This window comes from Pseudomonas asiatica (assembly GCF_009932335.1).
Lineage (GTDB): Bacteria > Pseudomonadota > Gammaproteobacteria > Pseudomonadales > Pseudomonadaceae > Aquipseudomonas > Aquipseudomonas asiatica.
This window is the reverse complement of record NZ_BLJF01000001.1, coordinates 3401074-3457467: the sequence shown is the minus strand read 5'-3', so window position 1 is coordinate 3457467 and position 56394 is coordinate 3401074. Positions and strand designations below refer to the sequence as shown.

Below are 56394 nucleotides of genomic sequence, written 5' to 3'. Positions count from 1 at the left end.
GCCGATGGCCGCGTGCAGCATCGGATGTTGGTCAAGGGTGCCCCACAGGTCGAGGGAGTCGCGCCAGATTCGTTGGATATCCATGGGCTTGCGTACAGTCTTTGTTGCCAAACGAAGCGCCATTAGAGCGCGGATGGCGACAAAGTTGCCAAAAGAAATTCGGCTAAGGCGGCAGAAAACGTTACCCTATGCAACTGAATTTTCCGCACTTGCCTGAGGTTACCTCCGTGTTCTCCCAATTCGCCCTGCACGAACGCCTGCTTAAAGCCGTGGCCGAGCTTAACTTTGTCGAGCCAACCCCGGTGCAGGCCGCGGCCATCCCCCTGGCCCTGCAAGGGCGTGACCTGCGCGTGACCGCGCAGACCGGCAGCGGCAAGACCGCGGCCTTCGTGCTGCCGTTGCTCAACCGCCTGGTCGACCTGCGCGAACGCCGCGTCGAGATCCGCGCGCTGATCCTGCTGCCGACCCGTGAGCTGGCCCAGCAGACCCTCAAGCAGGTACAGCTGTTCTCGCAGTTCACCTACATCAAGTCGGGCCTGGTTACCGGCGGTGAAGACTTCAAGGAACAGGCCGCCATGCTGCGCAAGGTGCCGGACGTGCTGATCGGCACCCCGGGCCGCCTGCTCGAGCAGCTCAATGCCGGCAACCTCGACCTGTCCCACGTACAGGTGCTGATCCTCGACGAAGCCGACCGCATGCTCGACATGGGCTTCGCCGAGGACATGGAGCGCCTGTGCAAGGAGTGCGAGAACCGCCAGCAGACCCTGCTGTTCTCCGCCACCACCGGTGGTGCGGCCCTGCGCGACATCATCGGCAAGGTGCTGAAAGACCCAGAGCACCTGATGCTCAACAGCGTCTCGCAGCTGGCCGAAGGCACCCGCCAGCAGATCATCACCGCCGACCACGACCAGCACAAAGAGCAGATCGTGCAGTGGCTGCTGGCCAACGAAACCTTCGACAAGGCGATCATCTTCACCAACACCCGCGCCTTGGCCGACCGCATCTACGGCCACCTGGTGGCCAAGGACGTGAAGGCCTTCGTGCTGCACGGCGAGAAGGACCAGAAGGACCGCAAGCTGGCCCTGGACCGCTTCAAGCAGGGCAGCTCCAAGGTGCTGGTGGCTACCGACGTTGCGGCCCGTGGCCTGGACATCGACGGCCTGGACCTGGTGATCAACTTCGACATGCCGCGCAGCGGTGACGAGTACGTGCACCGCGTGGGCCGTACCGGCCGTGCCGGTGGCGAAGGCCTGGCGATCTCGCTGATCACCCACAACGACTGGAACCTGATGTCGAGCATCGAGCGCTACCTCAAGCAGCAGTTCGAGCGCCGGGTGATCAAGGAAGTGAAGGGCACCTACAACGGGCCTAAGAAGGTCAAGGCCTCGGGCAAGGCGGCTGGCAGCAAGAAGAAAAAGGTCGAGAAGAAGACCGGTGACAAGAAGGCGGCCGCCAAGCGCAAGCCAACCGCAAAGCCGAAGGCCAATGCACCGCTGGCCAGCGCCGACGGCCTGGCGCCGCTGAAAAAGCGCAAGCCTGCGGCTGAGTAACCTTCAGTAGCGCTGTTGGTTTCTTCGCGGGCACGCCTGCTCCCACAGGATAATCACAGATATCGAAGGCTGTGTTATCCCTGTGGGAGCGGGCGTGCCCGCGAAGGGGCCAGCACAGGCGACCTCTATTCAGCCTTTTTCTCCGCCTCTTTCAACTCCTTGATCCGCTTGTCGATCAGCTGACACTTGTCGGGCAAATCCTTGCTAGCCGTGCCCAGCTCCATCCCTTGAAGCTCGTCATTGATCTCCTTGGCCTTCTGCGGGTTCTGCTCGGTCAACTGGGTGACCAACCCGGCCAGCTCTTCGCGTTTCTGCGTTGCTTCTTCCGGTGTGCAGGCCCAGGCGGGCAGGGCGCAGGACAGGGCAGTGGCACAGGCAATGGGCAGCAGCAGTTTCATTCTTCTACCTCCGGCGGTGGTGATGCCCGGTGGAGGCATGTGCCTGGCCGTTAGTTCAGCGCCTTCGACCGGTGGCACTTCATGGTCAGCCTGTCCCCAGTTGGGCAACTGACCTGGCCTTGTGAGCCAGTTGCTGCGCCAGTACATGCAAGCACATCAACGCCAGCGCTGAGATATTTCGGAACGCCGGGCAACCTCGGCAGGTCCCAACCTGTGTACACCTTCCGTCCACAGCAGGAGCCCGTAGCCATGAGCATCGCCTACGACTGGGACCTGATCGAGCGTTTGCTGCACGAGGTGCAGAACGGCGCCGGTCACAGCTTCACGCCACGCCCCTATGCCGAGCAGCACGCTGCGGCACTGGCTGCCAAGGGGGAGCCGGTGGGCGACCTGGACCACCTGAAAACCCGTGCCTGCGAGTACGAGAGGCTGTTGTTCGAGCGTGGTTTCATCGAAACCCGACCCGAAGAAGATGGCGGCAATGGCGAGAATTTCGTGCTGACCGAACGAGGCTCGCGGTTGATGAGCCTGATCGACAGCAGCATCCCCGGCTTCGAGCACCCGCGCCAGGTGCTGGACGAGCAGGAGGATGCGCTGGATGAAACCACCTTCGAGCAGGTGTCGGCGAAGGCACAGATCGCCTGAGGTCGTTTTGAGGCTGGCAAGGGCGGCCATGGAAACCCGATAATCGGTAGTTCCTGAATAACTGCCGAGCCCTCGCCCATGCCAATGACCACCGCAGAGGCCCGCTCATGAGCGCGGCCCGCAAGAACCCTGATGCCTTTGCCTTTCAGGTGATGCTGGGGCTGTGCCTGATCTGGGGCTGCCAGCAGGTCCTGATCAAGACTGCTGCCATCGATATCGCGCCGGTGATGCAGGCGGCCCTGCGCAACGGCATCGCCGCCGTCCTGGTGGGCCTGATGCTGTGCTGGCGCGGGGGCTGGGAGCAGGTCGGCAGCACCTGGCGTGCCGGGGTGGTGGCGGGCGGGTTGTTCGGCCTGGAGTTCCTGTTCATTGCCGAGGGGCTGAAGCTGACCTCGGCGGCGCACATGTCGGTGTTCCTCTATACCGCGCCGGTGTTCACCGCGTTGGGCCTGCATTTCAGGCTGCCCAGCGAACGCCTGCGGCTGCTGCAATGGCTTGGGATCCTGTTGGCCTTCGGCGGTATTGCCATGGCGTTTGCCGGCGGCATGTCGTTCGAGCACATGGATGGCCGCACCCTGCTGGGGGATGCCTTTGGCGTGATCGCCGGGCTGGCCTGGGGGGCGACCACGGTGGTGGTGCGCTGCTCGCGGCTGTCGGAAGCACCAGCGACCCTGACCCTGTTCTATCAGCTGGCGGTGGGCTTTGCCGGGTTGCTGCTGATTGCCTTGCTCAGCGGCCAGATCGGCGCGGTGACGCTGACGCCGCTGGCGATGGGCAGCGTGCTGTTCCAGGGGATTGTGGTGTCGTTCATCAGCTACCTGACCTGGTTCTGGTTGCTGCGCAAATACCTGGCGTCGAACCTGGCAGTGTTCTCGTTCATCACCCCGCTGTTCGGGGTGACCTTTGGCGTTTTGTTGCTGGATGAGCCGCTTAGCCTGAACTTTGTGGTTGGTGCGTTGATGGTGCTGCTGGGGGTGGTGCTGGTGAGTGCCGAGCCTTGGGTCAAGCAGCAATTGCGGCGGATTGTGGGATGATCGATAACCTGTACCGGCCTCTTCGCGGGCTTGCCCGCTCCCACAGGTACTGCACAGGTCTTGAAGATTTTGCGGCCCCTGTGGGAGCGGGCGAGCCCGCGAAGAGGCCGGCACAGACAGTCACGATTCAGGATGCAGCCTTGGCCTGACAGGCGTTGCCCTGCTGTGCAGAGCTGCCAAACAGCACCAGCCCCCCAGCCACCACCAACCCACCCGCGGCCACCATCAGCGCGGGCTGCAACCCGCCGCTGTAATGGCTGCTGACCGCTGCCAGCAGCGGCCCGCTCAACTGCCCCAGGGCAAAGCAGGCTGTCAGCAGCCCGGCATTGCGCTGCGTGGCATGCGGCGCCAGCTCCCGCGAACGTTGCATCACCAGTTGCATGCAGGCCAGGAATGGCCCGCCACAAAGCACCACGCCCAACGCCAGCCCGACACCTCCGCCCATCAGGCAGGCCAGCACACCCAGCCCCTGCAGCCACAGGGTGGCGGTGAGCCAGGTCGCAGTTCGGGCGCCACGCCGCAGGCTCACGAGCAGAACCCCCAGCGCCGCCGCCAGGCCGAATGCCGGCCAGAACAGGTCTGCGAGCCACTGCCCGTGGAACTGCTGGTTGGCCATCTGCGACAGGAAGGTGGCCGGCAGGATGTAACCTACGCCATACAGCGCATATACCAGCCCCAGGCGACCGATGCCGACACTTCGGGTCGGGCCTAGGTGTGCAGCGGGCGATACCGGCGCGGCTTGCAGCGCCCTGGGCAGCCAAGGCCGCACCGCCAGCAGCATCACCAGCGCGGCCACGGCATAGATCAGCCACAGTGCTGCCGAGCCGAGCCCCCACAAATGCGCCACCAGCGCCAGCAAACCAGTCAGCGCAATGCCCAGGCCGGGCCCCGCGAACACCAGGGCACCCAGGCGCTGGCGGTTGTCGGCATTGGCCACCTGTTGGCTCAGGCTGGTGATCATCACCAGCCCCCAGGCGCTGGCCACGCCGGTGCCGAAGCGCAGCAGCAGGTGGCTCCAGAACCCGTCTGCGGCCCATGAGGCCAGAGTCAGCAGTACGCAAAGCCACAGCCCGCCGTGCAGGCGCAGGCGCACCTGGCCCGGCGAGCGGGCGAACATGGCATCTACCGCGCCGATGAAGTAACCCAGGTAGTTGGCTGCGGCCACCAGCCCGGCGACCGTCAGGTCGAACTGGCCTTCGGCGATCAGTTGCGGCAGCTGCGGGGTCAGGGCGAAACGGCCGATGCCCATGGCCATCATCAGCGCCACGGCGCTGGCCAGCAGTTGAATGAGTGGCGACATGACAAGTCTCCTGCACGGATGTAAGCGATGGCTGGCAGGTTAGGGCGGTTTCTTTTTCAATAAAATTGAATAATGATGATCAAGTTGTTCTGTTTTGGAGAATACCGTGGAATTCAGCCAACTGCGTATCTTCCAGGCCGTGGCCGAGGAAGGTTCGGTCACCCGCGCCGCAGAGCGCCTGCATCGGGTGCCGTCGAACCTGTCGACGCGCTTGCGCCAGCTTGAAGAGCAACTGGGTGTCGAGCTGTTCCTGCGCGAGCGCCAGCGCCTGCAGCTGTCGCCCGCGGGCAAGGTGCTGCTGGATTACGCCAACCGCATGTCAGCCTTGCGCGACGAGGCGCTGGCCGCCGTGCGGGGCGGCCAACCGGCCGGGGACTTCGTGCTGGGGACCATGTACAGCACGGCGGCGACCCATTTGCCGGGGTTGCTGGCGCGTTATCACCAGGCCTACCCGGCGGTTAACTTGCAGGTGCGTGCGGCGCCCAGTGGCGAGTTGCTGGAAGGCCTGCTCAACCACACCTTGGACGCGGCCCTGGTGGACGGGCCACCGAGCCTGGCCGGGCTGGATGGCGTGCCGCTTTGCGATGAGCAGTTGGTGCTGATCACCAGCCCCGAGCACCCTGCGGTACACACTGCCAAGGATGTGGCCGGCAAGGCGGTGTTCACCTTCCGCCAGGGCTGCTCGTACCGTATGCGCCTGGAGGCCTGGTATGCCCATGCCCATACGCCCATGGGCAGGGTGATGGAGATCGAGTCGTACCAGAGTATGCTGGCCTGCGTGATCGCTGGCGCGGGTGTGGCGATGATGGCCAGGTCGATGCTCGACAGCCTGCCCGGGCGCGACCGGGTGCGGGTGCACCAGCTGCAGGCACCGTTCGATCAGGCGGTCACTTGGTTGATGTGGCGCCAGGGCATGCGCGGGGCAAATTTGCAGGCCTGGATCGACCTGCAACAAAGCGAAACGATTAACCAGTCGTCGGAATGCGCCGTTACGGCTTGATCCGTATCAAAATGGCCCGTATCTGTAGCTTTAGAGGCATGCGTAATACAGGACATAGGGCTATGATCTGTATGAAACATCGCAGGATTGAATTGCCGTGAGGCTGACCCGTCAAGGGGGCATTATGAATAAACCACTGTCCAACTGGCTCCATGACCTGGCTGTCGCCTTGGGGCTGATTCCACCACCCTTGCAGCCGGTGCCGATCCCGACTGATGAAGAGCAGCGCAAACGCCAACCGCGTCGTCGCTGATACAGACAAAGGCCGCTGCACCTGGGTGGGTGCAGTGGCCTTTTAGTGTCTGCCAGTTGTGTGTTGCCTGTACCGGCCTCTTCGCCGGCTTGCCCGCTCCCACAGGTACCCCACAGCACTCGAGGCCTGTGATATTCCTGTAGGAGCGGGTTTACCCGCGAAAGGGCCAGTAAAGGCAGCCGGGACCTATCAGGCCAGCTTAACCGCCGCCACCGATTTACGCGATATCAGGCTGACCACCACAAAGCTCACCAGACCAACCGCCAGGCTGTAGTAGATCGGCGTATTGGCCTCCAGCCCATCCTTGAACATGAACAGCAGCGCGGTGGCAAAGCCCAGCGACATGCTGGCGATAGCCCCGGCGGTGGTAGCGCGCTTCCAGAAAATCGCCCCGATCAGCGGGATCAGCATACCGCCGACCAGCAGGTTGTAGGCCAGGGTCAGGGCGTTGATCACATCGTTCACCACCAGGGCAATGCCCAGCACCACCAGGCCGGTGAGCAGGGTGAACAGGCGGCTGACGCCCAGGCTCGACGCCTTGCCGCCACGCAGTTTGGGCAGCAGGTCTTCGGTCAGGGTGGTGGACGCAGCCAGCAGGCCGGCGCTGGCGGTGGACATCATGGCGGCTAGCGCCGCTGCCATCAGCAGGCCACGGATGCCATCGGGCAGCGTGGTCTTGATCATCTCGGCAAAGGCATTGTTCGGGTTGGCCAGGTCGGGCATCAGCACATGCGCAGCCATGCCGATCGCGGCGCAGGCCAGGCCGTACAGTATGCAGTACACACCGGCGGTGGTGCCGGCACGCTGGCAGACCTTCTCGTCACGGGCAGTGAACACCCGCTGCCAGATGTCCTGGCCGATGAGGATGCCGAAGAAGTAGATCAGGAAGTAGGTGATGATGGTGTCCCAGCCAATGGTGGTCAGCTGGAAGCTGGCCGCCGGCAGCTTGGCCACCAGGGTGTCCCAGCCACCGGCCTTGTACAGGCACACAGGCAGCAGGATGAACATCAGGCCGACGGTCTTGATCACGAACTGGACGATGTCGGTCAGCGTCAGCGACCACATGCCGCCAATGGTCGAGTACAGCACCACCACACCACCGCCCAGCAGCAGCGAGGCCCAGAACGGCAGGTCGAGCAGCACCTGCAATACGGTGGCCATGGCCAGGGTCGAGGTAACGCCGATCATCAGTGCGTAGGCCAGCATGATCACGGCGCTGGCCTGGCGTGCGGCCGGGTTGTAGCGCTGTTCCAGCACCTGGGTCACGGTGAAGATGCGCAGGCGCAGCAAGGGTTTGGCCAGCAACAGGTTGAGGGCGATGATGCCCAGGCCCAGGGCTGCGCACAGCCAGAAGCCGGAGATGCCGTGGACGTAGCCCAGGCGTACGGTGCCGACGGTGGAAGCGCCACCGAGTACGGTGGTGGCCATGGTGCCCATGTACAGGACCGGGCCGAGGTTGCGCCCGGCCACCAGGTAGTCCTCATGGGTTTTCGCGCGCCGCATGCCGTACCAGCCAAGCCCGAGCATGCCGGCGGTATAGATCATTACAACAATGATGTCCAAGGCCATTGGGGGTCTCCCGATTATCTTTATTATGGCGAGATCGACCACGCGGGCGGGTTCACGGCGCCCGGCGGTCTTGTCGTGTTGTTGGCGGGCCTCTGTGGCCCTCCCTCATGGCTCCTGCCGGGGTATAGCGGTATTAACGACGCACTACGCCCGGTAGCACGCAGAGCATCTCGAACAGCAGGTTGGCACCGAGCAGCGAGGTGTTGCCGGTGGTGTCGTAAGGCGGGGAGACTTCGACGAGGTCACAGCCGATCAGGTCCAGGCCGTGGCAGCCGCGAATGATCTCCATCGCCTGGATGGTGGTCAAGCCGCCGATTTCCGGGGTACCGGTGCCGGGAGCCCAGGCCGGGTCGATGCCATCGATGTCGAACGACAGGTACACCGGGCCACCGCCGACCTTTTCGCGCACTTCGGCCATCAGCGGTTCCAGCGACTTGTGCCAGCACTCTTCGGCCTGGACTACACGGAAGCCCTGGCGGCGGCTCCAGTTGAAGTCATCGGCGGTGTAGCCCTGGGCGCGCAGGCCGATCTGCACCACGCGCTCGCAATCGAGCAGGCCTTCTTCCACGGCACGGCGGAAGGTGGTGCCGTGGGCAATCTTCTCGCCGAACATGTGGTCGTTGACGTCGGCGTGGGCATCGATGTGCACCAGGCCGATCTTGCCGTGCTTCTTGTGCAGCGCGCGCAGGATCGGCAGGGTGATGGTGTGGTCGCCACCCAGGGTCAGCGGGATGATGTTGTGCTCGAGGATCTCGTCATACGCTTCTTCGATGATGCGCACGGCGTCCAGCAGGTTGAAGGTGTTGATCGCCACGTCACCGATGTCGGCCACCGAGAGCGAGTCGAACGGTGCAGCTCCCGTGGCCATGTTGTACGGGCGGATCATCACCGATTCGGCGCGGATCTGACGCGGGCCGAAACGGGTGCCGGAGCGCAGCGAAGTACCGATGTCCAGTGGCACGCCGATGAAGGCGGCGTCCAGGCCTTGGGCACTTTGCAGGTGGGGGAGACGGAGCATGGTGGCGATGCCGCCGAAACGCGGCATTTCGTTGCCGCCCAGTGGTTGGTGGAGGATCTTGTCCACGGTGGGCCTCATCAGTCGGTCGATTGTTCTGTTTGTTCGAACCTGTGCCGCCGCGCGCCTTCCAGGTGTGGTCTTGCCGGCGGGCAGGGACATTTCGGCCAAGTCTGCTGAAGGTAGTGCCGGGGAAAAATCGCTACCGGCAAATACTTAGTTCAGGAATTTCTGAACTAAAGGCGGCAGAGCGGTTAGACTGCGCGCTAATACCCCCTGCGGAACCGTTGCACCATGGCCTCGACCTTGCCCGACCTGAAACTGCTGCGCATCTTCGTCAGCGTGGTGCGCCACCAGGGCTTTGCCAATGCCCAGCGCGAGCTGAACCTGTCGACCTCGGCCATCAGCACCTACATGAGCCAGCTGGAAGGTGCCCTGGGGATCGTGCTGTGCCACCGTGGCCGTGGCGGCTTCAGCCTGACCAGCAAGGGCGAGCTGTTCCACCAGGAAACCCTGCGCCTGCTGGCCGAGCTGGACGGCTTCGAACAGTACGCCGCCGCCCTCAAGGGCGAGTTGCGTGGCACCCTCAACCTGGGGGTGATCGATTCCACGGTCGGTGACAGGGCCTTGCCGCTGGCCGAAGCCATTGGCGCCTACAGCCAGGAACACCCGGCGGTGCACCTGCACTTGTCGGTATCCAGCCCTTACGAGCTGCAACTGGGCGTGCAGGACAACCGTCTGGACCTGGCGATCGGGGCGTTCTCCTCGCGCATGAGCGGGCTGCTCTACCAGCCGCTGTACCGTGAGCAGCACTGGCTGTACTGCAGCAGCCGCCACCCGTTGTATGCCGAACGGCGCATCCCCGAGCAGGTGGTGACCCAGCAGCGCATGGTCGGGCGTGGCTACTGGAGCCAGGCCGAACTGGCCCGGCATGGCTTCAAGCACAGCGCGGCGACGGTGGAGAGCATGGAGGCGCAGTTGATCCTGATCCTGTCCGGGGCCTACATCGGCTACCTGCCCGAGCACTATGCCCAGGCCTGGGTCGACAAGGGCGACTTGCGCGTGCTGTCGCCGTCGACCTTCGGCTACCAGGCACCGTTCTCGCTGATCATTCGCCGCGGGCGCAGCCGTGAGCCATTGATCCAGACCTTCCGCGACCTCCTCAAAAGCCAGCTCAACGTGGGCTGAAGCCCGGCATATGCTGTATTTCGTCGGCACCCGTTAAATTGTTGGTGCTGTCGACCGACAACATAATGGCGTCCTGCTATATATCAAATTTGCGTGTGCTGCTGTCTACCTCCCTTTCATCCTGCAAGGATTGCCCAAGATGCGCATGAATTTGCCCGTCACTGAGCACGAAAGAACCTTTCCCAACGATCAACGCCTGATTTCCACCACTGACCTCAACAGCCGCATCACTTACTGCAACGACGCTTTCGTGGCGATCAGCGGGTTCACCTACGACGAGCTGGTCGGCCAACCCCACAACCTGGTGCGCCACCCGGACATGCCGCCGGCAGTGTTCGGCCACATGTGGGAAACCATCAAGCAAGGCAAACCGTGGATGGGGGTCGTCAAGAACCGGGCGAAGAACGGTGATTACTACTGGGTCAGCGCCTACGTCACGGCCATCTACGAGCAGGGCCGCATCAGTGGCTACGAGTCGGTGCGCTCGGTGCCCACTCGCGAGCAGATCCGTCGCGCCGAGGCGTTGTATGCGCGCCTGCGGGCCGGCCGCACACCGGTGCCGTGGGCGGCCCGCCTGCTGCATGGCCTGGGCCACGGTTGGCCATTGATAGGTGCGGGACTGCTGTCGGCGGCGGGCTACCTGTGGCTACCGCCCTACGCGGCGCTCGGGGTGCTGATGGCCAGCCTGCTGCTGGCCTGGTATCTGGTCGAGCACCGGCAGAACCAGGCGGTCCGGCGCACGCTGGCCGAGCATCCCAAGGCCTTCACCAGCCCACTGGTGGCACTGACCTACAGTGATAACCCAGGCCTGCAGGGCCAGCTGGATCTTGCCATCATCAGTGAAGAAGCACGCCTGCAAACGGCCTTGACCCGCCTGGTGGATGCCGGGGTCGGGGTGAAGTCGCGGGCAGCGCAGTCGTCCGATTTGTCCGATGCCCAGGCACAGATGCTCGACCGCCAGCGCAACGAGACCGACCAGTCCGCCGCCGCCATCGCGCAGATGGCGGCGACCATCCAGCAGGTTACCCACAACGTGCAGAGCACGGCGCACGCAGCGGGCGATGCCGACCAGCTGGCGCAACAGGGCAGCGAGCTGGCGATGCAGAGCCTGCAAGCCATGGGCAGCATGAGCAATGCGGTCAACGACATCGGCCAGGCGGTCAATGCCCTGGCTGAGCAGACCCAGTCGATCGGCAGCGTGGTCGATGTGATTACCTCGATCGCCGAGCAGACCAACCTGCTGGCGCTCAACGCAGCCATCGAGGCGGCGCGTGCCGGCGAACAGGGGCGCGGGTTTGCCGTGGTGGCCGACGAGGTGCGTTCGCTGGCCCAGCGCACCCGTGCCTCGACCGAGGAGATCCACCAGATCATCGCCTCGTTGCGCGCCGGGGCAGCGCGCGCGGTCAGCACCGCCAGCCGCGGCGAGCAGATCTCGCGGGACAGCGTGCACAGCGTCGAGGCGGTGCAGGCAGCGTTGAGCGGGATTGCCCAGGCGGTCAGCCGCATCACCGGCATGAGCCAGCAGATGGCGACGGCGTCGGAGCAGCAGAGCCATGTGGCCGAGGACATCAACCAGCAGATCGTGCGCATAGCCCACCTATGCGACCAGAGTGCCGGGCAGGCCAGGCAGGGCGCGGAAATCAGCCAGGACCTGGAGCGCATGGCGGAATACCTGCATAGCCTGGCAGAGCGGTTCAACCGTTGAGATCGCCGGGGCCGCTTTGCGGCCCTTTCGCCGGCAAGCCAGCTCCCACAGGTATTGCACAAGGCTCAGGCCTGTGGTGATCCTGTGGGAGCTGGCCTGCCGGAGAAAGGCCCGCAAAGCGGGCCCCGGTTCTGTGGCAAACTGTTCCCGCCAAGGAGAACCCCATGCCCAGACCCCGCTGCGAGCGCTGCCAGCGCCCGCTCGACCATTGCCTCTGCCCACTGATCCCCGCGCTCGACAGCCGTACCCGCGTCATCCTGCTGCAGCACCCCAGTGAAACCGCCCATGCCCTGAATACCGCCCGCCTGGCCGCCCTTGGCCTGAACAACGCCGAGTTGCGGGTAGGCGAGGTATTCGATGACCTGAACGAATTGCTGGCGACCCCCGGTTACCGGCCGGCCCTGCTGTTCCCGGGCGACGACGCCCAGAGGTTGGTGGCCTATGGCAAGACGGACGACAAACCCTTGCTGTTGATCGTACCCGACGGCACCTGGCGCAAGGCACGCAAGCTGTTGTACCTGAACCCATTGCTGGAGGCGTTGCCGCGAGTGACGCTGGGGGCTGTCGCGCCTTCACGCTACCGCTTGCGCAAGGCGCCGGAGGCGGGGGCGTTGTCGACTATCGAGGCGGTGGTGGGGGCGCTCAATGCGCTTGAGCAACCGGCCTGTTTCGATGCATTGCTGGCGCCGTTCGAGGCATTGATCGAAGGGCAGATCAGGGCCATGGGCGAGGAGACGTTCCGGCGCAACCATGGCAGCGAGTAGGGGCTGGGGGCTGCCTTGCAGCCCATTCGCAGCACAAGGCTGCTCCTACAGGAAAGCGCGCAACATCTGTAGGAGCAGCCTTGAGCTGCGAATGGGCCGCAAAGCGGCCCCGGCTATCTCGAACCCGATCAACGCATATCAGGCAAACGTGCCTCGGTGCGTACTTCGGTGGTAGCCAGCGCTTCCGGTGGCAGCGAAATACGTTGCTTGGTCAACAGCTCGCCCATGGTCGCCAGCACGCGGTAGCGCGAGAACTCCTCGGTATAACGCACCTCGGTGTAGCGGCGGTCGGCGTTGTACAGCTCGTTTTCACTGTCGAGCACGTCGAGCAGGGTACGTTGGCCCAGGCCGAACTGGTCCTGGTAGGCGGCACGCACGCGCTTGGTGGTCTCGGCGTATTCACGCGCAGTCGGCAGCTGCTTGCTGGCGTTGTTCATGGCGTTCCACGCCAGGCTCAGGTTTTCGGTCAGCTCACGCAGGGCGTTATTGCGGATGTCCAGGGCCTGGTTGATCTTGTGCGCGTCGGACTGCAGGCGAGCCTTGTCGCTGCCGCCGCGGAACAGGTTGTAGTTCATCTCCACGCCGGCTTGCCAGTCGTTGTTGTTGTGGCCTTTCTCGCCACCGGTGTTGTTGTTGGCACCGGTAGCCAGAATGGCGTCGAAGCGTGGGTAGAAGGTCGACTTGGCCACTTCGTATTGCTGCTCGGCAGCATTGACGTCAGCCTGGGCAGACTTGATGTACGGGTTGTTCTGACGCATGCCGTCGCGGGCTTCATCGAGGGTGCCAGGCACCTCGCCCTTGATGGACTGCGGGCTTTCCAGCTCGTCCGGCATGCGGCCGACGACGCTGAAGAAGTTGGCTTCGGCATCGGCCAGGTCGACTTCGGCGGTGTCCAGGTTGTTTTCCGCCAGGGCGCGACGTGCGCGGGACTGGTCAAGGTCGGCGGTGCTGCCGACGCCGCGCTCGTTGCGCAGGCCGATCTGGTCGTTGACGCGCAGGTGGGCTTGCAGGTTGTTCCTGGCCAGGGTCACCAGTTCACGGCGTTTGAGCACTTCCAGGTACACCTCGACTGCACGCAGAGCGACATCCTGGGCAACGGCCTGGGTGTAGTAGGCGCGGGAGGTGGAGACCGCTTCGGTGCGGCCCACTTCATTCGAGGTGTTGAAGCCGTCGAAGATCATCTGCCGCAGGCGCAGCTCGGACTGGGTGTAGTTGAGGGTTTCCTTGTTGTGGTTGCCCTCGGCACGCGTCGTGGTGTTGTCAGAACGCTGGCGGCCATAGCCTGCGACCAGATCCACGGAAGGGTAATAGCCACCACGCGCAAACTTAACATCTTCATCGGCAGACAGCTTGCTGTTGCGGTTGGAGCTGACCTGCGGGTGGTAGTCCACGGCGCTCTGGACAGCCTCGGTGATCGACATCGCCTGTACGTTGGCACTCGCCAGGGCCAACAGTAATGCACTGGTGATGGGGTTCAAAACGCGCATGGTACATCTCCCTGATCCTGGAATTGATCCTGCTATTCGCCAAAAAAATGACGATAAAGTTATTTCATATAGTGTTGCAGGTTTTTAATAACACAGCTAAGTACATTCAACGCGATAGACAAGAAGATTTATTCATATCAAATTGCCATAATCTAATTAAATAATCTAACAGGCTCGCAGTTGAACCTTGGAAATGGCGGCGTAAAGCTCCATTAAGGCCAATGAATACAGGGCTTTAACCGACTTCCAGAATCATTTCGGATAAGGGAAGCACGAATTAGGCGAAAGTGATATTTGGCGACAGAATATTGTCACTTTGGCTTGTGCAGGGTTTTCTGGCTGAGGATATACAGGCTTACCAGGACGGCACTGGACAACATGAAGATGCGTGCCCAGAACAGGGGCACCAGATAGCACGACAGGCCGATGCTGGCCCACATCAGGCCGATGGCGTAGACCTTGCCCTTGAGGGGGATACCTTCACCACTGAGGTAGTCACGGATCCATGGCCCGAGCTTGGGGTGATGAACCAGCCAGTGGTGAAAGCGCGGCGAACTGCGGGCAAAGCAGGCAGCCGCCAATAGCAGGAACGGGGTGGTGGGCAATACCGGCAGGAATATCCCCAACACCCCCAACGCGACGCTGAGCCAGCCGGTGGCCAGCAGCAGGTAGCGCACAGGCGACTTAGTGGTGACGTGGCTTGAGCAGTGCCGGCTTTTCGTCAGGGGCATGCAGCAGCAGGAACAGCGCCGTCAGTGCTTCGGGGATCTGTACGATCATGTCGTCCTGCAGGTTGGCGTTGCTGGCGATGTCGGCGAACTCCGGTTGCTCGTCGAACAGGCCCGAGCCGACCATGATCGGCAGCAGCATCTCGCTGACTTCTTCCTCGGCGTTTTCGAACCAGGCCTCTTCACGCAGGAATACGCCTTCCATGAAGCCGATGCACCAGCCGCGCAGGTCGGAATCGTCCGGCTCTTCGGTCAGGTCGAGGTCGCACGGCAGCTCGAATTCATCGTCGCTGGCCAGCTGGCGGGCGATGTGTGCCTTGAGCGCTACCAGGGTGGCCTCGATCTCGGTGCGCTGAGCGTCGCTGGCGTAGTGCGGCTCTTCGGCGAACAGGGCGTCGATCCATTCGCGCTCGGGCACTTCCTCGGCATTGATCGACAGGGCGGTGAGGTAGCCGTGGGCGGCGACATAGTCCAGCGCTTCTTCGTGCAGCTCGTCGGCGTCGAGGAAGGCTTGCAGGCGGGTCAGTTGCTCGGCGAAGGACATTACAGGGCTACCTTGGGGAATAAACGATAACGAATTCTAGCACCTTGCGACGGCAGCGGGGTAAAGGGAACGTCTATCGCCGTGGTGCCCTGCGCGGGGCGGTGCTGCGGTATACTCCGCGATTTTTCATCCAGGGGCAGGATTTGCCGGCCGCCTGGCAAAAACCGCTTACGCATTTGGCGTGTGCGGGGCGGGTTTTTCGTCCAGCCTGTATCCGGGATGGTACGGCGATTTGTGGAGTTGCACATGCTCGAACAGGCTCAGCGCGTTCTCAAGGACGTCTTTGGCTACGACAGTTTCCGCGGGCGCCAGGCAGCGATCATCGACTGCGTGGCTAATGGCGGCGATGCCCTGGTGCTGATGCCCACCGGCGGCGGCAAGTCGTTGTGTTTCCAGGTGCCGGGGCTGCTGCGTCCGGGCCTGACAGTGGTGGTCTCGCCACTGATCGCGCTGATGGACGACCAGGTCGCCACGCTCGACGAACTGGGTGTGCCGGCTGCCGCGCTGAACTCCACGCTGACCCCCGAGCAGCAGCGTGACCTGGCCGGGCGCCTGCGCCGTGGCGAAGTGAAGATGCTGTACCTGGCACCGGAACGCCTGGTGCAGCCGCGCATGCTCGACTTCCTGCGTGATCTGGATATCTCGCTGTTCGCCATCGACGAGGCCCACTGCGTGTCGCAATGGGGCCACGATTTCCGCCCCGAATACCTGCAACTGGGCCAGTTGGCCGAGCTGTTCCCGCATGTGCCGCGCATAGCGCTGACCGCCACCGCCGACATGCGCACCCGTGAAGAGATCGTCCAGCGCCTGCACCTGCAAGGCGCCGAACGCTTCCTGTCGAGTTTCGACCGGCCCAACATCTTCTACCGCATCGTGCCCAAGGAGGCGCCGCGCAAGCAGCTGATGGCCTTCCTCGGCGAACGCCGCGGCAACGCCGGTATCGTTTATTGCCTGTCACGCAAGAAGGTCGACGAAACCGCTGCCTTCCTCTGTGACCAGGGCTTCCCGGCGCTGCCGTATCATGCCGGCCTGGCAGCCGAGACGCGCGCGGCCAACCAGCACCGTTTCCTCAACGAGGAAGGCCTGATCATGGTCGCCACCATTGCCTTCGGCATGGGCATCGACAAGCCGAACGTGCGTTTTGTTGCCCACCTTGACCTGCCCAAGTCGCTCGAGGCGTACTACCAGGAGACCGGCCGTGCCGGCCGTGACGGGCTGCCGTCCGATGCCTGGATGGCCTACGGGCTGCAGGACATGGTCATGCTCAAGCAGATGCTGCAGAACTCCGAAGGGGACGAGCGCCACAAGCGCATCGAGCAGCACAAGCTCGATGCCATGCTGGCCCTGTGCGAAGAAACCCGCTGCCGCCGCCAGTCACTGCTGGCCTATTTCGACGAAACCCTCGAGCAACCGTGCGGGCACTGTGACAACTGTGTCGACCAGGTGCAGACCTGGGATGCCACCGAGCCTGCCCGCCAGGCGCTGTCGGCGGTGTTCCGCACCGGCCAGCGCTACGGCGTCGGGCACCTGGTCGACGTGCTGCTGGGCAAGGACACCGAAAAGGTGCGCAATTTCGGCCACGAAAAACTCTCGGTTTTTGGCGTCGGCAAGGGGCTGGCCGAGGTCGAGTGGCGTTCGCTGTTCCGTCAGCTGGTGGCGCGCGGCCTGGTCGACATCGACCTGGAAGGCTACGGTGGCCTGCGCCTGTCCGACAGCTGCCGGCCGCTGCTGCGGGGCGAGGTGACCTTGCAGCTGCGCCGTGACCTCAAGCCGCAGACCACCGCCAGGACGTCGTCGTCCAGTGGCGGCAGCCCGGCCAGCCAGCTGGTGCGTGCCGAAGAGCGCGAGCTGTGGGAAGCACTGCGTACCCTGCGGCGCAAGCTGGCCGAGGAGCACAGCGTGCCGCCCTATGTCATCTTCCCCGACTCGACGCTGCTGGAGATGCTGCGCAGCCAGCCGGTCAGCCTCAGCGACATGGCCCAGGTCAGCGGCGTGGGTGCGCGCAAGCTGGAGCGTTATGGCCAGGCCTTCCTCGAGGTGCTGAACAATAGCGGTGGCACCGAAGAAGCACCGAAAGTGGTGCTCGACCTGCGCCACGAACTGGTCAGCCTGGCACGCGCCGGCATGACCCCGGCGCAGATCGCCGGCCAGCTCAACTGCAGCGAGAAGAACGTCTACAGCCTGCTGGCCGAGGCGCTGGGCCGCCAGGAACTGAGCCTCGAGCAGGCCCTGGACCTGCCGGAAGACCTGTTGATGGAAGTGCAGGATGCCTTCCTCGATGGCGAGGGCGAGCTGCCACCGGTGTCTGCGATCGTGCCGCTGTTCGGGGGGCGGGTGCCGGAGGGCGTGCTGTACTGCGTGCGGGCTGCGCTGGCGGCCGAGTTCGAGCTGTAAGTGGTGACAGGATCGGAGGCAGAACTGCCATCTGCTGACCTTTGTCATGTTTTTTGACGATTATCGAATATTCCAGGGTGCCCGAGCCTTGCCTCGTGGGGCGGGCCATGGTTAGCTGCCTAATAATTAGATCTATTCAATGAGTTGCTTATGCCCCTGACCGACAACCAACACCGCTTCGGCATGCAGCTGGCCCAGATGTCCCGGGGTTGGCGTGCCGAGCTGGACCGCCGCCTGGCCGGGCTCAACCTGTCACAGGCACGTTGGCTGGTGTTGCTGCACCTGGCCCGTTTCGAAGAGGCCCCGACCCAGCGTGAGCTGGCCCAGAGCGTGGGCGTCGAAGGCCCGACCCTGGCGCGCCTGCTCGATAGCCTGGAAGCGCAGGGGCTGGTACGCCGGCAGGCGGTGCTGGAGGACCGACGGGCGAAGAAAATTGTGCTGTGCCCGCCGGCCAAGCCGCTGATCGACCAGATCGAGACCATTGCCAATCAACTGCGGGTAGAGCTGTTCACCGGGGTGGATGAGGCGGAGCTGCAGGTGTGCATGCGGGTGCATGCCAAGATCCTGGCCAACCTGGAGAAATCCTGATCAACCTGCACCCGCGATCGTTGTAGGAGCAGCCTTGTGCTGCGAAGAGGTCATTCCAGGCACAGAACATCTTCTGTCAAACCTGCCTCTTCGCAGCACAAGGCTGCTCCTACAGGTTCAGTGCAGGCCCTAGAAGGTATGCCCAAGGTTCAGGTACACCGCCTGCTCATGCGCACTGTTGGCACCATAAGTGAAGTTCAAGGGCCCCAGCGGCGTCTCCAGCCCCAGGAAGATGCTCGCCGCATTGATGTACCCACTGTCGAACTCGTTGTCGTTGTTCCACGCCCGCCCTCGCTCCAGCGACCCGCCGATGTACAGCGGGAAGTCCAGCGGTACGTAGGCCCGTGGCGTCAGGCGGCGGTAGTAGACCATGCGCATCAGGCTCACGTTCTGCCCCGACACCGAGTCCTGGCGAAAGCCTGACAGCTCCCGCGCGCCACCCAGCACGAAGCTCGACGTCACCACCTCGGTATCATCCAGCGTGCGCCCGTAGCGCCCGCCCAGAACGAAGGTGTTCGGCCCGCTGCTGATGGCCTTGTCCAGGTTGAACATCCACTGCCGGTAATCCTGGTCAGAATCCAGAGACTGGTCATACTTGCGCAAGGTCAGGCCGATATCCTCGCCGCTGTGCGGGAAGTACACATTGTCCAGGGTGTCGAACGAGTACTTCAGCTCGTAGAAACCTTCGTTGAAACTGACCTTGGGCAGGTCCTGGTCGCCGATGCGCACCTCGGCCTCGCCCCAGGCCTTGCCCACGCCCAGGCGCACTTCACCGTTGGTACCGATCTGCCGCCCCACGTTAAGGCCAAAACCGTAACGCTCCAGGCGGTACTCGGCTACCGGGTCGTTGTCCAGGGTGGCTTCGATGTTCTGCGAGCTGAAGTCCAGGTACGGTGCGATGAAATAGCGCGAGCCCACGTCCAGCGGCTGGTAGAACTCGCTGTACAACTCCTGCTGGTCGCCGATCTGGCCACGGGTCAGCCATTCGGCGCCGAGGCTGTTGATGCCGTTTACCCGGTAGCTGGCGCCCAGATTGAAGGCGCTGTCGCCGCGCAGGTCGTCCGACAGGTTCAGGCCCAGGCGCAGGTAGTCGGTGCCACCGCGTCGGCCCCGGGCGTTGATCACCAGGGTGTTGTCGTCGCCCTTGTGCACCACGCGGTACTGCACCCGGTCGAAGTAGTCCAGTCCGTACAGCGTGCCCATGTCGGTCTGCAGGCGGCCTAGCTCCAGCGGCGCACCGATCGGCTGGCGGATGTACGAGCGGATGACCTCGTCGCTGACCTTGGAGTCGTTCTCGATCCTGATCGCGGTTATCGTTGGCGTGCGCTGGCGTGGCGAGCGGGCCACGGCCAGGCTGCTGTCACCTTCGGGCTGGCGCAGGGCGACAAGGCGCGGGTCGAGCAGGCGGGTGGCGCGGTAGCCGGCCTCGATCATTTCCCTGGCGCGGCCAAAGTCGGTGACGCCAAAGGCGGTCAGCGGTGGCTGGATGAGAATGTCGTCGCGGTGCAGGCTGGCCAGTTGTTCTTCCGAGTTGCGCCGGGTCATCAGGGTGATCGACTGATTGAGCACGTCGACCACCGTGGCCAGCTGCTTGCGGTCACGCAGCGGCGTGCCGATGTCGACCACGATGGCCAGGTCCACACCCATTTCGCGGGCGACGTCCACCGGGATGTTGTCGACCATGCCGCCGTCCACCAGCAGCCGGCCGTCCAGCTCGACCGGGGCGAACACCGCCGGGATCGACATGCTGGCGCGGATCACCTGGGGCAGGTGACCACGGCGGAACACCACCTTTTCGCCACTGGCAATGTCGGTGGCCACGGCGCGGAAGGGGATTGGCAGCTTGTCGAAGTCACGGGTGTCGGCGGTGTGCGCCAGCTTGCTTTCCAGCAGCAGCGCCAGGTTCTGGCCCTGAATCACCCCCAGCGGCAGGCCCAGGCTGCCGTCGTCGCGAAAGCTGAGCTTCTGTTTGACCAGAAAGTCGCGGTCATCCTGCTTGCGCCGGAACGGCACGTCCTTGCGCGGCGGGGCATCGGACAGCGCCTGTTGCCAGTCGAGGGTGGTGGCAAGCTTTTCCAGCTCTTCGACGCTGTAGCCAGAGGCATACAGGCCGCCTATCACCGCCCCCATGCTGGTGCCTGCGATAGCGTCGATGCGTACCCCCTGTTCCTCCAGGGCCTTGAGCACACCGATATGGGCCAGGCCGCGGGCCGCGCCCCCCGACAGCACCAGGCCAACCTTGGGCCTGGCCGGTTCGGCGGCGAATGCTGTGAAGGAGGAGAGGGTGAGCAGGAAACAGAACAGCAAACGGCGCATCGTGAGTCTCAAACCGTGGGCTAAAGACCGCTAGTATAAGCGGCCACTCATCTGGAGATGCCTCACCATGGCCGACAGCAAACCGGAAATTGTCATCACGTATTGCACCCAGTGCCAATGGCTGCTGAGGGCCGCCTGGCTGGCCCAGGAACTGCTCAGCACCTTTGCCGACGACCTCGGCCGAGTGGCCCTGGAGCCTGGCACCGGCGGTATCTTCCGCATTACCTGCAATGGCGTGCAGATCTGGGAGCGCAAAGCCGACGGTGGCTTCCCCGAAGCCAAGGTGCTGAAGCAGCGGGTGCGCGACCAGATCGACCCGCAGCGTGACCTGGGTCACAACGACCGCTGAATCAGGCGCTTTCGGCCAGTGGCCGCTGCCTGGGCGGTTGTTCGGCGGCCAGGCGGCTGGAAAGCACGATGGCGAAGATGATCAGTGCACCGCCCAGCAGCATGCGCAGGGTGGGGGTTTCGGCGAACACCACCCAGGCCACGGCGATGCCGTAGACCGGCTCCATGCCGAATACCACGGCGGCGGTGCGCGCCTTGATCACCGACAGGCTGGCGACGAACAGGCTGTGCGCCACGCCGGTGCAGAAGATGCCGAGCAGGGCGATCCACAGCCAGTCCATGGTAGTTACGCCGGCCAGGTCCGGCGCCGCGAACGGCAGCAGGCACAGGCCCACTACCAGGTTCTGCCACAGCGCCGCCTGCACTGCAGGCAGGCGGCCGGAGCCTGCGCGGTTGGTGAGTGACAGCAGGGAGAACAGCAGCCCCGACAGCAATGACCAGAGCAGGCCACCGGTGGCTTCACTCGCCAGGTCGAATGCCGGCGTGACCAGTACCAGGCCGATGCTGACCAGCAGTACCAGCAAAGCCTCATTGCGGCGGATGCGTTCGCGGAACAGCAGGCCCTCGAGGATCACGGTAAAGGCCGGGAAGCTGGCGAAACCGAGGGTGGCGATGGCCACGCCGGCAACCTTTACCGCGATGAAGAAGCTGACCCAGTGGCCGGCCAGCAGCACGCCACCGAGCAGCAGGCGGCGAGTGTCCTGGCCGCTCAGGCGTTGCCAGCCCGGGCCGGCCAGGCTGGCGAACAGGGCCAGGGCGAGCACGGCGAAGGCGGCGCGGCCGAAGACGATGATCGCCGGGCTGGCGCTGGCGGCCAGTTTGCCGAAGACGCCGGTGAGGCCGAAGAACAGCGCGCCGATGTGCAGGGCGCCGAGGGCGGTGCGGTGGTTCATGGGTGGTCCTTGCTCAAGATCTCTACTGGCTGTGCCGGCCTCTTCGCGGGTAAACCCGCACAGCTACTGCACCGCTTTCGAAGCCTTTGCAGTACCTGTGGGAGCGGGTTTACCCGCGAAAGGGCCGGCACAGGCCAAGTGTATAGGCTCAGGAGAATGCATTCTGTCGCAAGGCTAGTGTGGTTTGTCGCCAGACTCTCGCCGCAAAGCCAGCGGCGTACACCCGAACGCCCGCAACATCGCCGCCGAAAACGCACTTTGCGAGCTGTACCCCACCTGCGCCGCAATCTCCCCCATCGGTAGCAAGGTCTGCATCACCAGCCGTCGCGCCTTGAGCAAGCGCCGCTGGCGAATGTAGTCCATCGGCGTCATCCCGCATTCCGCAGTAAAGCGCGCATGCAGGCGGGCGCTGGACAACCCGGCGATGCGCGCCAGGTCAGCCACTTGCAGCGGGTAGGCGGCATGCCGCTCGATATGTGCGTCGAAGGCGGCATAGGGCAGACGCTGGCTGGCTGTGACGCTGGCGGCCGCCGTGGGGTTGAGGCTGGCCAGCAGCAGCGCTGCCCCTTGTCGGGCAATCAGCGGGTCGTGCATGGGGCTGGTCGCCAGCCAGTCCACCAACTGTTGCTGGCGCTCATCCAGGCCCAGGGCGGCGGGGCGGTCGAGCAGGCGGCGGCTGGCATCTGCATGTTCGCCCAGTTGCTCGCGCAACCAATGGTCCCCTGGTACATCCAGCACCAGGCAATCGCTGCCGCCATCGCTGGCGCAGGTGTGATGGGCGCCCGCCGGTACCACGATCAACCCCTGTCGATCGATCCCGGCGCCATGTCCCTGCACCTCGAAGTCCAGACGACCGCGCAGGCCGAACACCAGTTGCGGGTGTTCGTGGCTGTGGGCGATCAGGCTGTCGCGGTAATGGCGCAGCGAGAGGATCGGGCCGGCGGTCATGGGGAGAGGCGTCCTCGCAGGGCAGAGGCGCATTGTGCCTCATTCCTCGCGGTCCATCACTCGTAACGGTTTTGCCACCGATCTGTCATTCGCGCCTGCCAGTCTCCAGCAAACTGCGTCGGAGCCTGCCCATGACCCATGCCGAACTGTCACGTCCCTCGCGCAAGCAACGCGTGCGTACCCTGTGGATTTCCGATGTGCACCTGGGCACCCGCGACTGCCAGGCCGAACACCTGTCGCAGTTCCTCAAGGGCTACCAGGCCAACCGTATCTACCTGGTGGGCGATATCATCGATGGCTGGAAGCTGCGCGGTGGTATCTACTGGCCTCAAGCCCACACCAACGTGATTCGCCGCCTGTTGACCATGAGCAAGCGGGGCACCGAGGTGATCTACGTCACCGGCAACCATGACGAATTCCTGCGCCGTTACTCCAGGCTGATACTCGGCAACATCCAACTGGTGGACGAGGCCGAGCACCTTACCGCCGATGGCCGCCGCCTGCTGGTGATCCATGGCGACCAGTTCGACGTGATTACCCGTTACCACCGCTGGCTGGCGTTCCTCGGTGACCGTGCCTACGAATTCACCCTGGTGCTCAACCGCTGGCTCAACCGCTGGCGTGCCCGCTATGGATACGGCTATTGGTCGCTGTCGGCGTACCTGAAGCACAAGGTCAAAGGCGCGGTGAACTTCATCAGCGACTTCGAGGATGCCATTGCCCACGAGTGCACCCGTCGCGGTTTTCATGGGGTGGTGTGCGGGCATATCCACCATGCCGAGATTCGCCAGGTGGGGGAAGTGGAGTACCTCAATTGCGGGGATTGGGTGGAGTCGTGCACGGCGCTGATCGAGCATTGGGATGGCACGATCGAGCTGTACCGGTTGGCCGAGGCACAGGCGCGGGAGGCGCAAGCAGCGGCGGCGGTGCGCGAACCGGCGTAGGGCTTGAGGGCCCTGGGGGCCGCAAAGCAGCCCCAAAAGATCTACAGGCTGATCTTGCCCAGCAGGATATCCCTGAACATCACGAAATCCCCGATCAGGCTATACAGCGGATGGGTAAAGGTTGCAGGCCGGTTCTTTTCGAAAAAGAAATGCCCGACCCAGGCAAAGCCGTAGCCGAACACGGGCAAGGCCAGCAGCAACAACCATTTGCCACTGCCGATGGTGTAGGCCAGCAGGGCTATCACCAGGCTGGTGCCGACGAAGTGCAGGCGGCGGCAGGTGGGGTTGCTGTGCTCCCCCAGGTAGTAAGGGTAGAACTCGGCAAAACTGCGAAACTGCGCTGTGCGGTTCATGACAGTGCTCCGGGATTAACACTTCTGGACAAGATGCACGGCGTGGAGCCTGATTCGAGTCTAGAGTGACTGGCGAAGCCTATCAGTGACAATAGGCGCCAATTGAATATCCTTGGGGTTCACCGCAGGAGCGGTCAGCATAAGAAGCCTGTCATGAGCGAAAGAACCACGTCAGCCAGCTGGGCATCAGGGATCGTGAAGGCACTCGAACTGGAAGGGCTGGACTGCCGGGCCATGTTCAAGCAGCTGGGGCTGGATTTCGCTGCCCTCGACGACCCCGACGCGCGCTTCCCCCAGGACTCCATGACCCGGCTGTGGCAACTGGCGGTAGAGCTGTCGGGCAACGAGGCCATAGGCCTGAACATGGCGCGGGTGGTGCGCCCGGCATCGTTCCATGTGGTGGGTTATGCGTTGATGTCCAGCCGCACCCTGGCCGAAGGCTTCGAGCGCCTGGTGCGTTACCAGCGCATCATTGCCGAAAGCTCCGACCTCAGCTTCGTCCTCGGCCCCGAGGGCTATTCGCTGATCCTGACCGTACACGGCGACCACTTGCCACCGACCCGGCACAGCGCCGAAGCATCGCTGGCCTGTGCGCTGGCGCTGTGCAGCTGGCTGAGCGGTCGCCCGGTGCAACCGCGCCGGGTGCTGGTGCAAGGGCCGCAGCCAAAGAATATCGAACCCTACAAGGTGGCGTTCCATTCGCCGCTGGTGTTCGGTGCGCCGCACGATGCGTTGGTGTTCGAGCGCGCCGACATGGAGGCACCGCTGCCCACCGCCAATGAAGCCATGGCGATACTGCATGACCGTTTTGCCGGCGAATACCTGGCGCGTTTCTCGGAAAGCCGGGTCACCCACCGGGTGCGCCAGGTACTGTGCCGCATCCTGCCGCAGGGCGAGCCCAAGCGCGAAACCCTGGCCCAGGCCCTGCACCTGTCGCAGCGCACCTTGCAGCGGCGGCTGCAGGAGGAGGGCACCAGCTTCCAGACCCTGCTTGACGACACCCGCCGCGAACTGGCCGAACAGTACCTGGCGCAGCCGGGCATGACCCTGCTGGAAACCGCTTACCTGCTGGGTTTTGCCGACCCCAGCAATTTCTACCGTGCGTTTCGCCGCTGGTTCCATGTCACGCCCAGTGAGTACCGCGCCCGCCTGGGCGCCGAGCCGGAGGTGGTCAATGGCGCCAGAACGCCGGCATGCACAACACTAGCACGGTGATGATTTCCAATCGGCCGAGCAACATGCCGCTGGCGAGAATCCACTTGGCAGCATCCGGCAGCGTGGCGTAGTTGCCCGATGGGCCGATCACTTCACCCAGGCCCGGCCCCACACCCGAAACCGTACCCGCAGCGCCGGTCAGGGCGGTCATCCAGTCCACGCCAAGCAAAGACAGCAGCAGCGCCATGACGCAGATGGTGATGGCGAAGAAGAACGAGAAGGTCAGGATCGAACGCACGATTTCTTCGTCAAGGCGGTGGCCGTTGTACTTCTGCTTGATCACCGCACGTGGGTGGATCAGCTGATTGAGGCTGGCCTTGAGCAGGATGTAGGCGACCTGGAAGCGGAAGATCTTGATACCACCAGCCGTCGAGCCGGAGCAGCCACCGACGAAGCCCAGGTAGAAGAACAGCATCAGCGAGAAGTTGCCCCACAGGCTGTAGTCACCCAGGGCGAAGCCGGTGGTGGTGACCACCGAGGTCACGTTCAGCGCCACGTGGCGCAGGGCGTCGAGCCAGTGCAGGTTGGTGGTGGCCCAGTACCAGGTGCCGAGCACCAGCCAGGTAACCACCAGCATGCCCAGCAAACCCTGCACCTGCTGGTCGCGGATCAGTGCCTTGCGGTTGCCGCGCAGGGTCGCCACGTAAAGGGTGAAGGGCAGGCTGCCGAGGATCATCACCACCACCGCGACCCAGTGCACGGCCGGGATATCCCACTTGGCCAGCGACTGGTCGGAGGTGGAAAACCCGCCAGTGGAAATCGCCGACATGGCGTGGTTGATCGCATCGAACGGGCTCATGCCGGCCCACCAGAAGCCCAGCGCGCCCAGGATCGAGAAGCCGACGTATACCCCCACGATCGACTTGGCGACCATGTGCGAGCGCGGCATTACCTTCTCCGAACGGTCGGATGATTCGGTCTGGAACAGGCGCATGCCACCGATGCGCAGCAGCGGCAGGATCGCTACCGCCATGCCGATGAAGCCGATGCCGCCGAGCCAGTGCAGCATCGACCGCCACATCAGGATGCCCGGTGACATGTTGTCCAGCCCGCTGAGTACGGTGGCACCGGTGGCGGTGATGCCCGACATGCTCTCGAAGAAGGCGTCGGTGTAGCTGATGTGCTGGGTCAGCAGGAAAGGCAGGGCGGCGAACACGCACACCACCAGCCAGCTGCTGACGGTCAGCAGGTACATGTCGCGCGGGCGCAGGTGCACATGCTCGGGGCGACCCTGAAGCACCAGGGCCAGGCCGGCGATGAAGGTGATCAGGCTCGACCAGAGGAACGACGGCATGTCACGGGTGCGTTCGAAGATCACCAGGGTCGCCATGGGCACGGCCATGCTGACGGCGAGGGTAATCAGGAAGATGCCGATGATGAAACCAATGATCCTTAAGGTCGGCAACGCCATGTGATCTGCTCTGACTCTAAACGGAAGGGCGCCATTCTACCTATGGGTCTGGTGATGTAAACGCTAGAATGGCCGCACATTTACCTGCCAGGAGGGTAGCCGATGGAGGCTCTCGACGCATTGCTCAACCGTGTTTCCGTGCCACGCCTGACCGACCCGGCGCCCAATGCCGCCCAGCGCGAGGCGCTGTTCCAGGCCGCCCTGCGCGCCCCGGACCACGGCCAGCTGCGGCCGTGGCGCTTTCTCACCATCGAAGGCCAGGGCCGCGAGAAGCTGGGTGAGCTGTTCGCCGAAGCGCTGCAGCACAAGGGGGATGCCACCCAGGCTGCCCTGGACAAGGCCCGCGCCATGCCCCTGCGGGCGCCGTTGCTGATCGTGGTGATTGCCAAGCTGCAGGACCACTTCAAGGTGCCCAAGTCCGAGCAGCGGCTGGCGGCGGGCTGTGCCGCGCACGGCATCCTGATTGCGGCGCATGCGCAAGGTATCGGTGCGGTATGGCGCACCGGGGACATGGCTTTCGATGCCCATGTGCACAAGGGCCTGGGGCTGGCTGCGAACGAGGAGCTGATCGGTTACCTGTATGTGGGTACGCCGCTGACCGAGCCGCGCACCGCGCCGATTCTGGAAACTGCTGATTTCGTCAGTGCCTGGGGTGAATAGCGCGGCCTGGGGCTGATTGCCGTATCAAGGCATCCGGCCCTTTCGCGGGTAAACCCGCTCTCACAGGTGTGGCGCAAGTTTCAGGCCTTGCACGGTTACCTGTGGGAGCGGGTTTACCCGCGAAGAGGCCGGGAGCATTTACATCAAATCAACTGCCTGTCGCTTCAGTCACAGGCAACTCCAGCCGCGCCACGAAGCCCCCCTGTGGATGGTTCTCCAGTACCAGGCTGCCACCGTGTCGCTCCGCCGCCTTGCGTGCAATCGCCAGCCCCAGCCCATGCCCCGGCGCTTCCTGCCCCGGCGCACGGAAGAACGGTTCCCCCAACTGTGCAAGGTGCTCCGCCGCCGCCCCCGGCCCATGGTCACGCACGCTGATCAGGATACGGTCCTGCTCGCGCGCGGCGCTGACTTCGATCGGCTGGCCCTGCGGGTTGAAGCGCAGGGCATTGCGCAGCAGGTTGTCCACGGCACGCTCGATCAGCGTTGGCCAACCTTGCAAGGTCAACCCTGGCTGTGCATCCAGGCGCACGTCCTGCTCTGGTGCGCTGAGCTGGGCATCCTTGCGCACGCTGCCGAGCAGGGCGTTGAGGTCCACCGGCTCGGCATGGGCCTGTTCGGCATCGACCCGTGCCAGGGCGAGAATTTCGCTGATCAGGTCTTCCAGGCGGTCGCATTCGCGGGTCAGGCGTGGCCACAGCGCCTCACGCTGCTCAGGCTCGGCGCGCTCGGCCAAGGCCAGGGCGATACGCAGCCTGGCCAGCGGTGAGCGCAATTCATGGGACACATCGCGCAGCAACTGGCGCTGGCTGCCGATGGTGCTTTGCAGGCGAGCGCCCATCTTGTTGAAGTCCTTGGCCAGTACGCCGAATTCGTCACGCCGCGCCGCCAGCTGCGCCAGGCTGTTCTGCTGGTAGGTGGTCTGGCCCAGGTCATGCACGGCGCTACGCAGACGGCTGAGCGGGCGGGTGATGGACAGGGTCACCAGCAGGCTGAACAGGGTCAGCACCACCAGGGCAATGCCCAGCGCACTGAGCGGCCACAGCAGGCTTTCGCGGTGCCAGGCATCCAGCGCCGGGTGGGGGATGCGGTAGATCAGCAGGTACGTCTGGCCGGTGTCGGGGCTGGTGTATTCCTCGGTCAACCGGCGCCACGGCAGGCGCCGCTGGTCATTGTGCTGGCGTGCCTCGAAGGCCGCCGCACGGCGCGGGAAGGTGCCGGGCACCACGGCTTCGCCACTGTCGTCGAGCACCTGCACGTCGATCTTGTAGCGGTCCTTGCGCCGTTCCAGGAAATGCTGTGCCGAAGCCAGGCCTTCCTGTTCGTAATGCTTGGCCCACTTGCTGGCCAGGGTATTCAGGCCCGGGTGGCGGCTGAGGATCCAGGCGTCCTGGTTGAGCATGTGGCCCAGCAGGATCGACAGGCCCGCAACCAGGGTGATGGCCAGCCAGAAACTGGCCAGGATGCGCCAGAACAGTGAACGCAAGTGCACCTCCTGCAAACAAGAAAAGCCCGGCTCGCACTGAGGCGGGCCGGGCATCGGGCGGACAGCTTACTGGGCCTTGTTGCCTTTTTCAGCTTTCCAGGCCTGGAACTCCTGCCACTCGGCTTTCTGTGCGGCGCGTTCCTTCTGCAGTTCGTCGAACTTCTTCTGCTGCTCAGGCTTGAGCAGGGCGCGGACCGCGCTGTCGGTCTTGTCGCGGTTGGCCTGCAGTTCGTCCTTCATCGCCTTCTGGTCGGCGGCCGGCAGTTTGGACAGGTAGCGCTCGGTAATGTCGCGGCGCTGTTTCATCTGCTCGCCCATCAGCTTGCCGATCTGCTGGCGCTGGTCACGGCTCAGGTCCAGCTGGTGGAAAGGCGCATCACCGCGATGATGTGGGCCGTCGTGGCGCATGCCGCCTTCAGGCATGGCCATGGCCACGGTCGGCAGGGCGGCGGCGAACATCAGGGCGATAAGGGTCTTGCGCATGGTGTCTCTCCTTTCATGGGCCGGTGGTTACCGGATGAGCACAGTCTAGGGAGATCACCGTCAAGCGCGGTCAGCGGATGGTAAAGGCTCGGTAAAGATGTTCAGAGGCAGTAGTAATAGCCACGGCTGCGCAGGGCGACGATGCGTGGCCGGCCATCGGCGTGGGGGCCGATCTTCTTGCGCAGGTTACTGACGTGCATGTCCAGGCTGCGGTCGTACAGGGTCAGCTTGCGGCCCAGGCTGATCTGCGCCAGTTCCTGCTTGTCCAGCGGCTCGCCGGGTTGGCGCAGCAGCGCTTCCAGAATGCGGCTTTCGGACAGGGTCAGGGTCATTTCACGGCCATCGATGCTGGCCACGCCACGGGCAGGGCTGTAGACCAGGTCGCCCAGCTCCACCTGGCTGGTGGTGGCGGTGGGGTGGCTGCGGCGCAGCACGGCACGCAGGCGAGCGGTGAGTTCACGCGGGTCGCAAGGTTTGGCCAGGTAGTCGTCGGCGCCCAGTTCCAGGCCGAGAATGCGGTCCAGCGGCTCGCCGCGGGCCGAGAGCATCAGTACCGGCAGTTCGGCATGCTCGCTGCGCAACTGCTTGAGCAGTTCCAGGCCACTGCCGTCGGGCAGCATCACGTCCAGCACCACGGCCGCCGGGGCATGCGTGGCCAAGGCCTGGCGTGCGCTCTGGCCATCGTGGCAGGCGCGCACGGTAAACCCTTCCTGGGTCAGCCAGCTGCCGAGCAGCTCGCACAGCTCCTGGTCATCATCTATCAGTAACAGCTCGCTCATGACTCACTCAATTCAACCATTGACGGCGGCTATTCGGCCCGCCAGTGGCAAAGATACCGCAGACTGATGGCAACAGTATAACTGCTGGTACCGCGTGGCCTTCTTCGCGGGTAAACCCGCTCCTACAGGAGCAGTGCAAGCTTGAAGCCTGCGCCGTCTCTGTGGGAGCGGGTTTATCCGCGAAGAAGCCCACGCGGTCTCAGATCAAGGCAGCACTTGCTTGAACGGCTTGACCACCACCTTGTCGTACACGCCCGCGGCAATGTAGGGGTCGGCATCGGCCCAGGCTTGCGCCGCGGCGAGGGAGTCGAACTCGGCAACGATCAGGCTACCGCTGAAACCCGCTTCGCCAGGGTCGTTGCTGTCGATGGCCGGGTGCGGGCCGGCCAGTACCACGCGGCCCTCGGCCTTCAGCTGCTGCAGGCGTTCGATGTGCGCCGGGCGGGCAGCCAGGCGCTTTTCCAGGGAGTTTGCGACGTCGCTGGCGATGATGGCGTAGAGCATGTCAATCCTTGGGTTTGGAGGTAGAAGGGTCGTCGTGCAGGTGGCGCGACAGGTACACGCCCTGCGCTACCAGGAACATCACGGTCATGCCCAGGCTGCCGAACACCTTGAAGTCGACCCAGAAGTCCTGGAAGGTGAAGGCGACGAACAGGTTGGCCGCGCCACAGAACAGGAAGAAGCCGATCCAGGCCAGGTTCAGGCGGGTCCAGATGGCATCGGGCAGGCTCAGGGCGTGGCCCATGATGCGCTTGATCAGCACCCGGTCGCCGATGAAGTGGCTGCCGGCGAAGCCCAGGGCGAACAGCCAGTTCACCACCGGTGCCTTCCACTTGAGGAAGGTTTCGCTGTGGAAGGTCAGGGTCAGGCCGCCGAACACCAGGCAGGCCACCAGGGTGAGCCACTGGCCCTTTTCCAGCTTGCGCTGGCGCAGGAACAGCGCGCCGTAGACCACCAGCGAGCTGATGATCAGCATGGCCGTGGCGCTGTAGATGCCGCCGAATTCGAAGCTGTGGCCGGCGACTTCCATGGGGCGCGGGTCGAGCTTGTAGACGATGAAGAACAGCAGCAGCGGGATGAAATCGATGAATTGTTTCACAATGGCAGCCAGAATCGGGATGTGACGGCATAATAACAAACATCGATTCCAGCGAAAGCGCTCCTCCATGAATGTTGATCTGCACTGTCACAGCACGGCCTCCGACGGCGCCCTGTCGCCTTCGACACTGGTCGCCCGGGCCCATGAGCATGGGGTGCAAACGCTGGCACTGACCGACCATGACACCATCGAAGGCCTGCCCGAGGCGCGCCAGGCGTGCCGCGACAAGGGCATGCACTGGGTCAGCGGGGTGGAGCTGTCGTGCACCTGGGGTGGCGCGACCATCCATGTGCTGGGCTATGACTTCCCGCTCGACGCACCGCCCCTGCTGGCGGCGATCGAAGCGCTGCACCGTGGCCGCTGGCTGCGCGCCGAAGAAATCGACAAACGGCTGGCGGCCAAGGGCATGCCCGATACCCTCGACGGTGCTCGCGCCGTGCAGCACGAACTGGGCGATAGCGGCAACGCCCCGGCGCGCCCGCATTTTGCCGAGTACCTGGTGCGTGCCGGGCACGTCAAGGATCGCGGCGAGGCGTTTCGCAAATGGCTGGGCGCCGGCAAGCTGGGGGACGTCAAGCAGCACTGGCCGACCCTTGATGAAACCGTCGCGACCCTGCGCCAGTCCAACGCTTGGGTGAGCCTGGCGCATCCCATGCACTACGATCTGACCCGCAGCAAGCGCAGAAGGCTGATTGCCGACTATATTCAGGCAGGCGGGCAGGCGCTTGAAGTGGTCAACGGGATGATGCCTGCCGAGCAGGTGGGCACCATGTCCATCCTCACCCGTGAGTTCGGCCTGCTGGCAAGCGCTGGCAGTGACTTCCACGGCCCCGGCACCTGGGGCGAGATCGGTGCCTACCGGCCTTTGCCCGAGGACCTGCCACCTCTGTGGCGCCGATTCAGCCATGAACAGCCTTTGGCGGTATGAACAGGACGACTACGTGAGCCAATTTTTCCAGATTCATCCGGAGAACCCGCAGCAGCGCCTGATCAAGCAGGCCGTCGAGATTATCCGCAAGGGCGGTGTGGTGGTGTACCCGACGGATTCGGCCTATGCACTGGGTTGCCAGATGGGTGACAAGGCGGCCATCGAACGGGTGCGGCGCCTGCGCGGGCTGGACAAGACGCACAACTTCACCCTGATGTGCTGCGACATGTCGCAGTTGGGGTTGTACGCCAAGGTCGATACCGGCACCTTCCGGCTGCTCAAGGCACATGTGCCGGGGCCTTACACGTTCATCCTCAACGGCACGCGCGAAGTGCCGCGCCTGCTGTTGCACGATAAGCGGCGCACCATCGGGCTACGGGTGCCGGCCCATGCCATTACCCTGGCCCTGCTGGCCGAACTGGGCGAGCCGTTGATGAGTGTGAGCCTGATCCTGCCAGGCGACTTCGAGCCGATGACCGACCCTTACGAGATCCGCGAGCGCCTGGAGCACCATGTCGACCTTGTGATCGACGGCGGTTTCGGTGACCTCAAGGCATCGACCATCATCGACCTGTCCGGTGATGAACCGGAACTGGTCCGTGAAGGCTGCGGCGACCCCACGCCGTTCCTGGTCAACGCGTGAGCCAGGTGGAAACGCCCGAGGCACCGGCCGAACAGGCCGAAACGCCTCGGCAGCTGCAGTTGGCACTGGTCTATGGCGAAGCCCTGACCGAACTGCCACTGGACCTGTACATCCCGCCGGACGCTCTGGAAGTCATCCTCGAAGCCTTCGAAGGCCCGCTGGACCTGTTGCTGTACCTGATCCGCAAGCAGAACATCGACATCCTCGACATTCCGGTGGCGGAAATCACCCGCCAGTACATGGGCTACGTGGAGCTGATGAAGAGCGTGCGCCTGGAGCTGGCCGCCGAATACCTGGTGATGGCTGCCATGCTCGCCGAGATCAAGTCGCGCATGTTGCTGCCGCGCTCGGCCGAGGTCGAGGAGGAGGAGGGTGACCCGCGCGCCGAACTGATTCGCCGGCTGCAGGAGTACGAGCGCTTCAAGGCTGCCGCCGAAGGTATCGATGAATTGCCACGGGTCGGCCGCGAGGTGGTGGTGCCGCGCCTGGAGGCGCCGCAGGCCAAGGTGCGCAAGCTGCTGCCCCAGGTCAGTCTGGAAGAGCTGCTGGTGTCGATGGCCGAGGTGATGCGCCGCAACGACCTGTTCGAAAGCCATCAGATCACCCGCGAGACCTTGTCCACCCGCGAACGCATGAGCCAGGTGCTGGAACGCCTGAAGGGTGGCGGTTTCGTGCCGTTCGTCGAGCTGTTCGCCGCCGAGGAGGGCAAGCTGGGCGTAGTGGTGACGTTCATGGCGATTCTCGAGCTGGTGAAGGAATCGCTGATCGAACTGGTGCAGAATGAACCCTTCGCCGCCATCCACGTGCGGCTTCGCCCGGCGCTTGTTGAAGACCCTGATGAACCTGAATGAACCCCGCGACCTGGCGTCGCTGATCGAGGCTTTCCTGCTGGCTTCGGGCAAGCCGCAATCCCTGGAGCGCCTGTACGAACTGTTCGAGGAAGCCGAGCGACCGGAGCCCAAGGTCTTCAGGCAGGCGCTGGAGCTGCTGGGCAAATCGTGCAACGGCCGCGCCTTTGAGCTCAAGGAGGTGGCCAGCGGTTACCGCCTGCAGATTCGCGAGGACTTTGCGCCGTGGGTCGGGCGCCTGTGGGAAGAACGCCCGCAGCGCTACTCGCGCGCGCTGCTGGAAACCCTGGCCCTGATCGCCTACCGCCAGCCCATCACCCGTGGCGAAATCGAGGATGTGCGCGGCGTGGCGGTGAACAGCAACATCATCAAGACCCTGATGGAGCGCGAGTGGATCCGCGTGGTCGGCTACCGCGAAGTGCCCGGGCGGCCGGCGATGTTCGCCACCACCAAGGCGTTTCTCGACCATTTCAACCTCAAGAGCTTGGACGAGCTGCCGGCCCTGGCCGAGCTGCGGGAGATGGAGCCCGAGCCGCTGCTCGACCCGGATGATGCGCCAGTGCCGGCGCACCTGCAGGCATTGGCGGATGCCAGCCTTGGGGAAGAGCAAGAGGTTGTCGAGCCGAAGGAGGAGACCAGCTTCCGTAGCCTGCTGGTGGAGCTGGATGCCATGGAAGAGGGGCTGAAGACCGATTTCGATGATTTGCGCGAGGAAGAGCCTGAGGCCTCGGTGGAAGAAGAGGGCAAGTCACTGCCCTGATTCCTTTGTTGCCTGTACCGGCCCTTTCGCGGGCGTGCCCGCGAAAGGGCCGGCCATGCCAATACATAACCATTAGGCAGAAACCCCTCGCAAAGCCCACAAAACCCTCTACCCTCCAGTGCGTTCCCACGCCGAACCGCGTATGATGCGCGGCCTTTTGGCGCGTTCGTCGCCAGAACCCTTATTTCATTCCTACACCGGGAGGTGCCCAGATGAGTGAGCAAGACCTGCAAGATACCGAGATCACCCCTCCATCCGGCGAAAAGCTGCAGAAAGTGCTGGCGCGCATTGGCGTTGGCTCGCGCCGTGACGTCGAGGCCTGGATCAGCCAGGGCCGCATCAAGGTCAACGGCGTCGAGGCCACCCTCGGCCAGCGCGTCGACCTGCACGACGCCATTGCCGTGGATGGCAAGCTGATCAAGCGCGAAGAGGCCGCCGAGGCCACCCGCCGGGTGATCATGTACAACAAGCCCGATGGCGAAATCTGCACCCGTGACGACCCGGAGGGCCGCCCGACTGTGTTCGACCGCCTGCCACGTCCGAAAGAAGGCCGCTGGATCAACATCGGCCGCCTCGATATCAACACCACCGGCCTGCTGCTGTTCACCACCGACGGTGAACTGGCCAACCGCCTGATGCACCCGTCCTACGAGATGGACCGTGAGTACGCGGTACGTGTGCGTGGTGAGGTCGACGACGAGATGATCGAGCGCCTGAAGGCCGGCGTGATGCTGGAAGATGGCCCGGCCAAGTTCACCGACATCCAGAAGGCACCCGGTGGCGAAGGCTTCAACCACTGGTACCACTGCGTGGTGATGGAAGGCCGTAACCGTGAAGTGCGTCGCCTGTGGGAGTCCCAGGGCATGGTGGTCAGCCGCCTGAAGCGCGTGCGTTTCGGCCCGGTGTTCCTCAACTCCGACCTGCCGATGGGCCGCTGGCGTGAAATGACCCAGGGCGAAATCGACATCCTCGCTGCTGAAGTGGGCCTGCAGCCGGTGGCGCTGCCAGCCATGAAGCTCAAGGCCAAGGACAAGATGGAGCGCCTGCAGCGCAAATCGACCCGCCCGCTGGGCCGTGGCGAGCGCGTGCGCAGCCTGCGCCCGGCCCACGAAGGTGCTGCTGCCGGCGAACGCCCGGCGCGCCAGGCGCGTGAAGAGGCCCCGCGCAAGACCGGCCGTGGCAGCACCGTGGCCGAACGCCCGAGCGAGATGCGCAAGCGTCCGGCCAAGCCTGAAGGTGACAAGCCGGCAGGGCGTGGCCGCGGCAAACCGCGTGGCTGATTGGCCTTTGCGTTGAAATAGAACCAGCCTTCGGGCTGGTTTTTTTATGGCTGTGAGAATTTGCGGCTGCTGCGCAGCCCATCGCGACACAAGGCCGCTCCTACAGGGCCGCGCAATATTTGAAATTGACGCGGTCCATGTAGGAGCGGCCTTGTGTCGCGATGGGCCGCAAAGCGGCCCCAAGATATTGAACAAAAAGAATTTTCGGACGACTGGCAAGTTCCCGAACCACCCTGTAAAGAAAATTGTACGAATGTAGTCGGTTTCAGCCCGGATTTCAGATTAGGTCGAATCGTGTAAACAAACCTTGCCGCCGACTCCCCATCAAAACAGCCAGCCAAGCCCCGCCCACCCTTGCCCAAAGCCCCGCCCCACGGTGTTATAGCCGCCATTGCCGTGTGCAAAAGCCTGTCCACAGAGCCAGGCTGACAAAACAACAAATGGAGGCGCCATGTACGCCGATCACTTCGCCTTTCAAGGCCCACACCACAGGATCGCTGCGTTTTTTCCCGAGGAAACGATGCAACGCGTTGACGCCTGCGCGTTTGCAGGGGTATACAGTGCGCCGCGTTTTACCTGTGACTCCTTTGCGTACCGCGCACTCTTGATCACGCCTGGTTGACCCGCTCCGGCGGCCCCTGAGGTCAGGAAACCCAAGGTAACCACCTTGCCCATTCCGCTGCGCCACGAGCGCGGTGGGTCCGATTCCGTCACAGATAAAAACAATGCAGGTGACTTCGTTCATGAGTGGACAAAACATGCATTCAGGCGAGCTCAAGCGGGGCCTGAAGAACCGCCATATCCAGTTGATCGCCCTCGGCGGTGCGATTGGTACCGGCCTGTTCCTCGGCTCGGCAGGCGTGATGAAATCCGCTGGCCCGTCGATGATCCTTGGCTACGCCATCTGCGGCTTCATCGCCTTCATGATCATGCGCCAGCTCGGCGAAATGATCGTCGAAGAGCCGGTGGCCGGCTCGTTCAGCCATTTCGCCCACACCTACTGGGGTGGTTTCGCCGGCTTCCTGTCGGGCTGGAACTGCTGGGTGCTGTACATCCTGGTGGGCATGTCGGAGCTTTCGGCGGTCGGCAAGTATGTCCACTACTGGTGGCCGGAGATCCCCACCTGGGTCACAGCGGCAGCGTTCTTCGTGCTGATCAACGCCATCAACCTGATGAACGTGAAGTTCTTCGGTGAGGCCGAATTCTGGTTTGCCATCATCAAGGTGGTGGCCATCGTCAGCATGATCGGCCTGGGTGCCTACCTGCTGACCAGCGGCAGCGGCGGCCCGGAAGCAACCGTGGCCAACCTGTGGTCGCACGGCGGCTTCTTCCCGAACGGTGTCAGCGGGCTGGTGATGGCCCTGGCCTTCATCATGTTCTCCTTCGGTGGCCTGGAAATGCTCGGCTTCACCGCAGCCGAGGCCGACAAGCCGAAGACCGTGATCCCCAAGGCGATCAACCAGGTCATCTACCGTATCCTGATCTTCTATGTCGGTGCCCTGGTGGTGCTGCTGTCGCTGACCCCATGGGACAACCTGGTCGCCAGCATCGATGCCTCCGGTGGCAGCTATGGCAGCAGCCCGTTCGTGCAGGTGTTCTCGCTGCTGGGCAGTGACGTGGCCGCGCACCTGCTGAACTTCGTGGTCCTGACTGCAGCGCTGTCGGTGTACAACAGCGGCACCTACTGCAACGCCCGCATGCTGCTGGGCATGGCCGAACAAGGTGACGCTCCGGCGTCGCTGGCCAAGGTCGACAGCCGCGGTGTGCCGGTGCGCTCGATCCTGGCGTCGGCAGGCGTGACGCTGATCGCGGTGCTGCTCAACTACCTGATGCCGCAAAACGCGCTGGAGCTGCTGATGTCGCTGGTGGTGGCTACCCTGGTGATCAACTGGGCGATGATCAGTTACTCGCACCTGAAGTTCCGCCAGCACCTGGACCGCACTGGCCAGAAGCCGCTGTTCAAGGCGCTGTGGTACCCCTATGGCAACTACATCTGCCTGGCGTTCGTGGTGCTGATTCTGGGCATCATGGCGATGATCCCGGGTATCCAGGTTTCCGTGTATGCGATCCCGGTGTGGCTGTTCGCCATGTTCGTGGTCTACATGGTCAAGCCGCGTCGCAAGGCGCAGGCCCTTGGGGCTGCTGGTAGCGTGGCCAAGTAAGGCGCTGCAGGTAGCGTACAAAAGACCCGAAGTCAGGAACTGGCTTCGGGTTTTTTATTGCCTGTAACGGCCTCTTCGCGGGTAAACCCGCTCCCGCAGGGACATCACCTGACCTGAAAGCAGCGCTATACCTGTGGGAGCGGGTTTACCCGCGAAGAGGCCGGCACAGGCAAGAATCAGATCTGCTCCAGCAACCAACTGCGAAACGCCCGCAGCGACGGCAACGCCTCATTGCGCGGCGGGTAGATCAGGTAATAACTGCGCTGGCTGGCAAATGCCACCCCTGGGCTGTAGAGCTCACCCTTGGCCAGTTCTTCCTCCACCAGTATGCGCGGCACCAGGCCGATGCCGATCCCGGCCCGTACCGCCTGGATCAGGTGCGAGGTCAGCTCGAAGCTCGGCCCCAGGCGCATCGCCCGGTGCGCCAGGCCATGGTGCGAGAACCACTCGCCCCAGGCATGCGGGTTGTTGGCCACATTCAGCAGCACCTCTTCAGTGATGCGTGCAGGGCTCCAGCCTTGGCTGTCCGCACCAGCCTCAGGCGGCAATATCACCACCAGTTCCTCGGCATGCAGGCGATGGCAGATCAACCCCGGCAGGTCGTGGCTGGCCACGCCGATGGCGGCATCGATCTCGCTGGTGTCGAAGTTGATGGCTTCGATGCGTGAATGTATGTGCACCAGCATGCCCGGGTGTGCGCTGTAGAAGGCATGCAACCGCGGCAGCAGCCATTTCGAACCGAAGGTGGGCAGGGTGGCCAGGCGCAAGGTGCCTACCCCCGACTGGTAGGCCAACGCCTGCAAGGTGGCGCTGCGGATGCGCCCCAGTGCTTCGCTGAGCTCGCGCTGGTACAGGCGGCCGACATCGGTCAGCTGCACCTGGCGCCCCTCGCGGCGGAACAGGGTCAGGCCCAGTTGCTGCTCCAGCGCCTGCACCTGGCGGCTGACCGCGCTCTGGGTGAGCGACAGCTCGGCGGCGGCTCGGGTGTAGCTTTCATGCCGGGCGGCAGCCTCAAAAGCCAGTAGCAGCGACATGGACGGGGTGAGATGGCGGTAATTCATTCATGAAAGTCATTAATAGCGGCAGGATTATCCGTTTGCCCCTGAAGCGAAACTACAGGAACATTGGCCTGCACGTCACCTCCGCATGTCATCACCCATGCCGGAACGACAGGAATCCCGTGAATTAGCCAATATCAAGAGGCCATCCTTCGATGATCGCCCAGCTGCCGACCGTTGCCCCGAGCGCCAACTACCCCGAATTCCTCGAAGCCCTGCGCAACAGCGGCTTCCGTGGCCAGATCAGTGCCGACTACGGCACCCGCACGGTGCTGGCCACCGACAACTCGATCTACCAGCGCTTGCCACAGGCGGCGGTGTTCCCGCTGGACGCCGACGATGTGGCGCGGGTCGCCACGCTGATGGCCGAGGGGCGCTTCCAGCAGGTCAAGCTGACCCCACGCGGTGGTGGTACCGGCACCAACGGGCAGTCGCTGACCGACGGTATCGTCGTCGACCTGTCGCGGCACATGAACAAGATCCTCGAAATCAACGTCGAGGAACGCTGGGTGCGGGTGCAGGCCGGTACTGTCAAGGACCAGCTCAACGCTGCGCTCAAGCCGCACGGGCTGTTCTTCGCCCCCGAGCTGTCCACCTCCAACCGTGCCACTGTCGGCGGCATGATCAACACCGATGCCAGTGGCCAGGGCAGTTGCACCTATGGCAAGACCCGCGACCACGTACTGGAGCTGCACAGCGTGCTGCTCGGTGGCGAGCGCCTGCACAGCCTGCCGATCGACGATGCTGCGCTGGAACAGGCCTGTGCCGCGCCCGGCCGGGTCGGCGAGGTGTACCGCATGGCGCGGGAGATCCAGGAAACCCAGGCCGATCTCATCGAAGCCACTTTCCCCAAGCTCAACCGTTGCCTGACCGGTTATGACCTGGCCCACCTGCGCGACGAGCAGGGCCGCTTCAACCTCAACAGCGTGCTGTGCGGTGCCGAGGGCTCGCTGGGCTATGTGGTCGAAGCCAAGCTCAATGTGCTGCCGATCCCCAAGTACGCCGTGCTGGTCAACGTGCGCTACACCAGCTTCATGGATGCACTGCGTGATGCCAACGCGCTGATGGCGCACAAGCCGCTGTCGATCGAGACCGTCGACTCCAAGGTGCTGATGCTGGCGATGAAGGATATCGTCTGGCACAGCGTCGCCGAATACTTTCCGGCAGACCCCGAGCGCCCGACCCTGGGCATCAACCTGGTGGAGTTCTGCGGCGACGAGCCGGCCGAGGTCAATGCCAAGGTGCAAGCGTTCATCCAGCACCTGCAGAGCGACACCAGCGTCGAGCGCCTGGGCCATACCCTGGCCGAGGGTGCCGAGGCGGTGACCCGCGTCTACACCATGCGTAAACGTTCGGTGGGCCTGCTGGGCAACGTCGAGGGCGAAGTACGCCCGCAACCGTTCGTGGAAGACACCGCGGTACCGCCGGAGCAACTGGCCGACTACATCGCCGACTTCCGTGCACTGCTCGATGGCTACGGCCTGGCCTATGGCATGTTCGGCCACGTCGATGCCGGCGTGCTGCACGTGCGCCCGGCGCTGGACATGAAGGACCCGGCCCAGGCCGCATTGGTCAAGCCGATTTCCGACGCCGTGGCGGCGCTGACCAAAAGCTATGGCGGCTTGCTGTGGGGCGAGCACGGCAAGGGCCTGCGTTCTGAATACGTGCCGGAGTACTTCGGCGAGCTGTACCCGGCGCTGCAGCGCCTGAAAGGCGCCTTCGACCCGCACAACCAGCTCAACCCGGGCAAGATCTGCACCCCGTTGGGCAGTGCCGAAGGCCTGACCCCGGTCGATGGCGTAACCCTGCGCGGCGATCTCGACCGCACCATCGACGAACGCGTGTGGCAGGACTTCCCTAGCGCCGTGCACTGCAACGGCAACGGCGCCTGCTACAACTACGACCCCAACGACGCCATGTGCCCGTCGTGGAAGGCCACCCGCGACCGCCAGCACTCACCCAAGGGCCGTGCCTCGCTGATGCGCGAATGGCTGCGCCTGCAGGGCGAGGCCAACATCGACGTGCTGGCGGCGGCACGCAACAAGGTGTCGTGGCTCAAGGGCCTGCCGGCACGCCTGCGCAACAACCGCGCGCGCAGCCAGGGCCAGGAAGACTTCTCTCATGAGGTGTACGACGCCATGGCCGGCTGCCTGGCGTGCAAGTCGTGCGCCGGTCAGTGCCCGATCAAGGTCAACGTGCCGGACTTTCGCTCGCGCTTCCTCGAGCTGTACCACGGCCGCTACCAGCGCCCGCTGCGTGACTACCTGATCGGTTCGCTGGAGTTCACCATCCCGTACCTGGCCCACGCGCCAGGGCTGTACAACGCGGTGATGGGCTCGAAGTGGGTGAGCAAGCTGCTGGCCGACAAGGTCGGCATGGTCGACAGCCCGCTGATCAGTCGCTTCAACTTCCAGGCTACCCTGACCCGCTGTCGCGTCGGCGTGGCCAGCGTGCCGGCACTGCGTGAGCTGACCCCGGCCCAGCGCGAGCGCAGCATCGTGCTGGTGCAGGATGCATTTACCCGTTACTTCGAGACACCGCTGCTGTCGGCCTTCATCGACCTGGCGCACCGCCTGGGCCACCGGGTGTTCCTGGCGCCGTACAGTGCAAACGGCAAGCCACTCCACGTTCAGGGCTTCCTCGGTGCGTTTGCCAAGGCGGCTGTCCGTAATGCGACCCAGCTCAAGGCCCTGGCTGACTGCGGCGTGCCGCTGGTGGGCCTGGACCCGGCGATGACCCTGGTGTATCGCCAGGAGTACCAGAAAGTGCCGGGCCTGGATGGCTGCCCGCAGGTGCTGTTGCCGCAGGAGTGGTTGATGGACGTGCTGCCGGAGCAGGCACCGACTGCGCCGGGCAATTTCCGCCTGATGGCGCACTGCACCGAGAAGACCAACGTGCCGGCCAGCACCAAGCAGTGGGAGCAGGTGTTCGCCCGTCTGGGCCTGAAGCTGGTGACCGAGGCGACTGGTTGCTGCGGTATGTCTGGTACCTATGGGCACGAGGCGCGCAATCAGGATACCTCGCGGACCATCTTCGAGCAGTCGTGGGCGACCAAGCTGGACAAGGAAGGCGAGCCGCTGGCGACAGGCTACTCGTGCCGCAGCCAGGTCAAGCGCATGACCGAGCGGCAGATGCGCCACCCGCTGGAAGTGGTGCTGCAGTACGCCAAGCGCTGACCATCAGGGCCTCGGGGCTGCCTTGCAGCCCCCTGGTTTACGCCGTCCCTGTAGGAGCAGCCTTGCGCTGCGAAGAGGCTGGTAGAGCCAATAGGTTTTCTTCGGCAGTAATGGCCTCTTCGCAGCACAAGGCTGCTCCTACAAGTCCCGTGCATGCCTTGAAGATGATGCCTGCCGATACAGATACAGGCTCAATACCAGCCCGCAAGCCGCCGCTGCCGCCGCAAACAGGAACATCGAAGCAAACCCGAACCCCGCCGCCACCGCGCCCACCAGCGGCCCGGTCACCCCCAGCGACAAATCGATGAACAGCGAATAAGCCCCCACCGCCGCCCCGCGGTTGGCCGCCGACACCTGGTTCACCGCCTCCACCCCCAGTGCCGGGAACACCAGCGAGAAGCCGAACCCGCTCAGTGCGGACCCCGCCAACGCCAGTTCGGCGCTGGGCGCCAGCCACAGCATCAGCAGCCCGAGTGTTTCCACCGACAGGCAGGCGATCGCCACCCGGAACCCGCCAAGCCGGTTGATCAGGTTGCCGAACAGTAGTCGCGCACTGATGAAGCTGGCGCCGAACAGGCTCAGCGTCAGTGCCGCATTGGCCCAGCCACGGCTGGCGTAATACAAGGTGATGAAGGTGGCGATGGTGCCAAAGCCGATCGAGCCCAGGGCAAGTCCCGAGCCGTGCGGGAACACCTTGCCCAGCACCCGCAGGAACGGCAGGCGCACGCCACTGACGATCGGTGCGGCCTGTTTGGGCCAGGCCAGCAGCAACCCGAGCGCACACAGCAGGATGATGCTCACGCCCATGCTCCACAGGCCCAGGCTCTTGACCATCAGCACGCCCAACGGAGCGCCGATGGCCAGCGCGCCATAGCTGGCGATGCCGTTCCAGGAAATGACCTTGGCCGTGTTTTCAGCACCTACGCGGCCAATGCCCCAGCCAATGGAACCGGAGCCCACCAGGCTTTCCGCACTGCCGAGTACCAGGCGGCCGACCAGCAGGCAGGCCAGGCTCAGCCAGGGGAGGTGGGTGAGGAAGGCGCAGGCCAGCATGAAAACCCCGCTGAGGCCGCAGCCGGCCAGGCCATACATGACCGCCTTCTTGCTGCCGTGGTTGTCGATGATGCGGCTGGCGGTGGGGCGGCTGAGCAGGGTGGCCAGGTACTGCACGCTGATCACCAGGCCCGCGACCACGGCACTGAAGCCCAGGTCGTTGTGCACATAGCCGGGCAATACGGCCAGCGGGATGCCGATGTTCAGGTAGCCGATGAAGGTGAAGAGGACGATGGAGACGACTTGCAGGGTGACCGCAAGAGGGCGCGGTGAGTGGGGCATGAGGGCCTACGTGGGTTCTGGACGGTGTGAAAACGTGATGACGGGGGTAGCCCGCAGGTCAGCCGTTTTCACACAGTCGGGGGATGCGCGGTTATTCCTGGTCAGCGCTTGATTGATCGTCACCATCCTGCTCGACGGCAGCTGCCGGTTCGGCGTGAACGGTCACGGTTGGCTCTTCTGGGTTCAGGCTTGGGAAGGGAAGATTCGGGATTTCATGCATCTCGTCGTTCCTCGCAAGTGTGAGTGAAAAGTCTGCGCCAGGCGCGTTTGAAGCTTCGCAAAGCTGGGGCAGGATACACAAGTCTGGATGACAGTTTGGATTTTTTGGCGGTCGCTTGTCGGTATTGCGGGCGAACAGCGGACATGTTTTCCATAAAAAATGGGGCCATCGGGCCCCATTCTTTCAGTGCTTACTTGCGGCCTTCAGCCGTCTCCGCCACCTTGTCGGTGCGTGCGCACATGATGAAGTCATTGCGGTGCAGGCCTTTGATCGAGTGGCTCCACCAGGTCACGGTGACCTTGCCCCACTCGGTCAGCAGGCCCGGGTGGTGGCCTTCGGCCTCGGCGATCTCGCCCACGGCATTGGTGAACGCCAGGGCGTGCTTGAAGTTCTTGAACAGGAACACGCGTTCCAGCTCCATGTGGCCGTCACGTACTTCGATGTTCCAGTCCGGGATTTCGCGAATCAGCTCGGCCAGCTCTTCGTCGGTGACCTTTGGTGCGTCGGCGCGGCAGGCTTCGCAATGGGCTTGGTTCAAGGCATTCATGTGGTGTTTTCCGGTTCGAGTTGTTATCGGCAAGGTCGCTCAGGCAGCGACCTTGGGTGGAAACTTCGGTGCGTGCAGGCCCAGCTGCATGGCTTTGTGAACCATGCCCATGATGTCTTCGTGGGCCAGGTCGAACAGACGCTTCATGTTCGGTAGCACGAAATACAACGGCTGCAGGATGTCGATGCGGTACGGTGTGCGCATGGCCTCGATCGGGTCGAAGGCCTGGTGCTCGGGCTCGCCAGACAGACTGTAGACGGTCTCCTTTGGCGACGAGAGGATGCCGCCGCCATAGATCTTGCGGCCCTGCGCGGTTTCCATCAGGCCGAACTCGATGGTCATCCAGTACAGGCGCGCCAGGTACACGCGTTGTTCCTTGGTCGCGGCCAGGCCGAGCTTGCCGTAGGTATGGGTGAATTCGGCGAACCAAGGGTTGGTCAGCAGCGGGCAGTGGCCGAAGATCTCGTGGAAGATATCGGGCTCTTGCAGGTAGTCCAGCTCTTCCGGGGTACGGATGAAGGTGGCTACCGGGAAGCGCTTGCTGGCCAGCAGTTCGAAGAAGGTCTGGAAGGGGATCAGCGCCGGGACCCGAGCAACCTGCCAACCGGTGGTGGCGCCCAGCACCTTGTTGATCTCGCCCAGTTGCGGAATACGGTCATGGGGCAGCTTGAGCTGGTCGATGCCGTCCAGGTATTCCTGGCACGCGCGGCCTTCGATCACTTTCAGCTGACGGGTGATCAGGGTGTTCCATACCGCATGCTCTTGCTGCGGGTAATTGATAAAACCATGCGCATCGGGCTCGCGTGCCACGTATTGCGTCTGTTTCATGTGGCTCTCCTGGTGAGGGCTTTTCTTGTTATGTGCAGGACATGCCTAATGAATATCCCTTCGCTGGCCACTTTGCACGGGGTGGGCCAGTGAGCGGGACCGGCATTCGGCGATGTTTTCGTAACGATAATTTTACAAAAAGGCGTAGGTGTCGGAAAATCCGAGGCATCTGGCTGAAGCTTCGGCTGTTTTTGTCAGCTTATCTTTACGACTTTTCCGCGCGATGTTGAAAAACATTGGCGCTTCGAGAGCCCTCATGCGTATCAAAGTGCATTGCCAGAACCGTATTGGCATCCTGCGCGACATCCTCAACCTGCTGGTGGAGTACGGCATCAACGTGCTGCGCGGCGAGGTGGGCGGTGACCATGGCAACGCCATCTACCTGCATTGCCCGAACCTGATCAATCTGCAGTTCCAGGCGCTGCGGCCGAAGTTCGAGGCGATTGCCGGGGTATTCGGTGTCAAGCGCGTGGGGCTGATGCCCAGCGAGCGCCGACACATGGAGCTGAATGCGTTGCTGGGTGCGCTGGACTTTCCGGTACTGTCGATCGACATGGGCGGCAGCATCGTCGCCGCCAACCGTGCCGCTGCGCAGCTGCTGGGGGTGCGGGTGGACGAGGTGCCGGGCATGCCGCTGGCGCGCTATGTGGAGGACTTCGACCTGCCAGAGCTAGTGCGCGCCAACAAGTCGCGCATCAACGGCCTGCGCATCAAGGTCAAGGGCGATGTGTTCCTGGCCGATATCGCGCCGCTGCAGTCCGAGCACGACGACAGCGAGGCGCTGGCCGGCGCGGTGCTGACCCTGCACCGCGCCGACCGTATCGGTGAGCGCATCTATAACGTGCGCAAGCAGGAGCTGCGCGGTTTCGACAGTATCTTCCAGAGCTCGCGGGTAATGGCTGCGGTGGTGCGCGAGGCGCGGCGCATGGCGCCGCTGGACGCGCCTTTGCTGATCGAGGGCGAGACCGGCACCGGCAAGGAGTTGCTGGCGCGTGCCTGCCACCTGGCAAGCCCGCGCGGCCAGTCGCCGTTGATGGCGCTCAACTGCGCCGGGTTGCCCGAGTCGATGGCCGAGACCGAGCTGTTCGGCTACGGCCCTGGGGCATTCGAAGGGGCGCGGGCCGAGGGCAAGCTGGGGCTGCTGGAGCTGACCGCCGGTGGCACGCTGTTTCTCGACGGGGTAGGGGAGATGAGCCCACGCTTGCAGGTGAAGCTGCTGCGTTTTCTGCAAGATGGCTGCTTCCGCCGCGTAGGCAGCGATGAAGAGGTGTACCTGGATGTGCGAGTGATCTGCGCGACCCAGGTGGATTTGTCCGAATTGTGTGCCCGGGGCGAGTTTCGTCAGGACCTGTATCACCGGCTCAATGTGTTGTCGCTGCACATTCCACCATTGCGCGAATGCATGGATGGCCTGGAAGGGCTGGTGCAGCACTTTCTCGACCAGGCCAGCCGGCAGATCGGCTGCGCCATGCCGCGCCTGGCGCCAGCGGCGATGGACAAACTCGGCCAGTACCATTGGCCGGGTAATGTAAGGCAGTTGGAAAACGTGTTGTTCCAGGCGGTTTCGTTATGCGAAGGCGGCGTGGTCAAAAGTGAACATATACGTTTGCCGGATTACGGCGTGCGCCAACCGCTGGGTGAATTTTCGCTGGATGGGGATCTTTCGCAGATTGTCGGACGTTTTGAAAAAGCGGTACTGGAAAGTTTGATGGGGGAATTCCCGAGTAGTCGGGCTTTAGGTAAAAGACTGGGTGTTTCGCATACGACTATTGCCAACAAGTTGAGGGATTATTCACTTGGCAAGTCTGCAGAATAATCCGCCTTTATAAAAGGCGGGACTGCTGCGCAGTCCTTTCGCGACACAAGGCCGCTCCTACAGGTACTGCGCAATGTTTGAAGTCTGCGCAGTACCTGTAGGAGCGGCCTTGTGTCGCGAAAGGGGCCCGCAGGGCCCCAATTCACAAGGTATCAGCCGTTCGAGCAGCCGTTCCCCATCACGCGGTATTCGAGAATGTGCTTCTGGCCCTTGGAGTCCTCGTAGGTCATGCGGGCTGGCACGACTTCGCACACATTGGGCACTTCGCTCATGGAAATGACGCGGGCAATGTCCAGGTGCTGCGAGTAACTGTACTGTTCAACCGGAATCTGCTCGGCATCTTTGGCTTCGCCGGCCATCGCCGCGCCGCAAAGACTGCCAAGTACCAATACCAGTAAAGCTTTCATTTTCAATTTACCTGTCTAAGGTCGTGAGGGGGCACGCGGCGCTTATGGCGCCGCGAGTATTGCTAGTTTTAACTATCAGGTTTGGAGGGGGATTAACGCTTGCCTTCGTGGGGGCTGTTACCAGTTGTTAATCGCCTTGCCGTTGCTGGCGAGGTGAATTTTATGGCTGGGGCCAAGGCCGAAACAGTGGGTCTTTTGATAAAGTGTTTTGACAGAATCTGTAACAATCCTCTGGTAAACCGCGCCCGTAATTTCTCGCCTGGGCTGTAAGGTGCGTGCCAGAGCGCTTTGTCTGAACGGGCGTACCAAATTACTACCAACGTCGAATGGCTTTTGTCGCTCTGGTACAGTTACAAACGGTTCCATACAAAAACAACTATTACACCGAGGTAACACAGATGAGTGCGGCTCCACTGTATCCCGTTCGTCCCGAGGTTGCGGCCACCACCCTGACCGACGAGGCCACCTACAAGGCCATGTACCAGCAATCGGTGATCAACCCGGACGGCTTCTGGCGCGAGCAGGCCCAGCGCATCGACTGGATCAAGCCGTTCACCAAGGTCAAGCAGACCTCCTTCGACGACCATCACGTCGATATCAAATGGTTCGCCGACGGCACTCTGAACGTTTCCTCCAACTGCCTGGACCGCCACCTCGAAGAGCGCGGTGACCAGTTGGCCATCATCTGGGAAGGCGACGACCCTTCCGAACACCGCAACATCACCTACCGCGAACTGCACGAGCAGGTCTGCAAGTTCGCCAACGCCCTGCGTGGCCAGGATGTGCACCGGGGTGACGTGGTCACCATCTACATGCCGATGATCCCCGAAGCCGTGGTCGCCATGCTGGCCTGTGCCCGTATCGGTGCGATTCACTCGGTGGTGTTCGGCGGCTTCTCGCCCGAGGCGCTGGCCGGTCGTATCATCGACTGCAAGTCCAAGGTCGTGATTACCGCCGACGAAGGCGTACGCGGTGGCCGGCGTACCCCGCTCAAGGCCAACGTCGACCTGGCGCTGACCAACCCTGAAACCAACAGCGTGCAGAAGATCATCGTGTGCAAGCGCACCGGTGGCGACATTGCCTGGCACCAGCACCGCGACATCTGGTACGAAGACCTGATGAAAGTCGCCTCCAGCCATTGCGCGCCGAAAGAGATGGGTGCCGAGGAAGCGCTGTTCATCCTTTATACCTCCGGCTCCACCGGCAAGCCGAAGGGCGTGCTGCACACCACCGGTGGCTACCTGGTGTACGCCGCGCTCACCCATGAGCGCGTGTTCGACTATCGCCCGGGCGAGGTGTACTGGTGCACCGCCGACGTGGGTTGGGTCACCGGCCACAGCTACATCGTCTACGGCCCGCTGGCCAACGGCGCTACTACCTTGCTGTTCGAAGGCGTGCCGAACTACCCCGACATCACGCGCGTGTCGAAGATCGTCGACAAGCACAAGGTCAACATCCTGTACACCGCACCAACCGCCATCCGCGCGATGATGGCCGAAGGGCAGGCTGCAGTCGAAGGTGCCGATGGCTCCAGCCTGCGCCTGCTGGGCTCGGTGGGTGAGCCGATCAACCCCGAAGCCTGGAACTGGTACTACAAGACCGTGGGCAAGGAGCGTTGCCCGATCGTCGACACCTGGTGGCAGACCGAGACCGGCGGCATCCTGATCAGCCCGCTGCCGGGCGCCACCGGCCTCAAGCCGGGCTCGGCAACCCGCCCATTCTTCGGCGTGGTGCCGGCGCTGGTGGACAACCTGGGCAACCTGATCGAGGGCGCTGCCGAAGGCAACCTGGTGATCCTCGATTCCTGGCCGGGCCAGTCGCGTTCGCTGTACGGAGACCACGACCGTTTCGTCGATACCTACTTCAAGACCTTCCGTGGCATGTACTTCACCGGCGACGGTGCGCGCCGCGACGAGGATGGCTACTACTGGATCACCGGTCGCGTGGATGACGTGCTGAACGTCTCCGGTCACCGCATGGGTACTGCCGAGATCGAAAGTGCCATGGTGGCGCATGCGAAAGTGGCCGAGGCCGCGGTGGTAGGTGTGCCACACGACATCAAGGGGCAGGGCATCTATGTGTATGTCACCCTCAATGCCGGTATCGAGGCCAGCGAGCAGTTGCGCCTGGAGCTGAAGAACTGGGTGCGCAAGGAAATCGGCCCGATCGCCTCGCCGGATGTGATCCAGTGGGCGCCGGGGCTGCCGAAGACCCGGTCGGGCAAGATCATGCGCCGCATCCTGCGCAAGATTGCCACGGGTGAGTACGATGCCCTGGGCGATATCTCGACCCTGGCCGACCCGGGTGTGGTGCAACACCTGATCGATACCCACAAGGCCATGAGCTTGGCTTCGGCCTGATAGCCGCGTCGCACATTTTGTAGGGGGCTGTGGGAGCGCCTACAGGAGCTGTGCCGCCAACAAGAACCCCGCCCGGGCAACCGGCGGGGTTTTTGCTTTACTGTTACCCGACATTCATCGGTAACTGTTCTGTCACCGGCGTCGCACAATATCGGGGCGCCAGGAAACAAATCCGGCCTGTTTCGGTGCGTTTTCGCAGCCTTTTTTGCGACACGGCACGCTGCACTTGCCGTAATACAAGGCTTTGCCAATAATAGGCCCGGGAATTGCTAGTACTATAGGTTCTATTTCTTGCGCTCTTGCATATTTTGCAATGGCTGTCAACATCGCCCGTTGCCGTTTCAAGCGCTTCTGTAAGTAGTTGTCGCTTTGAAGAAATATCGACTACCGGGCTGTCGTTAAAATGCCACTCACTCGCTCGTGGTCTGCGGCCTTGGTCGAACCCTGCGCGGCTCGCGTTGTACCCATTCGCATATCGGGCAGCCGTTACCTGCCTTGTATTGCCCTGTACCGATGGAGTTACCTGATGAAGAAGCTCGCACTGCTTGGCGCCCTGGCGCTGTCCGTGTTTTCCCTGGTGTCGCAGGCCGATGAAAAACCGCTGAAAATCGGCATCGAAGCCGCCTACCCACCCTTCGCCTTCAAGCAGCCAGACGGCAGCATTGCCGGTTTTGACTACGACATCGGCAACGCTCTGTGCGAAGAGATGAAGACCAAGTGCACCTGGGTCGAGCAGGAGTTCGACGGCCTGATCCCGGCGCTGAAAGTGCGCAAGATCGACGCCATCCTGTCGTCCATGTCGATCACCGAAGACCGCAAGAAATCGGTCGACTTCACCAAGCGCTACTACCTGACCCCGGCGCGCCTGGTGATGAAGGAAGGTACCGCCGTCAGCGACAGCCTGGATGAGCTCAAGGGCAAGAAGATTGGTGTGCAGCGCGGTTCGATCCACGACCGCTTCGCCAAGGAAGTACTGGGCGCCAAAGGTGCCACCGTGGTTCCTTACGGCACCCAGAACGAAATCTACCTGGACGTGGCGGCTGGCCGCCTCGATGGCACCGTGGCCGACGCCACCCTGCTGGAAGATGGCTTCCTCAAGACCGGCGCCGGCAAGGGCTTCGCCTTCGTAGGGCCGTCCTTCACCGACGCCAAGTACTTCGGCGACGGCATCGGCATTGCCGTGCGCAAAGGTGACAAGGCCAACGTCGACCGCATCAACGCGGCCATCGACGCCATTCGTGCCAACGGCAAGTACAAAGAAATCGAGAAGAAGTACTTCAACTTCGATATCTACGGTCCAGACTCGAAATAAGACGTCGAGTTTCACCTGTGCAATGGTGCAAACAGCAGAGGCTCTGAGGTTTGCACCATTTTTCATTCTCTAGGTCGAGGACCTCATCATGTTGAAAGGCTACGGGGCAGTCATCCTCGACGGGGCGTGGCTGACGCTTCAGCTCGCCCTGTCGTCGATGGCCCTGGCCATCGTGCTCGGCCTGATCGGTGTGGCACTGCGCTTGTCGCCGGTGCGCTGGCTGGCCTGGCTGGGCGATCTGTATTCCACGGTGATTCGTGGTATTCCGGACCTGGTACTGATCCTGCTGATCTTCTACGGCGGGCAGGACATCATCAACCGGGTTGCGCCGCTGCTCGGTTATGAAGACTACATCGACCTGAATCCGCTGATCGCGGGTATCGGTACCCTGGGCTTCATCTTTGGTGCCTACCTGTCGGAAACCTTCCGCGGTGCGTTCCTTGGTATTCCGAAAGGCCAGGCCGAAGCCGGCGTGGCGTATGGCATGAGCAACCGCCAGGTGTTCTTCCGCATCCAGGTGCCGCAAATGATTCGCCTGGCGATCCCGGGCTTCACCAACAACTGGCTGGTGCTGACCAAGGCCACCGCGCTGATTTCGGTAGTGGGCCTGCAGGACATGATGTTCAAGGCCAAGCAGGCGGCCGATGCCACCCGCGAGCCTTTCACCTTCTTCCTGGCGGTGGCGGCCCTGTACCTGGTGCTGACCAGCATCTCGCTGCTGGCCCTGAAGTATCTCGAGCGCCGCTACTCGGTTGGCGTCAAGGTGGCTGAACTATGATCTTCGACTACAACGTCGTCTGGGAGGCACTGCCGATGTATTTCGGCGGCCTGCTGACCACCCTCAAGCTGCTGGCGATTTCGCTGTTCTTCGGGCTGCTGGCGGCCATTCCGCTGGGCCTGATGCGGGTGTCCAAGCAGCCAGCGGTCAATCTCGTGGCGTGGCTTTACACCTACGTGATCCGCGGCACGCCGATGCTGGTGCAGCTGTTCCTGATCTACTACGGCCTGGCGCAGTTCGAGGCGGTGCGCGAAAGCTTCCTGTGGCCGCTGTTGTCCAGCGCTACCTTCTGCGCCTGCCTGGCGTTCGGCATCAACACCAGTGCCTACACCGCCGAAATCATCGCCGGCAGCCTCAAGGCCACGCCGCATGGCGAAATCGAGGCGGCCAAGGCCATGGGCATGTCGCGCATGAAGATGTACCGGCGCATCCTGCTGCCGTCGGCCCTGCGCCGGGCGCTGCCGCAGTACAGCAACGAAGTGATCATGATGCTGCAGACCACCAGCCTGGCGTCGATCGTTACCCTGATCGACATCACTGGCGCTGCGCGCACGGTCAATGCCCAGTACTACCTGCCTTTCGAGGCCTATATCACGGCGGGCGTGTTCTACCTGTGCCTGACCTTCATCCTGGTGCGCCTGTTCAAGATGGCCGAACGCCGCTGGCTCGGCTACCTGGCGCCGCGCAAGCACTGACCGCTTTGTGAGAATCGACAGCATGTACAAACTCGAAGTCCAAGACCTGCACAAGCGCTACGGCAGCCATGAAGTGCTCAAGGGCGTGTCCCTGTCGGCCAAGGCAGGCGATGTCATCAGCATCATCGGCTCCAGCGGTTCGGGCAAGTCGACCTTCCTGCGCTGCATCAACCTGCTGGAGCAACCGCACGCCGGCAAGATCCTGCTCAACAACGAAGAGTTGAAGCTGGTACCGGGCAAGGATGGTGCGCTCAAGGCAGCCGACCCGCGTCAGCTGCAGCGCATGCGCTCGCGCCTGTCGATGGTTTTCCAGCACTTCAACCTGTGGTCGCACATGACCGCGCTGGAAAACATCATCGAAGCGCCGGTGCATGTGCTGGGCGTGAACCGCAAGGAAGCCCTGGAAAAGGCCGAGCACTACCTGGCCAAGGTCGGAGTCGCCCACCGCAAGGACGCCTTCCCGGGGCACATGTCCGGCGGCGAGCAGCAGCGTGTGGCAATTGCCCGGGCGCTGGCCATGGAGCCGGAGGTCATGCTGTTCGACGAGCCGACCTCGGCGCTGGACCCGGAACTGGTGGGCGATGTGCTCAAGGTGATGCAGTCGCTGGCCCAGGAAGGCCGCACCATGGTGGTGGTGACCCACGAAATGGGCTTTGCCCGTGAGGTTTCCAACCAGCTGGTGTTCCTGCACAAGGGCCTGGTGGAAGAAACCGGCTGCCCGCGCGAAGTGCTGGCCAACCCGCAGTCGGAGCGCCTGAAGCAGTTCCTCTCCGGCAGCCTGAAGTAAAAGCTGCATTTTTGCACCAGAATAGGGCATGCTGCGCGGCGAGCGCAGCCTGACCCGGCGCACAGACTCGAACGACCTCAGGTTTCGGACCGCACCCTATGACCACCCAGCGAATCGGTTTTCTCATTTGGCCCAGCACCCGGCCCTTGACCCTGGCGCTGGCCGAGGAAGTGTTGCAGGTGGCGCAGCGGGTGCACCCGGAGGTGGTCTACGATCTGGTCTTTCTGCAGGCGGAGCCGGCGCAAGAGGGTAGCTGGCGTTTGCCGGGCGAGCCGTGGAACGGTCGCCTGGAGGGGTGTCACAAGCTGTTCCTGTTGGCTGACGAGCAGCCGCCGGCGGTGGGGGCTGCGTTGTCTACGGCGCTCAAGCAGTTGGCGCGCAGTGGCTGCATGATTGGCGGCCTGTCGGCCGGGGTCTACCCTCTGGCGATGCTGGGCCTGCTCGACGGTTACCGGGCTGCGGTGCACTGGCGCTGGCAGGATGATTTTGCCGAGCGCTTCCCCAAGGTTATCGCCACCAGTCACCTGTTCGACTGGGACCGCGATCGCCTGACCGCTTGTGGCGGCATGGTCGTGACCGACCTGCTGCTGGCAGTGTTGGCCCGTGATCACGGGGCGGAGCTGGCCGGGGCGGTGTCGGAGGAACTGGTGGTCGAGCGCATTCGCGAGGGTGGCGAGCGCCAGCGTATTCCGCTGCAGAACCGCCTGGGCTCCAGCCACCCCAAGCTGACCCAGGCGGTGCTGCTGATGGAAGCCAACATCGAAGAGCCGCTGACCACCGACGAAATTGCCCAGCACGTGTGCGTGTCGCGCCGGCAGCTGGAGCGCATCTTCAAGCAGTACCTGAACCGTGTGCCGAGCCAGTATTACCTGGAGCTGCGGCTGAACAAGGCGCGGCAGATGCTGATGCAGACCAGCAAGTCGATCATCCAGATCGGGCTGTCCTGCGGCTTCTCCTCGGGGCCGCATTTTTCCAGCGCCTACCGCAACTTCTTTGGCGCAACGCCGCGGGAGGATCGCAACCAGCGGCGTAGCAGCAGCCCGTTCGAACTGAGCTCGGCGCCTGCCGAAAAAGGCTGATATTTCGAGGGGGTTTGGGGCGTATGCCTTGGGTTTGATGGTGCGGCGGAAATCGAGCGCCGCCCACGCGGCGCTTCGCGGGACAAGCCCGCTCCCACATTTGTTGCAACGTGCCGAACCTGTCAGGCCATTGTTGTCAGCCTTGTTGCCTTGACGCGATTTCCCGGCTGGCGCTACCGCCGTCTCGCCAGTCTCAAACTCTCCGCCAAAGCTGGCAACGCCTTTCCCACAGGCATGGCCACGTTGCAACAAATGTGGGAGCGGGCTTGTCCCGCGAAGCGCCGCGCGGGCGGCGCTCGGTCTCACAGGCGCCGCCCCCGTTTCGCCGAACCTCCCTGGCCCCTCACAAACCTTCGTGTACACCCGTTCACCCAGCCCCCCTCTCTCCCGTACACTGCGCGATTGCGACAGTGTTTGTCGCATTGCCGAAAGCCTTGTCAAAACTGGGTTTTGCGCTGTAACAAGTTGTCGCTTGGCCGCAAGGACAGGCGCGGATCAGTCCTTACAATCCCCCCATCGCTCGCCACTTCCAGGCCAGCGTTCCTCTTCAGGAGACTCAGATGTCCGTTGAGCAAGCCCCGGTGCAACGTGCCGATTTCGACCAGGTCATGGTCCCCAACTATTCTCCGGCGGCCTTCATTCCTGTGCGAGGCGAGGGCTCCCGTGTCTGGGACCAGTCGGGTCGCGAATTGATCGATTTTGCCGGTGGCATCGCGGTCAACGCCCTGGGCCACTGCCACCCGGCACTGGTCAAGGCCCTGACCGAGCAGGCCAATACCCTCTGGCACGTATCCAACGTGTTCACCAACGAGCCGGCCCTGCGCCTGGCCCACAAGCTGGTGGACGCCACCTTTGCCGACCGTGCGTTCTTCTGCAATTCCGGCGCTGAGTCCAACGAGGCCGCCTTCAAGCTGGCCCGTCGTGTTGCCCATGACCGCTTCGGCCCGGAAAAGCACGAAATCATCGCCACCGTGAACAGCTTCCACGGCCGTACCCTGTTCACCGTAAGCGTCGGTGGCCAGCCGAAGTACTCCGATGGTTTCGGCCCGAAGATCACCGGCATCAGCCATGTGCCGTACAACGACCTGGAAGCGCTGAAGGCACAGATTTCCGACAAGACCTGCGCCGTGGTGATCGAGCCGATCCAGGGCGAGAGCGGCGTGGTGCCGGCCGACAAGGCCTACCTGGAAGGCGCGCGCAAACTGTGTGACGAACACAACGCCCTGCTGATCTTCGACGAAGTTCAGACCGGCGTTGGCCGTACCGGTTCGCTGTATGCCTACCAGCACTACGGCGTTACCCCGGACATCCTGACCAGCGCCAAGAGCCTGGGCGGCGGTTTCCCGATCGGTGCCATGCTGACCACCACCGAGCTGGCCAAGCACTTGGCTGTCGGCACCCACGGCACCACCTACGGCGGCAACCCGCTGGGCTGCGCCGTCGCCTGCGCGGTGCTGGACGTGGTCAACACCCCGGAAACCCTGGCCGGTATCAAGGCCAAGCATGAGCGCTTCAAGGGCCGCCTGGAGCAGATCGGCCAGAAGTACAACCTGTTCAGCCAGGTGCGTGGCGTTGGCCTGCTGCTGGGCTGCGTGCTGACCGAGGCCTGGAAAGGCAAGGCCAAGGACGTGCTCAACGCCGCCGAGAAAGAAGGCGTGATGGTGCTGCAGGCCGGCCCGGATGTGGTCCGCTTCGCGCCAAGCCTGGTAGTTGAAGACGCCGACATCGACGAAGGCCTGGACCGCTTCGAGCGCGCCGTGGCCACCCTGACCAAGGGCTGATCCGCCCGCGGTCCCTTTGCCGGCCACGGTGCAGGCTCAGCCCGAGTCTGTACCGGGCCGGTGATACCCGATCCCAGTGCAGGTGCCAGTGCATCTGCCGTTTTTCCGTGCCGCCGTGAGCGGCCCGTATTCCAAAGGAGTGACACCATGCTGGTGATGCGCCCCGCGCAAATGGCTGATCTGAACGAAGTGCAGCGCATGGCTGCAGACAGCCCCATTGGTGTCACCTCGCTGCCGGACGACACCGCTCGCCTGGGCGACAAGATCGCCGCATCCGAGACTTCCTTCGCCGCCGAGGTCAGCTTCAACGGTGAAGAAAGCTACTTCTTCGTGCTCGAGGACAGCGAAACCGGCAAGCTGGCCGGTTGCTCGGCCATCGTCGCTTCAGCGGGCTACTCCGAGCCGTTCTACAGCTTTCGTAACGAGACCTTCGTGCACGCCTCGCGCGAGCTGAAGATCCACAACAAGATCCATGTGCTGTCGCTGTGCCATGACCTGAC

The 56394-nt window shown here is 63.4% G+C and carries 54 protein-coding genes and 1 pseudogene (2 of these 55 cut by a window edge); 31 read left to right on the top strand and 24 right to left on the bottom strand.

Going from position 1 to position 56394, the window contains the following annotated elements:
- A protein-coding gene (locus GYA95_RS16080) for a mechanosensitive ion channel family protein (RefSeq protein ID WP_015271298.1) crosses the window boundary here: on the bottom strand, positions 1–84 show its start. 1218 nt of this gene lie to the left of the window's left edge; only the first 84 of its 1302 coding nucleotides appear in the window; the start codon lies at positions 82–84; its stop codon lies beyond the left edge, outside the window.
- 104 nt (positions 85–188) lie between these two features.
- Here GYA95_RS16080 and GYA95_RS16075 point away from each other — a divergent pair, with 104 nt between their 5' ends.
- Positions 189–1550, top strand: a complete 1362-nt coding sequence (locus GYA95_RS16075; RefSeq protein WP_039612590.1) for a DEAD/DEAH box helicase — start codon at positions 189–191, stop codon at positions 1548–1550.
- 125 nt (positions 1551–1675) lie between these two features.
- Here GYA95_RS16075 and GYA95_RS16070 read toward each other — a convergent pair whose 3' ends face one another.
- Positions 1676–1948, bottom strand: a complete 273-nt coding sequence (locus tag GYA95_RS16070; protein WP_013973700.1) for a hypothetical protein — start codon at positions 1946–1948, stop codon at positions 1676–1678.
- A gap of 249 nt (positions 1949–2197) precedes the next feature.
- On the opposite strand from GYA95_RS16070, the gene GYA95_RS16065 reads away from it, so the two are divergent.
- Together GYA95_RS16065 and GYA95_RS16060 are read left to right on the top strand one after the other, a co-directional pair.
- Positions 2198–2593, top strand: a complete 396-nt coding sequence (locus GYA95_RS16065) for a hypothetical protein (protein ID WP_013973698.1) — start codon at positions 2198–2200, stop codon at positions 2591–2593.
- 107 nt (positions 2594–2700) lie between these two features.
- A complete protein-coding gene (locus GYA95_RS16060) occupies positions 2701–3627 on the top strand; it encodes a DMT family transporter (protein WP_015271296.1) in 927 nt (308 codons plus the stop codon).
- Positions 3628–3754: 127 nt separating this feature from the next.
- Here the strand turns inward: GYA95_RS16060 and GYA95_RS16055 are convergent, their stop codons facing one another.
- The gene (locus tag GYA95_RS16055) at positions 3755–4927 is read right to left on the bottom strand and encodes an MFS transporter (protein ID WP_015271295.1); all 1173 of its coding nucleotides are present in this window, start codon (positions 4925–4927) and stop codon (positions 3755–3757) included.
- Positions 4928–5033: 106 nt separating this feature from the next.
- Between GYA95_RS16055 and ptrR the strand changes: the two genes are divergently transcribed.
- Entirely contained in the window at positions 5034–5927 is an 894-nt protein-coding gene (gene ptrR / locus GYA95_RS16050) for a putrescine utilization regulator PtrR (RefSeq protein WP_015271294.1), read from the top strand.
- A 124-nt stretch (positions 5928–6051) separates the two neighbouring features.
- Positions 6052–6180 (top strand): PA1414 family protein, encoded by a 129-nt coding sequence (locus GYA95_RS28175; RefSeq protein WP_009683677.1) that lies wholly within the window; start codon positions 6052–6054, stop codon positions 6178–6180.
- A gap of 189 nt (positions 6181–6369) precedes the next feature.
- Here the strand turns inward: GYA95_RS28175 and GYA95_RS16045 are convergent, their stop codons facing one another.
- Together GYA95_RS16045 and speB are read right to left on the bottom strand one after the other, a co-directional pair.
- A complete protein-coding gene (locus GYA95_RS16045; protein WP_015271293.1) occupies positions 6370–7749 on the bottom strand; it encodes a sodium:solute symporter family protein in 1380 nt (459 codons plus the stop codon).
- 133 nt (positions 7750–7882) lie between these two features.
- Complete coding sequence (speB, locus tag GYA95_RS16040; protein ID WP_013973693.1) at positions 7883–8833, bottom strand: agmatinase; 951 nt, start codon at positions 8831–8833, stop codon at positions 7883–7885.
- Positions 8834–9058: 225 nt separating this feature from the next.
- Here speB and GYA95_RS16035 point away from each other — a divergent pair, with 225 nt between their 5' ends.
- From GYA95_RS16035 to GYA95_RS16025, 4 genes and pseudogenes are all read left to right on the top strand, one after another.
- On the top strand, positions 9059–9952 hold the full coding sequence (locus GYA95_RS16035; RefSeq protein ID WP_013973692.1) for a LysR family transcriptional regulator: 894 nt from the start codon (positions 9059–9061) through the stop codon (positions 9950–9952).
- A 139-nt stretch (positions 9953–10091) separates the two neighbouring features.
- Positions 10092–10400, top strand: a pseudogene (locus GYA95_RS28330) (PAS domain-containing protein); the annotation flags it as partial.
- A 228-nt stretch (positions 10401–10628) separates the two neighbouring features.
- Positions 10629–11657, top strand: coding sequence for a methyl-accepting chemotaxis protein (locus GYA95_RS16030; protein ID WP_371035233.1), 1029 nt, complete (start codon positions 10629–10631; stop codon positions 11655–11657).
- A gap of 164 nt (positions 11658–11821) precedes the next feature.
- Entirely contained in the window at positions 11822–12421 is a 600-nt protein-coding gene (locus GYA95_RS16025) for a tRNA-uridine aminocarboxypropyltransferase (RefSeq protein WP_015271291.1), read from the top strand.
- Between the two features lie 128 nt (positions 12422–12549).
- Here GYA95_RS16025 and GYA95_RS16020 read toward each other — a convergent pair whose 3' ends face one another.
- From GYA95_RS16020 to GYA95_RS16010, 3 genes are all read right to left on the bottom strand, one after another.
- The gene (locus GYA95_RS16020) at positions 12550–13908 is read right to left on the bottom strand and encodes a TolC family outer membrane protein (RefSeq protein ID WP_003259075.1); all 1359 of its coding nucleotides are present in this window, start codon (positions 13906–13908) and stop codon (positions 12550–12552) included.
- A gap of 311 nt (positions 13909–14219) precedes the next feature.
- Positions 14220–14639 (bottom strand): YbaN family protein, encoded by a 420-nt coding sequence (locus tag GYA95_RS16015; protein WP_161551430.1) that lies wholly within the window; start codon positions 14637–14639, stop codon positions 14220–14222.
- Positions 14593–15180: a YecA/YgfB family protein gene (locus GYA95_RS16010; RefSeq protein WP_013973687.1), complete on the bottom strand. Its 588-nt coding sequence runs from the start codon at positions 15178–15180 to the stop codon at positions 14593–14595. The genes GYA95_RS16015 and GYA95_RS16010 overlap by 47 nt, the downstream gene beginning before the upstream one ends.
- A 246-nt stretch (positions 15181–15426) precedes the next feature.
- Between GYA95_RS16010 and recQ the strand changes: the two genes are divergently transcribed.
- Positions 15427–17574, top strand: a complete 2148-nt coding sequence (gene recQ, locus GYA95_RS16005; RefSeq protein ID WP_015271290.1) for a DNA helicase RecQ — start codon at positions 15427–15429, stop codon at positions 17572–17574.
- Positions 17575–17724: 150 nt separating this feature from the next.
- On the top strand, positions 17725–18162 hold the full coding sequence (locus tag GYA95_RS16000) for a MarR family transcriptional regulator (RefSeq protein ID WP_013973685.1): 438 nt from the start codon (positions 17725–17727) through the stop codon (positions 18160–18162).
- 129 nt (positions 18163–18291) lie between these two features.
- Here the strand turns inward: GYA95_RS16000 and GYA95_RS15995 are convergent, their stop codons facing one another.
- Complete coding sequence (locus GYA95_RS15995; RefSeq protein ID WP_013973684.1) at positions 18292–20478, bottom strand: patatin-like phospholipase family protein; 2187 nt, start codon at positions 20476–20478, stop codon at positions 18292–18294.
- A 67-nt stretch (positions 20479–20545) separates the two neighbouring features.
- Here GYA95_RS15995 and GYA95_RS15990 point away from each other — a divergent pair, with 67 nt between their 5' ends.
- The gene (locus GYA95_RS15990) at positions 20546–20827 is read left to right on the top strand and encodes an Rdx family protein (protein ID WP_003259082.1); all 282 of its coding nucleotides are present in this window, start codon (positions 20546–20548) and stop codon (positions 20825–20827) included.
- A gap of 1 nt (position 20828) precedes the next feature.
- Here the strand turns inward: GYA95_RS15990 and GYA95_RS15985 are convergent, their stop codons facing one another.
- Positions 20829–21719, bottom strand: a complete 891-nt coding sequence (locus GYA95_RS15985; protein ID WP_015271289.1) for a DMT family transporter — start codon at positions 21717–21719, stop codon at positions 20829–20831.
- Between the two features lie 174 nt (positions 21720–21893).
- On the bottom strand, positions 21894–22667 hold the full coding sequence (locus GYA95_RS15980) for a helix-turn-helix transcriptional regulator (RefSeq protein ID WP_015271288.1): 774 nt from the start codon (positions 22665–22667) through the stop codon (positions 21894–21896).
- Between the two features lie 131 nt (positions 22668–22798).
- On the opposite strand from GYA95_RS15980, the gene GYA95_RS15975 reads away from it, so the two are divergent.
- Positions 22799–23611, top strand: coding sequence for a UDP-2,3-diacylglucosamine diphosphatase (locus GYA95_RS15975; protein WP_015271287.1), 813 nt, complete (start codon positions 22799–22801; stop codon positions 23609–23611).
- A 41-nt stretch (positions 23612–23652) separates the two neighbouring features.
- On the opposite strand, the gene GYA95_RS15970 is transcribed toward GYA95_RS15975, so the two are convergent.
- A complete protein-coding gene (locus tag GYA95_RS15970; RefSeq protein ID WP_015271286.1) occupies positions 23653–23964 on the bottom strand; it encodes a DUF962 domain-containing protein in 312 nt (103 codons plus the stop codon).
- 153 nt (positions 23965–24117) lie between these two features.
- Between GYA95_RS15970 and GYA95_RS15965 the strand changes: the two genes are divergently transcribed.
- A complete protein-coding gene (locus tag GYA95_RS15965; RefSeq protein WP_015271285.1) occupies positions 24118–25179 on the top strand; it encodes an AraC family transcriptional regulator in 1062 nt (353 codons plus the stop codon).
- Here the strand turns inward: GYA95_RS15965 and GYA95_RS15960 are convergent.
- On the bottom strand, positions 25136–26590 hold the full coding sequence (locus GYA95_RS15960; protein WP_013973677.1) for a TrkH family potassium uptake protein: 1455 nt from the start codon (positions 26588–26590) through the stop codon (positions 25136–25138). The genes GYA95_RS15965 and GYA95_RS15960 overlap by 44 nt on opposite strands.
- Positions 26591–26692: 102 nt before the next feature.
- Between GYA95_RS15960 and GYA95_RS15955 the strand changes: the two genes are divergently transcribed.
- Entirely contained in the window at positions 26693–27250 is a 558-nt protein-coding gene (locus GYA95_RS15955) for a nitroreductase family protein (RefSeq protein ID WP_013973676.1), read from the top strand.
- Positions 27251–27398: 148 nt separating this feature from the next.
- On the opposite strand, the gene GYA95_RS15950 is transcribed toward GYA95_RS15955, so the two are convergent.
- The 5 genes from GYA95_RS15950 to GYA95_RS15930 all read right to left on the bottom strand — a co-directional run bounded on the left by GYA95_RS15950 (position 27399) and on the right by GYA95_RS15930 (position 31094).
- Positions 27399–28739 (bottom strand): sensor histidine kinase, encoded by a 1341-nt coding sequence (locus tag GYA95_RS15950; protein WP_015271284.1) that lies wholly within the window; start codon positions 28737–28739, stop codon positions 27399–27401.
- 60 nt (positions 28740–28799) lie between these two features.
- The gene (locus tag GYA95_RS15945; protein WP_013973674.1) at positions 28800–29216 is read right to left on the bottom strand and encodes a Spy/CpxP family protein refolding chaperone; all 417 of its coding nucleotides are present in this window, start codon (positions 29214–29216) and stop codon (positions 28800–28802) included.
- A 101-nt stretch (positions 29217–29317) separates the two neighbouring features.
- Positions 29318–29995 carry a response regulator transcription factor gene (locus tag GYA95_RS15940; RefSeq protein ID WP_013973673.1) on the bottom strand — a complete coding sequence of 226 codons (678 nt, stop codon included), beginning with the start codon at positions 29993–29995 and terminating at the stop codon, positions 29318–29320.
- Between the two features lie 204 nt (positions 29996–30199).
- Positions 30200–30499 carry a YciI family protein gene (locus GYA95_RS15935; RefSeq protein ID WP_015271283.1) on the bottom strand — a complete coding sequence of 100 codons (300 nt, stop codon included), beginning with the start codon at positions 30497–30499 and terminating at the stop codon, positions 30200–30202.
- 1 nt (position 30500) lies between these two features.
- Positions 30501–31094 (bottom strand): septation protein A, encoded by a 594-nt coding sequence (locus GYA95_RS15930; RefSeq protein ID WP_003259096.1) that lies wholly within the window; start codon positions 31092–31094, stop codon positions 30501–30503.
- A gap of 67 nt (positions 31095–31161) precedes the next feature.
- Here GYA95_RS15930 and GYA95_RS15925 point away from each other — a divergent pair, with 67 nt between their 5' ends.
- The 6 genes from GYA95_RS15925 to GYA95_RS15900 all read left to right on the top strand — a co-directional run bounded on the left by GYA95_RS15925 (position 31162) and on the right by GYA95_RS15900 (position 37715).
- Positions 31162–32022, top strand: a complete 861-nt coding sequence (locus GYA95_RS15925) for a PHP domain-containing protein (protein ID WP_015271282.1) — start codon at positions 31162–31164, stop codon at positions 32020–32022.
- Positions 32023–32035: 13 nt separating this feature from the next.
- Positions 32036–32665, top strand: a complete 630-nt coding sequence (locus GYA95_RS15920) for an L-threonylcarbamoyladenylate synthase (RefSeq protein ID WP_015271281.1) — start codon at positions 32036–32038, stop codon at positions 32663–32665.
- A 125-nt stretch (positions 32666–32790) separates the two neighbouring features.
- The gene (locus GYA95_RS15915; RefSeq protein ID WP_161551480.1) at positions 32791–33516 is read left to right on the top strand and encodes a segregation and condensation protein A; all 726 of its coding nucleotides are present in this window, start codon (positions 32791–32793) and stop codon (positions 33514–33516) included.
- Positions 33503–34273, top strand: a complete 771-nt coding sequence (scpB, locus tag GYA95_RS15910; RefSeq protein ID WP_015271279.1) for an SMC-Scp complex subunit ScpB — start codon at positions 33503–33505, stop codon at positions 34271–34273. The genes GYA95_RS15915 and scpB overlap by 14 nt, the downstream gene beginning before the upstream one ends.
- A 212-nt stretch (positions 34274–34485) precedes the next feature.
- Positions 34486–35553 (top strand): 23S rRNA pseudouridine(2605) synthase RluB, encoded by a 1068-nt coding sequence (rluB, locus tag GYA95_RS15905; protein ID WP_013973666.1) that lies wholly within the window; start codon positions 34486–34488, stop codon positions 35551–35553.
- Positions 35554–36296: 743 nt separating this feature from the next.
- Complete coding sequence (locus tag GYA95_RS15900; RefSeq protein ID WP_161551429.1) at positions 36297–37715, top strand: amino acid permease; 1419 nt, start codon at positions 36297–36299, stop codon at positions 37713–37715.
- Between the two features lie 176 nt (positions 37716–37891).
- Here GYA95_RS15900 and GYA95_RS15895 read toward each other — a convergent pair whose 3' ends face one another.
- Positions 37892–38776 (bottom strand): LysR substrate-binding domain-containing protein, encoded by an 885-nt coding sequence (locus GYA95_RS15895; protein ID WP_015271277.1) that lies wholly within the window; start codon positions 38774–38776, stop codon positions 37892–37894.
- Positions 38777–38928: 152 nt separating this feature from the next.
- Between GYA95_RS15895 and ydiJ the strand changes: the two genes are divergently transcribed.
- Positions 38929–41949, top strand: coding sequence for a D-2-hydroxyglutarate dehydrogenase YdiJ (gene ydiJ, locus GYA95_RS15890; protein ID WP_015271276.1), 3021 nt, complete (start codon positions 38929–38931; stop codon positions 41947–41949).
- 138 nt (positions 41950–42087) lie between these two features.
- Here ydiJ and GYA95_RS15885 read toward each other — a convergent pair whose 3' ends face one another.
- The 4 genes from GYA95_RS15885 to phhA all read right to left on the bottom strand — a co-directional run bounded on the left by GYA95_RS15885 (position 42088) and on the right by phhA (position 44879).
- Positions 42088–43284 (bottom strand): MFS transporter, encoded by a 1197-nt coding sequence (locus GYA95_RS15885; protein WP_015271275.1) that lies wholly within the window; start codon positions 43282–43284, stop codon positions 42088–42090.
- Positions 43285–43375: 91 nt separating this feature from the next.
- Positions 43376–43504 carry a hypothetical protein gene (locus tag GYA95_RS28170; protein ID WP_015271274.1) on the bottom strand — a complete coding sequence of 43 codons (129 nt, stop codon included), beginning with the start codon at positions 43502–43504 and terminating at the stop codon, positions 43376–43378.
- A 190-nt stretch (positions 43505–43694) separates the two neighbouring features.
- Positions 43695–44051 carry a 4a-hydroxytetrahydrobiopterin dehydratase gene (locus GYA95_RS15880; RefSeq protein ID WP_003254532.1) on the bottom strand — a complete coding sequence of 119 codons (357 nt, stop codon included), beginning with the start codon at positions 44049–44051 and terminating at the stop codon, positions 43695–43697.
- A gap of 39 nt (positions 44052–44090) precedes the next feature.
- Positions 44091–44879 (bottom strand): phenylalanine 4-monooxygenase, encoded by a 789-nt coding sequence (gene phhA, locus GYA95_RS15875; RefSeq protein WP_015271273.1) that lies wholly within the window; start codon positions 44877–44879, stop codon positions 44091–44093.
- Between the two features lie 256 nt (positions 44880–45135).
- On the opposite strand from phhA, the gene GYA95_RS15870 reads away from it, so the two are divergent.
- Positions 45136–46695: a sigma-54-dependent phenylalanine hydroxylase transcriptional regulator PhhR gene (locus tag GYA95_RS15870; protein ID WP_015271272.1), complete on the top strand. Its 1560-nt coding sequence runs from the start codon at positions 45136–45138 to the stop codon at positions 46693–46695.
- A 152-nt stretch (positions 46696–46847) separates the two neighbouring features.
- Here the strand turns inward: GYA95_RS15870 and GYA95_RS15865 are convergent, their stop codons facing one another.
- A complete protein-coding gene (locus GYA95_RS15865; protein ID WP_003260110.1) occupies positions 46848–47102 on the bottom strand; it encodes a DUF2790 domain-containing protein in 255 nt (84 codons plus the stop codon).
- A gap of 398 nt (positions 47103–47500) precedes the next feature.
- Here GYA95_RS15865 and acs point away from each other — a divergent pair, with 398 nt between their 5' ends.
- The 8 genes from acs to aruF form a co-directional block, all read left to right on the top strand.
- Positions 47501–49462, top strand: coding sequence for an acetate--CoA ligase (gene acs, locus GYA95_RS15860; protein ID WP_015271271.1), 1962 nt, complete (start codon positions 47501–47503; stop codon positions 49460–49462).
- 526 nt (positions 49463–49988) lie between these two features.
- The gene (locus GYA95_RS15855; protein WP_015271270.1) at positions 49989–50774 is read left to right on the top strand and encodes an ABC transporter substrate-binding protein; all 786 of its coding nucleotides are present in this window, start codon (positions 49989–49991) and stop codon (positions 50772–50774) included.
- Positions 50775–50862: 88 nt separating this feature from the next.
- Entirely contained in the window at positions 50863–51552 is a 690-nt protein-coding gene (locus GYA95_RS15850) for an ABC transporter permease (RefSeq protein ID WP_003260113.1), read from the top strand.
- A complete protein-coding gene (locus GYA95_RS15845; protein ID WP_003260115.1) occupies positions 51549–52247 on the top strand; it encodes an ABC transporter permease in 699 nt (232 codons plus the stop codon). Before GYA95_RS15850 ends, GYA95_RS15845 begins: the two co-directional genes overlap by 4 nt.
- A 22-nt stretch (positions 52248–52269) precedes the next feature.
- Entirely contained in the window at positions 52270–53034 is a 765-nt protein-coding gene (locus GYA95_RS15840) for an ABC transporter ATP-binding protein (RefSeq protein ID WP_013973655.1), read from the top strand.
- A 98-nt stretch (positions 53035–53132) separates the two neighbouring features.
- Positions 53133–54113, top strand: a complete 981-nt coding sequence (gene argR, locus GYA95_RS15835; protein ID WP_015271269.1) for a transcriptional regulator ArgR — start codon at positions 53133–53135, stop codon at positions 54111–54113.
- 560 nt (positions 54114–54673) lie between these two features.
- The gene (locus tag GYA95_RS15830; protein WP_015271268.1) at positions 54674–55894 is read left to right on the top strand and encodes an aspartate aminotransferase family protein; all 1221 of its coding nucleotides are present in this window, start codon (positions 54674–54676) and stop codon (positions 55892–55894) included.
- Positions 55895–56041: 147 nt separating this feature from the next.
- Positions 56042–56394, top strand: partial view of an arginine/ornithine succinyltransferase subunit alpha gene (gene aruF, locus GYA95_RS15825; protein WP_013973652.1) — the 5' end (the start) only. 667 nt of this gene lie beyond the right edge of the window; only the first 353 of its 1020 coding nucleotides appear in the window; it begins with the start codon at positions 56042–56044; the stop codon falls past the right edge of the window.

Coding starts and splice junctions, on each gene's coding strand:
- GYA95_RS15970 (WP_015271286.1), bottom strand. CDS start 23,964: ATGAACCGCACAGCGCAGTTTCGCAGTTTTGCCGAGTTCTACCCTTAC.
- GYA95_RS28170 (WP_015271274.1), bottom strand. CDS start 43,504: ATGCATGAAATCCCGAATCTTCCCTTCCCAAGCCTGAACCCAGAAGAG.
- GYA95_RS15850 (WP_003260113.1), top strand. CDS start 50,863: ATGTTGAAAGGCTACGGGGCAGTCATCCTCGACGGGGCGTGGCTGACG.
- GYA95_RS15895 (WP_015271277.1), bottom strand. CDS start 38,776: ATGAATTACCGCCATCTCACCCCGTCCATGTCGCTGCTACTGGCTTTT.
- GYA95_RS15885 (WP_015271275.1), bottom strand. CDS start 43,284: ATGCCCCACTCACCGCGCCCTCTTGCGGTCACCCTGCAAGTCGTCTCC.
- GYA95_RS15975 (WP_015271287.1), top strand. CDS start 22,799: ATGACCCATGCCGAACTGTCACGTCCCTCGCGCAAGCAACGCGTGCGT.
- GYA95_RS16065 (WP_013973698.1), top strand. CDS start 2,198: ATGAGCATCGCCTACGACTGGGACCTGATCGAGCGTTTGCTGCACGAG.
- GYA95_RS15870 (WP_015271272.1), top strand. CDS start 45,136: ATGCGTATCAAAGTGCATTGCCAGAACCGTATTGGCATCCTGCGCGAC.
- GYA95_RS15830 (WP_015271268.1), top strand. CDS start 54,674: ATGTCCGTTGAGCAAGCCCCGGTGCAACGTGCCGATTTCGACCAGGTC.
- GYA95_RS16000 (WP_013973685.1), top strand. CDS start 17,725: ATGCCCCTGACCGACAACCAACACCGCTTCGGCATGCAGCTGGCCCAG.
- GYA95_RS15955 (WP_013973676.1), top strand. CDS start 26,693: ATGGAGGCTCTCGACGCATTGCTCAACCGTGTTTCCGTGCCACGCCTG.
- acs (WP_015271271.1), top strand. CDS start 47,501: ATGAGTGCGGCTCCACTGTATCCCGTTCGTCCCGAGGTTGCGGCCACC.
- rluB (WP_013973666.1), top strand. CDS start 34,486: ATGAGTGAGCAAGACCTGCAAGATACCGAGATCACCCCTCCATCCGGC.
- GYA95_RS15845 (WP_003260115.1), top strand. CDS start 51,549: ATGATCTTCGACTACAACGTCGTCTGGGAGGCACTGCCGATGTATTTC.
- phhA (WP_015271273.1), bottom strand. CDS start 44,879: ATGAAACAGACGCAATACGTGGCACGCGAGCCCGATGCGCATGGTTTT.
- GYA95_RS15965 (WP_015271285.1), top strand. CDS start 24,118: ATGAGCGAAAGAACCACGTCAGCCAGCTGGGCATCAGGGATCGTGAAG.
- GYA95_RS15945 (WP_013973674.1), bottom strand. CDS start 29,216: ATGCGCAAGACCCTTATCGCCCTGATGTTCGCCGCCGCCCTGCCGACC.
- GYA95_RS15980 (WP_015271288.1), bottom strand. CDS start 22,667: ATGACCGCCGGCCCGATCCTCTCGCTGCGCCATTACCGCGACAGCCTG.
- GYA95_RS15925 (WP_015271282.1), top strand. CDS start 31,162: ATGAATGTTGATCTGCACTGTCACAGCACGGCCTCCGACGGCGCCCTG.
- GYA95_RS16010 (WP_013973687.1), bottom strand. CDS start 15,180: ATGTCCTTCGCCGAGCAACTGACCCGCCTGCAAGCCTTCCTCGACGCC.
- GYA95_RS15995 (WP_013973684.1), bottom strand. CDS start 20,478: ATGCGCCGTTTGCTGTTCTGTTTCCTGCTCACCCTCTCCTCCTTCACA.
- GYA95_RS16055 (WP_015271295.1), bottom strand. CDS start 4,927: ATGTCGCCACTCATTCAACTGCTGGCCAGCGCCGTGGCGCTGATGATG.
- GYA95_RS16015 (WP_161551430.1), bottom strand. CDS start 14,639: ATGCCCCTGACGAAAAGCCGGCACTGCTCAAGCCACGTCACCACTAAG.
- GYA95_RS16045 (WP_015271293.1), bottom strand. CDS start 7,749: ATGGCCTTGGACATCATTGTTGTAATGATCTATACCGCCGGCATGCTC.
- GYA95_RS16020 (WP_003259075.1), bottom strand. CDS start 13,908: ATGCGCGTTTTGAACCCCATCACCAGTGCATTACTGTTGGCCCTGGCG.
- GYA95_RS15880 (WP_003254532.1), bottom strand. CDS start 44,051: ATGAATGCCTTGAACCAAGCCCATTGCGAAGCCTGCCGCGCCGACGCA.
- GYA95_RS16035 (WP_013973692.1), top strand. CDS start 9,059: ATGGCCTCGACCTTGCCCGACCTGAAACTGCTGCGCATCTTCGTCAGC.
- GYA95_RS15840 (WP_013973655.1), top strand. CDS start 52,270: ATGTACAAACTCGAAGTCCAAGACCTGCACAAGCGCTACGGCAGCCAT.
- GYA95_RS15855 (WP_015271270.1), top strand. CDS start 49,989: ATGAAGAAGCTCGCACTGCTTGGCGCCCTGGCGCTGTCCGTGTTTTCC.
- GYA95_RS15900 (WP_161551429.1), top strand. CDS start 36,297: ATGAGTGGACAAAACATGCATTCAGGCGAGCTCAAGCGGGGCCTGAAG.
- GYA95_RS15935 (WP_015271283.1), bottom strand. CDS start 30,499: ATGCTCTACGCCATCATCGCCAGCGACGTCGCAAACTCCCTGGAAAAG.
- GYA95_RS16075 (WP_039612590.1), top strand. CDS start 189: ATGCAACTGAATTTTCCGCACTTGCCTGAGGTTACCTCCGTGTTCTCC.
- GYA95_RS16060 (WP_015271296.1), top strand. CDS start 2,701: ATGAGCGCGGCCCGCAAGAACCCTGATGCCTTTGCCTTTCAGGTGATG.
- GYA95_RS15940 (WP_013973673.1), bottom strand. CDS start 29,995: ATGAGCGAGCTGTTACTGATAGATGATGACCAGGAGCTGTGCGAGCTG.
- GYA95_RS15985 (WP_015271289.1), bottom strand. CDS start 21,719: ATGAACCACCGCACCGCCCTCGGCGCCCTGCACATCGGCGCGCTGTTC.
- argR (WP_015271269.1), top strand. CDS start 53,133: ATGACCACCCAGCGAATCGGTTTTCTCATTTGGCCCAGCACCCGGCCC.
- GYA95_RS15960 (WP_013973677.1), bottom strand. CDS start 26,590: ATGGCGTTGCCGACCTTAAGGATCATTGGTTTCATCATCGGCATCTTC.
- GYA95_RS28175 (WP_009683677.1), top strand. CDS start 6,052: ATGAATAAACCACTGTCCAACTGGCTCCATGACCTGGCTGTCGCCTTG.
- GYA95_RS16025 (WP_015271291.1), top strand. CDS start 11,822: ATGCCCAGACCCCGCTGCGAGCGCTGCCAGCGCCCGCTCGACCATTGC.
- GYA95_RS16030 (WP_371035233.1), top strand. CDS start 10,629: ATGGCCAGCCTGCTGCTGGCCTGGTATCTGGTCGAGCACCGGCAGAAC.
- GYA95_RS16070 (WP_013973700.1), bottom strand. CDS start 1,948: ATGAAACTGCTGCTGCCCATTGCCTGTGCCACTGCCCTGTCCTGCGCC.
- recQ (WP_015271290.1), top strand. CDS start 15,427: ATGCTCGAACAGGCTCAGCGCGTTCTCAAGGACGTCTTTGGCTACGAC.
- GYA95_RS15865 (WP_003260110.1), bottom strand. CDS start 47,102: ATGAAAGCTTTACTGGTATTGGTACTTGGCAGTCTTTGCGGCGCGGCG.
- scpB (WP_015271279.1), top strand. CDS start 33,503: ATGAACCTGAATGAACCCCGCGACCTGGCGTCGCTGATCGAGGCTTTC.
- ydiJ (WP_015271276.1), top strand. CDS start 38,929: ATGATCGCCCAGCTGCCGACCGTTGCCCCGAGCGCCAACTACCCCGAA.
- GYA95_RS15990 (WP_003259082.1), top strand. CDS start 20,546: ATGGCCGACAGCAAACCGGAAATTGTCATCACGTATTGCACCCAGTGC.